Below are 57671 nucleotides of genomic sequence, written 5' to 3'. Positions count from 1 at the left end.
ATGACTGTCGGAACACCGACTGCGATCACGCGTCTGCCAAGGTTGTCTGAGCTCAGTGTCTTTCTGTTGTTGCCGACACCGGAGCCGGGGCTTATACCTGTATCCGTGAGCTGGATGGTGCATCCGAGTCTCTTGCTGCTTCTGGCCGCCAGGGCGTCTATTGCAACCACGATCTCCACGTCTATCTCATCGCATATTCCCCTGACTATATCCACAGTCTCTATTCCGGTCTGTGCCATGACTCCCGGACATATGGCACTCATGACCAGATCTGGCTTTCCCGGAGTGTCCAGGTGCCTTGTCACATACAGATTGTCTATGACCAGCGGGCCTATGGAATCCGGGGTGACCTGCCTGTTGCCAAGTCCGACCACCAGTATATTTCCCGCATGCCCCATGAGCTCCCTGAGTCTGCCCTCAAGCTCCGCCCTCAGAGGTTCATGTATGGACTCCTCATATTCCTTAAGCTTGGAACACTCTATCGTTATATATTGTCCCTTTGCCTTTCCCAGATTTTTCTCCCCTATCTCATCCAGCACCGTTATGGTGGTGGTCTTGATGCTCCTGTCCTCATTCACCACCGTCTTCACCTTGACCCCAGGCATATTTCTCCTGTCGGCTACATTTTCTCTGAGCTCTATCGCAAGATCCGTACGTATCTCCCTGTTCATATGCGTCCTCCTTACATAACCCATTACATGTATAATAAAATACCCCGGCGGATGCATTTTTATGTATCCGCCGGGGCATTCCACGGTAAATCTTACATTACCTTGCCAAGTATTCTGTTGATCACTTCAGGATATCCGCACACCCTGAGGACAGGTGGCTCCCACTCCAGGGATGCCGTCTGATAAAAGCATGTCGACACACCGACTTCTATTCCGCCCTCCATCTCCGATGATCTTACGATCCTTCCAAATTTCTTCTTGTCCTTAACAAGTCCCCAGGCGGCTTTGTTGATGGTAAATTCCACCACCGGGTAGCCTCCCACATATCCTGTCACCTTTGCGTCGTCCACATATGACAGCTCGTCCTTCCAGTATTCAACCGCTTCGTCTATTGATGCAAACATATATCTTCTCCTGTTTATTCTGCACTTTTTTATATTTATTATGCTTTTGAATCATACCGTTGTCAATTTACTCTTTCTGATTTTTTCGTTCACGTTTATTAATTTTTGTTTTGTTGCAATATTTTTTTCTTTATTATTATACTGTTATTTGATATACTAATTTGAAGTGTATATTAACGGCAGTAGTCTGCCCTTATTTAGAATTTACTTTTACAATTAAATAGCGGGGATCTATCCCCCAGGTTTTAAGGAGGTCTTTTTATGGATTTTACTAAGAAGGGAGCGGTGAAGGCTCAGAAGGAGCTGGTATCCAAGCTTCCAAGAAACCGGCGTAAGCTTAACATTTCTGTGTTTAAGATTATACTGGTGCTGGTGCTCGCCATTGTGATAGTCGGTGTCGGAGCCGGATTTGGTGCCCTCAAGGGTATTCTGGATGATACGCCGAACATCAACGCTGACGCTCTCATACCTAAGGGATACAAGACAACTCTTGTATACCAGAATGGAAAGGAGATCACGACACTTGCCAATTCCAACTCCAACCGAGAGTATGTGTATTACGACTCTATTCCTGAGGATCTTGTGAATGCATTTGTCGCTATAGAGGACAGACGTTTCTGGGAGCACAACGGAATCGATGTACAGGGTATCGCCAGAGCATTTATAAAGGGTCTCAAAAGCGGAGACTTCGATGAGGGTGCTTCCACTCTTACACAGCAGCTTATCAAGAACAACGTGTTCAACGTCGGACTGAATGAGTCAACTTTCCTGGATAAGCTTGAGCGTAAGGTTCAGGAGCAGTACCTGGCTGTGGATATGGAGAAGAAGATCGACAAGAAGTCGATAGTCGAGTATTATCTGAACACCATATATCTCGGAGAAGGCTGCTACGGTGTTGAGACCGCTGCCAAGACTTACTTCGGCAAGGGGCTCAGCCAGTTATCGGTATCTGAGTGTGCCGTGCTCGCAGCAATTCCGCAGAACCCTACCAAATACGATCCTCTCCTGTCGCCTGACGACAACAAGACCAGAAGGACCCAGGTTCTTAAATACATGCTGGATCTTGAGTATATAACACAGGCGCAGTATGACGAGGCTATAAACGATAACGTTTACAAGCGTATCGCTTCCGTATCTAAGAAGGAAGAAAAGCAGCAGAAGACAGAGGTCAACTCCTACTACACTGACGAGGTCATCAAGCAGCTTCAGAATGATCTGGTTGCCAAGGGCTACTCAGAGGACGAGGCAGAGTCACTGATCTGGTCAGGCGGACTCAAGGTCATCGTTTGTCAGGATCCTGAGATCCAGGAGATCGCTGACTCAGTTGTAAATGATACATCCTACTGGCCTGAGCCTGTATATCAGCTCAACTACGCTCTCACCCTTGCGGATAAGGAGACAAAGGTTCAGACGAACTACAGCGTGGAGAATCTTGAGAGCTGGTTCACAGAGCAGGAGGGCTACGACTACAGCGCAAGATATTACAGCGAGGATGATGCCCGTGCAGCGGCTGACGAGTTCAGGGATGCCATGGTTGCCGAGACCGGCGACGAAGTCTTCATGGAGACATTCAAGCTTGTCATACAGCCACAGGTATCATTCACTCTCATGGACCAGAACACCGGTCAGGTCAAGGCACTTGTCGGAGGCCGTGGAGAGAAAACTGAGAACAGATCATTCAACCGTGCAACTGAGGCTACCAGACAGCCTGGTTCTTGCTTCAAGATAGTTGCCACATACCTTCCTGCACTGGACGCGTGCAACATGTCTCTTGCCACCGTATACGATGATGCACCTTACTACTATGAGAATGGTAATCAGGTATTTAACTGGTACGGCGGATACTGGGGACCTAAAACTATAAGATATGCTATCATGGAGTCTATGAATATCATAGCTGTAAAGTGTATCACAGACGTAACTCCACAGCTCGCATATGACTATCTGCTGAAGCTTGGATTTACAACTCTTGTTGAGAGAAAGACAGACAGCGATGGTCTCATCCTGTCAGATATCAACCAGTCACTTGCACTTGGTGGTCTGACAAATGGTATTACCAACCTAGAGATCACAGCTGCATATGCAACCATCGCCAACGGTGGTAATTATATAAAGCCTGTGTTCTACTCAGAGGTTTACGACCATGAAGGCAATCTTCTGATAGACAACAGGGAGCCTGAGAAGACACGTGTCATATCAGAGCAGACAGCATGGCTTCTCACAAGTGCCATGCACGACGTTGTAACAGGAGGTACCGGTTCAGGTGCCAACTCTTACACAGGTATGTATACAGCAGGTAAGACAGGTACCACATCAGGAGACTTTGATAACTGGTTCTGTGGTTATAACCCATACTACACAGCTTCTATATGGCTTGGAAATGATGAGAACATCACATACAGCCCTGGTTCTATCAAGTGCTATATGTGGAGAGATATCATGGATCAGGTCATTGAGAAGAAGGGACTTGATACATCAGCTACATTTGAGATGCCGGACGGAATCGTACAGGCCACTGTATGTTCGGATACAGGACTTCTTCCATCGAATGGATGTCCTACCGTAACAGATTACTTTGACGCATCCAAGATTCCTACAAAGTACTGTCCAGGTGTCAAGAAGGTTGTCGTATGTAACGAATCACACATGCTTGCCAACAAGGAATGTCCTGAGACTACAACCTTCATCTACAAGCTGAATGATGATGGTGAATATGTTCTTGAGGGTTACACATGGGATGAATCACTCCTCAAGGAGCACTGTAACATCCACGGCAAGAAGAAGGATACAAAGAAAACTACCAAGGCAACCACGACCACCGAGGATACATCGGAGGATACAACGGAGGATACAACAACGGAGGAGCCTACAACGACTGAGGAACCTACAACTGAGGAACCAACGTCAGAGGAACCTACCTCTTCAACGGAGATAACCACAACCGAGGAACCAAGCTCGGATGATTCAACCGATACAACTCAATGACGGAAAGCCCCATCATACAATTCAATGTATGATGGGGCTTTTTATATCCTGCCTGTCTTCTATTCTATTTTGTCATCTTCGGCTTGAATATCAACGATGCAAGATATCCAAATATCAGTGCGGCCGAGCTTCCAACCGCCGCCATCTGGAAGCCTCCGCGGAACAGTCCGATAAATCCATCCTTATCAACCGCCTCAGTTATGCCCTTCCACAGATTATATCCAAATCCCGTGAGCGGCACCGATGCCCCGCACTGTGCAAATTCCAGAAGCGGCTTGTATATTCCAAGCGCTCCAAGCACAACTCCCGTACAGACGAGTATGACCATTATCCTTCCCGGAAGAAGCTTGGTCTTGTCCATCAATATCTGGGCAAGAACACATATTATTCCGCCAACCACAAACGCTTTTACATAATCCATTTACATCTACTCACCTTTCTTTTCGTGATGCTCTATCATGACCGCATGGGCGATCCCCGGTATGGTCTGCCCCTCGTTATAGCTCACCGTGGAAAGCAGGGCTCCCGTCGGAACAAACAAAACTCTCTTCCACTCCCCGGAGCTCACCTTCTTCAATATATATCCGGCGAGGACGGTCGCCGAGCAGCCACAGCCCGATCCGCCAGAGTGGGTATCCTGTTCCTCGTTTTCAAATATCTCTATACCGCAGTCCATATGATTTGCCGATATATCCACATTGTTCATGCTCAGAAGATCCTCAAGTATCGTCTTGCCGACCTTACCGAGATCACCGGTTATTATCCTGTCGTAGTATGTGGGCTTTATTCCAAAGTCCTGAAGATTCTGATATATAACGGCAGCCGCCGCTGGTGCCATGCACGCTCCCATGTTGAGGGAATCCTTCACACCATAGTCCACTATCTGCCCTGTGGTTACGCCCTGGATACACACATCTGACTCTCTGTCTGACACCACAAAGGCACCACTTCCCGTGACCGTCCAGGTAGCTGACAGGGGACGCTGATTTCCATATTCCAAGGGAAAACGGAACTGCTTCTCCGCACTTCCATAGTGGCTTGACGCCTCCGCAATGACGTTGTCCGCATACCCCGCCGCCACAGTCATGGACGCAAGCGACAGTGCCTCCCCGCACGTCGAGCACGCACCATACAGACCGAACACCGGTATCTCCATATCCTTGATTCCAAATGTCGACGCTATGAGCTGTCCCAGCAGATCCCCGGCAAATATATACCTTATATCCTGCTTGACTATTCCCGCCTTCTGTATGGCAAGGGTCACCGCCTGACGCACCATCTCGCTCTCGCCTTCCTCCCAGGAATCTTTGCCAAATGTTGCATCCTCGCTCACTCTGTCAAAATATCTCGCCATGGGGCCGTCTATCTCCTTCGGCCCCGCCACCGCTGCTGCCCCCAGTATATATGGGGGATTGCCAAATTTTATGCTCTGTTTTCCTTTTTTCTCATTCATATCATGCAACTCCCTTATATGGATAAATGTAACTGTTACTATAATTCCCTTATGCACTGCAGATTATAATGGTAGTTTTTGTTAATCTCAGCACTGGACAAATTCATTTATTTGCTTTAACATTACTAAAGTTGCTTTACAAAGAAAAAGGAATGGAGAATCGCCGTGGAATTTACAAAGGAATACTGGGTAAACTGTTTTAGCAGATGTGTCAGATATGCTACGACTTTTTTCAAATGGATAGTTTTTTCACTGATAATGGGAACAATATGCGGGCTTGTCGGAACAGCTTTTCATATATGCGTAGAGTACGCCACCGGCTTCCGTGAGAACAATCATATGATAATATATTTTCTGCCGCTTGCGGGAATCGTGATCGTATTTATATACAGGATCTGTGGAATAAGACATTCCAAGGGAACCAATCTTGTCATCGGTTCCATAAGAAGTGTGGAGGACGAGATTCCTTCCCGTATGGCTCCGCTGATCTTCATATCGACGGTCATTACACACCTCTTTGGAGGTTCATCCGGCCGGGAGGGTGCCGCCCTTCAGATAGGTGGAAGCATCGGTGTCTCTATAGGCAAGCTATTCAAGCTGGATGACAGCGACAAGCACATACTCACACTGTGCGGTATGAGCGCTGTCTTTTCGGCACTGTTTGGAACGCCAATAACGGCTGCACTTTTCAGTATGGAGGTCATAAGTATCGGCATCCTCTACTACTGCGCATTTGTGCCTTGTCTGTTCTCGTCAGTCATCGCATACGCAATAACGAAAAAGCTTCACGTTGTACACGACCACTACAATATAGCCGGCATGCCGACATCCGTGGATGTGCCTTTGGTGATCAAGGTCATCGGTCTGGCTATCCTGTGCGCAGTGCTCAGCAGTCTGTTCTGTATATTCATGAACGTTGTGCACAAGCTTTTCCGCAAATATTTCAAGAACCAGTATGTGCGCGTATTCGCAGGAGGCGTGATGCTCGTCCTGCTCAACATAATACTCAACACCACCGACTACAACGGAACCGGTATGAACATCATCGCCCAGGCGCTCAACGGAGAGGCAAAACCAACGGCTTTCCTTCTCAAGGCGCTGTTCACCGCCATAACAATAGGCTGTGGATTCCGAGGCGGTGAGATCGTTCCATCGTTCTTCGTCGGTGCCACATTTGGATGCGCCATGGGTGGACTCATGGGACTCGACCCGGGCTTTGCCGCTGCCCTCGGAATGGTGTGCTTCTTCTGTGGCGTGGTAAACTGTCCTCTTACATCTCTGTTCCTGAGCATAGAGCTGTTCGGAGCACACGGAATACTTCTGTTCACCATAGGATGTGCCGTCAGCTACATGCTGTCCGGCTATTACAGCCTGTACAACGAGCAGAAGATCATCTACTCAAAGCTCCGCCCTCACTATGTCAATCTCTACACCAACCAGGAGATAAAGACCAAGGAACCGGGATTCCTGGAAGGCCTTATAAGGATCAGGGAGGACGACTCAGACGACATTGAGGAGTAGCCGGCAGCTACTCTTCCTGAGTATCTGACTCAGACTCAGTCGTCTTCTTATCTGTGTCTGAGCTGTCACTCTTATCTTTGTTCTGATCCTTATCTTTGTCTTTATCCTTGTCCTTTGGAAGCTTTCCTACCTTGTACACCTCGTCACGCTTAGAGTACACGCTTGTCGCCTCAGGATTGTCCGATATGACATTTCCATCGCCGTCATACACTCTTCTGTAGGACTGCACTGTAAGGCCCTCTATTCCCACTGTGTCAAGCACCTGCTCATCCTTGCCAAGACTCTTGTCCAGCTCATACTTGGTCTCATATGGCTCTGTCTCAACGGTCTCCGTGTAGAGCTCCACGCTGAACGGCTCCGTGATGGTGCCCCATATCGTACATGATGTGGAATATCCATCGTAGCTTGTGCTTATCTTTATCGGGTAATCCGTGTCATTTGTAAATACAAAGTCACATCCGCCCCACGCCACAGTGGCGTCAAGTCCCGCAGGAACATACGATGAAGGGTATGGATGACAATGTCTCTCATCTATCTCGAGATTCGCATACAGGCACGCCATGTACATGGTGGATGACACCTGACATATTCCACCGCCCATGTCCATGACTGACTGTCCGTCAGCATATGATGGGCCCGGAAGGAAGCCTCTCTCCTCGGTGAGCTCTCCGACTCCGAGGTTATATGAAAATGACTCTCCCGGCATGAGTATGGTTCCATCGCAATACTGCGCCGCCAGCTTGACATTTGTCTTTCTGTTCTCTGAACCCTCAACCTCTGTGCTGTATGAACTCATCTCGTCTCTGAACAGCATCTTCCTGTATTCTTCCGTACTCATATCCGCCGGGGTGTATGTGAGCGGGATGCTCACATCCGTTCCCTTCTTGGCAGATTCAAGGCTCTTCTTTGCCGCCTCCAGATCAAAGTCCACACCGTCCTTGGCCTCAACTACCTCGTAGTTCTTGTCCGGGTCAAGCGTTGGATTCTGCGGCTCACAATGTACCTTTTTGTATACCTCGTCCAGATCCACGTCAGCAGACACGACAGGACATTCCACCACAGTGCCATAGTCTCCTTTTGCTATCTGCTTCTTTATGCGGGTTACCAGCTTGTCTGTGTCTATCCTGTAGCTGCCCTTTCCCTTTGTCACAATGAGGTTCTTGTCCTCTATCCTGTATCCATCCTCTATATCCAGATCGACCTTCATCATATCACTGCTCTCGATGGCGGTCGTTATGATGCCGCTGTCGCCTATATATGGATAAATATCATAGCTGCTTCCAAGTGTCCATGATTCCAGAAGCCCATAGCCTCTTCTCCAGAAGCTGTGTGAGTCATCCTGTATCTTCTGCACAGACTTCTCAGAATCCATATCCAGCGCCGCCGACACATCCAGGGTGTAAGTCTTGTCATCCAGCTTCACCTGTATGCCCACACTGCTGTAATCGCGTCTGAACTGGTCATTTATGCTCTTTGCCGCCTCCGCAGATTTCATTCCGCCAACGTCTAATCCGTTTATGGTGGTCTTTTTGTACAGCTTTCTGTTGCCCACACACGCACATATTAGCGCATAAAATATCACCATGAACACCGCCGTGAGTATCCAGCTTATCACTCTGTATCGCTGCTGTCTCTTCCTCCACTGCTCAGATGCACGCCGTCCTGAACGTCCTGAAGCTCTCTGCCTGTTCTGCGCAAGTCTATTTTCAGTTGTATGTCCGTTTCTTCTTTCGTCTGCCATCTACATTCCCCTCATCCTGTAGAATAGATATTCCTTTGCAAGCTCCGAGTAGAGCTGCTGTACAGTCCACTCCCTGTTGCTCCGTGTCACTACCGACTTCAGCCTTACTGCCGGAAGCCCGGTCTTCTTATACCTTTCAAGAAATATATCAAGTTCTTTGCTGCTCACTCCGTCAAATATGAGCATATCCATACTGAGATCTTCCGTCTGTCCGGTCTCATCTCCACAGCCAGATATGTCAGCCGTGTCGCACAGACTTCCGACCTTCATACCATAATGCTTTCTCTGAATGTCAACGCACTCCGCACCTATGTCACTGCATATATCCTGTACTGCACTCTTCTGCTCAAGTGCCAGATTGACTGTCATTAGCCTCTTCATGTCAGCATTTCTCCTGTCTTTCTTCTTTTGTCCAAATCTATACTCATTATGTTATTTTTTCAAATATTGTCAACCGATGTGGGGAAAATATGTTGATTTTTAATTTAATAACCCCCATTTCACCATATTGAGACTATCCAATATATAACACCGAGCAGCCAGCTTGTAAATATACCGTACAGTATAACAGGCCCCGCTATGGTGAACGCTTTCACGCCCTTTCCGAACACTTCACCCTCAGTCTGGAATTCCACTATGGGCGCACACACACCATTTGCAAATCCTGTGATCGGCACAAGTGCTCCGGCACCGCCGTACTTTGCTATCTTCTTGTAGAGATTCAGACTTGTGAGGATGACACTTACGAGGACGAGTATCAGCGATACATACGCATACGCCTCGTCTTCCTTCACATCGAAGTGTACCAGCAGGTCAAATATCCCCTGCCCTATCGTGCAGATCACGCCTCCCACAAGAAACGCCCACAGGCAGTTTCTCGGAACGCTTGATGTGGGTGTCACAAGCTCCACATATTCATTGTAATCGCTCTCTGTAGGTTCAAACTTCATAACAAATACCTCCATTTCACACAAAATAATTTTGACTTTATCACATGCCCAGAACTACACTCAGCACCGAGCCTACCAGTTTTCCCGCAGCAAGGCCGTATATGACATAAGGGAAATTCCTTCTCACACTGAATCTTCTGGCTGCGATCGGAATGACATTCAGCACCTCCGTAAGTGCCCCCGCCAGGCATCCCACAAATATCCCTCCGAACAGACATATGATGGTATATCCCACCCATGTCACCGGAACCGATATTTTGAATACATATATCAGATTTGCCAGTGCCGCACCATATGCCAGCAGACACTCTATGAGCAGATAATGCCTTGCCCCCTTTACCTTCTCAAGGAGCTTGGGGAATATTCCTATCATGGATATAAATGCAAAATACCCGCCCGATATGGCCACACCGCTGGCAAAGCAGGCTATGGCAAGCATAGCGTATCTAATCAGCATCTCTCTCCGCCTTCTTTCTGGAGGCATCCGTTATGACTGTCTGGTTGACCTCCTGTTCATACTGTCTCATCTGAACCTGAAGCGGTGTAGGATCATCAGAGAATTTTTTCTTTGCACCGTGATTGAAAAATACGATTATACCGATGAAGAGCCCCAGGGAATATGCTATTCCCGCCACAGGATAGGCATCCCTGCCCTGCCCCACAAATATGTTGTGCATGACGTCAAGCTGTCCAACCATATTGACATCCGAGTTGTACGACATGATGGAAAAGCCTGCTCCGAAAAATGCGATGAAGCATATCATCAGGAATTTGAAGAACTGCTTTACTTTGTCGCTGGTGTCATATGTCCTGTAATACACAACCACGTCCGTTGCCCCTATGGTCTGTGTCTGGCAGTCCGGGTAGTGCTCCTGTATCACCTGCAGAATGTACATCACCGATATGACCTGCTGCTCCTTGCTTCCGGAAAAGCTCATGAGCTCCAGCTTCTCAACACCGTATTTTATATCGGGATTCGGGCTCAGCACCGTCGCCACATCTTTTATTTTGACTTTTCGCTTCTCCGCCAGACAGCTCTCCGACAGTTTCAAATACAAAAGTTCAGCCATATACATGTCCCCTGTTCTTATATTCTAAGAATAGTCTGTCCATGTATATGGCTGATATTACTCCAATATTTTCCATCTGAGTCTTCCGAGTATCTTTTTCTCAAGCCGGCTCACCTGCACCTGGCTCATGCCAAGGATCTGCCCTGTCTGTCCCTGCGTCTTGTCCTGAAAATACCTCAACACCACAAGTTTTCTCTCATCCGGCGTGAGCGTGTCCAGAAGCTGCGATACACACAGCCTGTCCACGATGCGGTCTCCATCTTCCGTGCCGCACATCTCCGCGTGAAGATCATCTATGCATGTCACATCCGATGCCGCGTCCATCGCCATCACAAGCTCTTCAGGAGTCGCTCCTATAGCCTCACATATCTCCTCCATTCCCGGCTCAGTCCCTCTGTTTTTTTCGACCTCGTGTCTGTATCTGTCTGCCCTGTAGTATATCGTTTTAAGATTTCTGCTGACCTTCACCATTCCGTCATCCCTGAGAAAGCGTCTAATCTCCCCCTGAATGAGTGGAACCGCATACGTGGACAGTTTTACCTCATAGTCCATATCAAACCTGTCTATGGCCTTTACAAGGCCTATAAGCCCTATCTGTATAAGATCCTCAAGTTCCTGTCCTCTCCCCACATATCTTCTGGCAACGCTGACCACCAGTCCCATATTGTCCGTCACAAGTTTATCTCTGGCATCTCTGTCTCCATCTTTTGCAAGTTCAAGCAAACGATGATTATCCGCCATCAATATATCTCCTGACTTTTTCCTATTATCTTCTTCATATTTACCACGGTTCCCTCACCCACGCGGGATTCTACCTTTAGCTCATCCATGAAAGCCTCCATAAATGAAAATCCCATGCCCGATCTGCTTCCGTCCGTGACAGTGGTGTAAAGCGGCTCCATTGCCCTGTCGACATTCTCTATGCCGCAGCCGTGATCTGTGATCGTTATGTACAGGGTGCGCTCCTCTATGTATGCCTCCAGGATTATGCTTCCCTCCCCGGATCCATATCCGTGTATTATCGAATTCGTGACAGCCTCCGACACCGCCGTCTTGACATCCTCCACCTCACTGAGTGTCGGATTTGTCCTCGTCAGCATAGCCGCCACCACGACTCTCGCCACAGCCTCATTCCGGGCATCACAGCCAAATTCCATGATCAATCTGTTCTTATCCATACCATTCTCCTCGTTATCTATATTTTATCTGTCCAATCCTCAGCCTCATCCCGGACACCGCTGTCCAGCCTTGTCGCGATCCTGTATATACCGGACATGAGCAGTATCCTGTCCATTCTCGCATTTACATTTATCACCCCAACGCTTCCCCCTCTGTCGTGGAGCTGTCTGTACCTTCTCGTTATAAGTCCTATCCCCGAGCTGTCCATGAACGTTGTCCTGCCAAAATCAAATATGGCATGTCTCACCACCTCCTCGGCAAATACTCCGTCCATCCCTGCGGTCATCTTCACCGCCGCATAATCATCCACCTCTCTGGGCATATATACGATTATAGTATCCCCCATTTTCTCGTAGATATTCATCTTCAATCCCCCTGTCACAAAATAAAAGGCACAAAAGAAACGGTTAATCCTTATCCGTCTCTTTTGTGCCTTCTATAAATTATAATCTTTTTATATGTCTTTCTGTCTTTCGTTACTGTCCGTCAGTTGTATCTGTTCCATCGCCTGTATACGAACTGTCGGTCGTGTCTGTTCCGTCACCTGTATACGTATTGTCGATGGTGCCTGTTCCATCATCCGTATACGTGTTGTCGGTCGTATCCGTTCCATCACCTGTATACGAGCTGTCGGTTGTATCTGTTCCGTCACCTGTGTCCGTGCTGTCGGTCGTACCTGTTTCGTCACCTGTGCTTGATCTGTCGGTTGTATCTGTTCCGTCGCCCGTGTTCGTGCTGGCTGTACTTGCAGAATTCTTCTTTTCAAGTCCCGCCTGTATGGCATCTTCATCCGCATAATCACACGCAACCGTGTAGTATACGGAGTTCGGACAGTTCTCAACAAGCTGGTTAAATACCAGTGTGGCATTGTTATCATCAGAAAGCTTCAGATAACACATCGCCTTGTAGAACAGTGCCACATCGCTGTTAGGTGTATCCTGAAGGACTCTGTTCAGATCATCTATGGCAGCCTCATATGTCATGGTCTCGTACTTATAGATCGCTGACTGTACCCTTGCCTTATTGTCATCCGACAGAACCTGTGAAGCGTAATCGCCATACTTATCTATCTGTGTCTGAAGGTTTTTCGCCTCAGTCTCAGCATTTGTGAGCTTGGTGGTCATGCTGTCCACCTGTGACTGGAGCTCCGATATGGCCACGTTCTTATCCGCTATCTCCTGACTGAATGTAACCTTCAGGTCTCTCTCTGAATTGTCAGCTGCCTTATCCCTGTGCGGGATGATGAGCGTCCACATGGCCGCAAGTCCCAGAACAACTCCCGCTATGATATAAGCGATGGAATATTTGTAGAAATTGATGTCCTTGTATCTTCCAACCGGAATCGGATCCCCATCAAAATCCACCTCGCTGTTGCCGGCTATGAGCTTCTTCTGGTCATCCACGAACAGAGAATCCACATCGTAGTCCTCCTGCGGATAATCCCTGAAGTTCATGATCTCCTCATCAGTGTGGCCCATCTCATTGAAATATCTGACCGCCACTGGATTTGTCCTGTCTATCTTGATGACACGCTTGAGTGCCTTGCGAGCCTTGTCATATCTTCCCTCGTCGATGAACAGAAGTGCAAGGAGCAGGTACCCCTGTATAAATCTGCTGTTGTCGGAAAGTACCTTTCTGAGCTGTATAAAGGCAAGATCCTTGCTGCCCTGCTTCGCATATACCAGCGCCTGATTATACTTTCTGGTTACATTGTTCACCGCCTCCAGCCTGTGTGGGTTGGATTTTATCTCCTTGATGTATCTCTTGGCGACATTCTTGCCGTCAAAATAATTCACGCTCACTACCCAGTGGCTGAGCGCCTGAACTATCTCTCCGGTCTCATAGTACACCAGTCCAAGAAGGTTCCGGGCATCTATATTCATCTTGTCATACTTCAGAGACAGCTTGAGCGCCTCCTCCGCACCTGACATATCCCTGACCCTCGCCTTATCAAGCCCTATGTTGTAATAGTACTTTGACGAGTTGAGAGCCTTGTTCACGTAATCTATCTTCAGTCCGCACCTGGTACAGTAGCCTGTGACGGCTATCGCTCCACCGCAGTGCTTACAATTCAGTACATCTGCCATATCTTAATCTCCCGACCAATCTGTGTTCTTTACTTCTCTGCTTCCTTTGCAACCCTCATCATCTCCTGCATGACATCCATGATGTCCTTGAGATCATTGTTGTATATTGCATCCTCTGCCTGGTCAAGTTCAAGTGCCGGCTTAAACCTCTTTATCTCTTCATCAAAATTGATCATGTCTGTTCCTCCATCTCTTGACACCGCCCACCAGATACAGGGAACCAACGCAGTATATGTTGGTATTCTCTCTGTCTCCTCTGAGCTCCACTGCCATATCCATGGCATCGTCAATCTCATCGCTGACCATGACCGGAGTATCCGTACACGCCGAGAATATCTCCGCCAGCTTTGCGGAATCCGCCTTTCTGCTGCTGTCAACGCTTGTGACTATTATCCTGCCAAACGTAATATTTCCGGCAAGCAAATGTATCATGGAGTCATACTCCTTATCCTTCACCGCCGCAAATACCAGTATCTTGTCATATTCCCCATGAAGCCTGTTCATGGTCTCTATATATGCATTTACAGCCTCCACATTGTGGGCACCATCCACATATATATGAGGAGCTATCTCCTCCATCCTGCCCTCCCAGTAGAACTGCAGGAGTGCATTCCTCACGGTCTTCTCTATATCCTGTTCCGGTACATTCCGCCTCTCCATGAGCATCCTGAATGCTGTCACGGCAAGGCTGACATTCTCCACCTGGTACAGTGATGTCTTCTGTATCTGTAAATTGCAATAACTATAATACCGATTATGCAATGAAAAATCAATGGTTTTGTTCCCCAAATGATTTATTATATAATCTGATTTTTCGACCGGAATTATGTCCGCTCCACGCTCTTTGGCAGTATCTTCTATGACCCGCGCAGCCGCCTCATCCCGCCTGAAATATATCACCGGAACACCCGGCTTGATGATGCCTGCCTTCTCATAAGCTATCTTCTCTATCGTGTCGCCAAGATACTCCATGTGATCCATTCCCACCGACGTGATGATCGTAAGCTCCGGCGTCAGGACATTTGTCGCATCCAGTCTTCCGCCCATTCCTGTCTCGTATACGGCAAAGTCACACTTCTGCTGTCTGAAATACACCGCCGCCATGGCAAACATGACCTCGAAGAACGAAGGGTGCTCCATGAACTGCCCCTTTACGGTCTCAAATGCCGACACAAAATCGTCATCGGATATATTTGTACCATTTATCTGTATTCTCTCGTTTATGGACACGAGATGGGGTGATATGAACAATCCCACTCTGTATCCCCGGGCTGCAAGCATCTGCGCCAGAGCGCGGCATGTGCTGCCCTTGCCGTTGGTTCCCGCCACATGTATCGCAGGAACAGCCTTCTCAGGGTTCCCCAAACGGCACAAAAGACTGGAAAGGTTCTCCTTGCCAATCTTCTGTGCAAAAAGCGGAATACCCAATATATAATCCACAGTCTCTCTGTAATCCGCCATTATGATTCTCCTATCCGTCCGTGCGTGCTGCTCAGACCCAATTATCTATTGTCAACTTTCTCAGGGTAGAGGTCGTGGTTTGCCAGACGGTTCCAGGCAACCTCCTCCCACTTTGTTCCCGGTCTGCCGTAATTGCAGTACGGGTCTATGGAGATTCCTCCCCTCGGTGTGAACTTGCCCCACACCTCGATGTACTTTGGATCCATCAGTTTTATGAGGTCCTTCATGATGATGTTCATACAGTCCTCATGGAAGTCTCCGTGATTTCTGAAGCTGAACAGATACAGTTTCAGCGACTTGCTCTCCACCATCTTCTCGCCCGGCACATATGATATGTACACCGTTGCGAAGTCAGGCTGTCCGGTGATCGGACAGAGGCTTGTGAACTCAGGACAGTTGAACTTTACAAAGTAGTCGTTGTCCGGATGCTTGTTGTCAAATGTCTGGAGCATCTCAGGTGCATAGTCCATGCTGTACTTTACGTCTTTATTTCCAAGGAGGGTCACCCCCTCCATCTCTTCTTTACTTCTTCCCATTATGGTCTCCTATATTACTTTTATGATTCATGCTTATTCTGCTATATGATCACGCTGTATTACTGCTCCTGCAGTGCTTCTGTCACAGACTTGATGAGTAGCTTAACAGCCTCGTCACAGTGCTCCTTCTTAACGATAAGTGGAGGTGCGATCCTTATGATGCTGTCTCTTACCGCTGTTATGAGGAGCTTGTTCTCAAACGCTCTGTGCTTTACTTCAAATGCGATAGGCTTGTTGAACTCAACGCCTATAAGAAGACCACGTCCTCTGATCTCCTTGACACAAGGAAGTGCCTTGAGTTCCTCCATGAAGTATGCTCCTACTTCCTTTGCATTCTCGTAGAGCTTGTTATCCAGTATCTCATCTATCTCTGCAAGCGCCGCTGCACAGCACACAGGGTTGGCTGCGTATGTTGAACCGTGGGCACCAGGTGTAAATGCTGCTGCTATCTTGGTGCTTGTACACATCGCGCCTATAGGCATACCGCCCCCGATGGCCTTTGCCATGGATACCATGTCAGGCTTTACGCCATATGTCATATATGCCATGATGTCTCCGGTTCTTCCCCATCCGGTCTGAACCTCGTCGAACATGAGGAGCATGTTCTTCTCATCACAGAACTCACGAAGTCCTTTAAGGAACTCAGGGTCTGCAGGGTATACACCACCCTCGCCCTGTACAGGCTCTACCATGATTCCTATGGTGTTCTCATCGCATTTGCTCTTGAAGTCCTCAAGGTTGTTATACTCTGCATATGTGAATCCCGGAAGGAGTGGTGCAAATCCCTTGTGGCAGGCCGAATCAGGCTGGCCTGTTGCCGACAGTGCACCGTATGTTCTTCCGTGGAAGCTGTTCTTCGCTGTCACGATCTTATATCTGTCCGGTCCGTAATTGTCCACGCCGTACTTTCTAGCCATCTTGATCATGGCTTCATTTGCCTCTGTTCCTGAGTTCTGGAACACGATCTTCTCCATGCCTATGGTGTCACACACCTTCTTTGCAAGGAGGATCATTGGAAGTGTATATGCATAGTTTGATGCATGTATTACATTTGCCGCCTGGTCAGCTATGGCCTTTGCAACCTTCTTGTTGGCATTTCCCGCGCTGCTTACCGCTATTCCTGCGAAGAAGTCGAGGTATCTGTCGCCGTTCTCAGCGTACACATACATGCCATCGCCCTTCTCCTCTATGAATTCCCATCTTCTGGACTGCTCTGCCAGATATGTATCTACTATCTCTAAAAGTTCTTCTCTTGTATAACCTGATTCACTAACCTTCATCTTTCTCTCCTTTTGTATACTCTCCGGTATATCTGCAAATATCCGCCCATATTATAACAGGCATTCCGCATACATTATATACACAAAGCCCGCCACTGGCAAGCGTTCGTGAAATATAACAGATAAATGCTTTAACCACCGTTAAAAAGGACTGTACCGTGAGGTATACCTCAAAGCACAGCCCTTTTATATTTATGCATTTCTCTGTATTATCTTGCAAACTGGGAATTGTACAGATTCGTGTAGAAGCCGCCCTTTGCAAGCAGTGTCTCGTGATTTCCCTGTTCGATGATGTGCCCGTCCTTCATGACTAGGATGACATCTGACTCCTTGATGGTTGACAGTCTGTGTGCAACCACGAAGCTTGTTCTGCCCTTCATCATCTTGGCAAATGCTCTCTGTATCCTTATCTCAGTTCTTGTATCTATGGATGATGTTGCCTCATCCAGTATGAGCATAGGTGGAAGATCAAGCATAACCCTTGTGATACATAGGAGCTGCTTCTGTCCCTGTGACAGATTGCCTCCATCCTCTGTTATATATGTGTTATAGCCATCAGGAAGTCTCTTGATAAAGCTGTGTGCATGTGACTGCTTTGCAGCCTCGACGATCTCCTCATCCGTTGCGTCCGGTCTTCCGTATGCTATATTGTCCCTTATCGTGCCACTCTTAAGCCAGGTCTCCTGAAGTACCATTCCGTAATTGCCGCGGAGGCTCTTTCTTGTGACCTCTCTTATGTCATATCCATCCACGGATATGCTTCCGGCATCCACATCGTAGAATCTCATGAGCAGGTTGATGACTGTACTCTTACCACAGCCTGTAGGTCCCACTATTGCTATCCTCTGTCCGTTCTTCACGTTCAGATTGAGGTTCTTGATGAGCTCCACATCTTTGTTGTATGAGAAGTCAACATTCTTAAGGTCCACCTCACCGTGAACGTCTGTGAGCTCGTGTGCGCCATCAGGCTCTGCAGCCTCTGGGTCCTCGTCTATAAGCTCAAACACTCTGGCAGCGGATGCCAGCGCGTTCTGAAGCTCTGTGACAACGCCTGATATCTCATTGAACGGCTTTGTATACTGATTTGCATAGCTCAGGAAACTTGTGAGCTGTCCAACTGATATAAAGCCCTTTATAGCTGTTATGGCACCTATGATTCCAACGCCTGTGTACACAAGGCTGTTGACAAATCTTGTACTAGGATTTGTTATCGATGAGAAGAATGTAGCCTGAAGTCCTGCCACATTAAGTCTTCCATTGACCTCCTGGAATCTGTCGCAGGTCTCATCCTCCATGGAGAATGCTGTGACTACCTTCTGGTTCTCAACCATCTCATTTACAAGGGATGTGAGCTCCCCCTTGATCTCAGCCTGCTTCCTGAACATACTGTATGTTCTCTTTGCTATGAATGACGCAACAAAGAGTGATACCGGAGTGATACATACGACCACAATGGCTATGATCCAGTTGATCGACAGCATGAAGCACAGTGTTCCTACTATAGTCATAACTCCTGTGAATAGCTGTGTAAATCCCATCAGAAGTCCGTCTGAGAACTGGTCTACGTCAGCTATGATCCTGCTGACTATGTCTCCGTGTGTATGTGAATCCACATATGAGAGCGGCAGGCTGCCAAGCTTCTCATATGCCTTTGTTCTTACATCATTAACCACCCTGTATGTGATCATGTTGTTGAGCACGTTCATGACCCACTGTGCAACAGCCGTTATAACGACCACAATCACAAGCTTTGCAAGCATTCCCTTAAGTCCTGTAAAATCTACTTTTCCCGGTCCAACGACCCTGTCAACTGCATGTCCCATGATGATAGGTGCATACAGTGTGAGCACGACCGATATGGCTGCACATATGAGAGACAGAACCACGAGGAACCTGTATCTCTTGATATACTTCAGTATTCTGAGTATCGTCTTTTTATTTACTGATTTATTCCCTTTATCTTTACTCATGAGACAGTTCCTCCTCCGAAAGCTGTGACTGACATATCTCCCTGTATATCTCACAGTTAGAAAGCAGCTGCCGATGGGTTCCTATCCCAGCTATCTGACCATCATCCATGACGATGATCTTATCCGAATTCATGATGGTCGACGCTCTCTGTGACACAAGGAATACAGTCATGCCCTTTGTCTTCTCCCTGATCGCTTTTCTGAGAGCCGCATCAGTTGCAAAATCTAGCGCCGATGCGCTGTCATCCAGTATCAGTATCTCAGGCTTTCTGACGACCGCTCTGGCTATGGTAAGCCTCTGCTTCTGTCCACCCGACAGGTTCTTGCCCCCCTGGGTGATCTTGAAGTATATTCCATTCTCCTTGCCGTCTACAAACTCCTTGGCCTGGGCTATCTCAAGCGCCTCGTCTATCTCTGCTTCAGTCGCATCCTGCTTGCCCCACCTGATATTGTCTGCTATTGTTCCGGCAAACAATACAGCCTTCTGCGGTACCACTCCGACCTTATGCCTGAGCTCGTCCAGGGTGTAGTCCTTTACGTCAACTCCGTCTATGCACACGCTTCCCTGGCTGGCATCGTAAAATCTTGGGATCATGTTTACAAGAGAACTCTTTCCTGAACCCGTACCGCCTATGATTCCCACAGTCTCGCCCGGTGCCACGTCAAATGTTATATCTGACAGGGAATCTGCTCCGGCCCCAGCATATCTGAGATTTGCATCCCTGAAGCTTACCTTTACAGCATTTGCCGGTGATCCTGCTGCCTTGCCTGATCCATCCGTTATGGATGGCTGCTGATCCATGACCGCATTTATTCTCTTTGCGCAGGCAACAGCCTTGGTGATCGTCACGATAAGGTTTGCGAGCTTGATGAGCTCGACGAGTATCTGTGACATATAGTTGACAAGTGCGACGACCTTTCCCTGTGTGATGATTCCCGCATCTGTCTGTCCCGCTGCGATCCAGATTATAGCTGCGGTTGAGAGATTGATTATCACATAAGTAACAGGATTCATGAACGCTGATATACGTCCTGCAAGGAGCTGGAACTTCATCAGGTCATCCGTGGACTTGTCAAACTCCTCAAATTCCTTGTCCTGTCTGTTAAAGGCTCTGATAACTCTCGCGCCCTCAAGCCCCTCACGGGTGAGCAGTGTGACTCTGTCCAGTCTGTTCTGCACCTTCTTGAACAGAGGTATGCTGAGTGCCATAACACCGAACACAACAATTGAAAGTGCCGGTATGGTCACCACAAATGTCATGGCCGACTTCACGTCGATGGTGAATGACATGATCATGGCACCGAACACTATGAACGGCGAACGGAGGAACAGTCTGAGCACCATGTTGACTCCTGTCTGTACCTGGTTCGTGTCACTGGTCATTCTCGTGAGCAGTGTGGATGTTCCTATGCTGTCGATCTCTGTGTATGAAAGTGATGTAATATGCCTGAACAGATCATTTCGAAGTGCTGTTCCAAATCCTGTAGCAGCCTTTGCCGAAAAATACTGGGCGGTGATAGAACACACCAGACCGATAATTCCCAAAAGTATCATGACGAGACACATCTTCACAACGTAGCTTATGTCACGCCCTGCTATACCGACATCGATTACATTTGCCATGACGATCGGGATAAGCAATTCAAATGTTGCCTCCAACATCTTAAAAAGCGGGGCAAGTATGGACTCTTTCTTATAGCCCTTAAGATATCTAAGTATTCCCTTCATCTCTTCTCCTAACAATACTCATTCCGTATATAACAGACACAGATACCATCCATGTCGTCATTACTCAAATAGAACTTCCACACCATATATAAGGTGCGGAAGTTCTATTTCAAGCTATGCTGCAATGGCGCTGATTATCTGAGTAATTGTCTGTTACCAATGTTATCATATCCCTTGCAATTATATATCAGTCCTCATCGTCCTCTTCCGGAAGATTTGCATTGTGATATACTGCCTGAACGTCATCGTCCTCCTCAAGCATATCTATAATCCTTGTGAACTTCTTGACAACCTCAGGATCGTCTATATCAACATAGTTCTGAGGTATCATTGTGAGCTCAGCCTCAGCCATCTTTATGCCTTCCTTCTCAAGGCTCTCTCTTACCTGCGAGAAATCCTCAGGTGCTGTGATGATCTCGTAGCTGTCATCCTCGTCTGAGAAATCCTCAGCTCCTGCATCCAGTGCCATCATCATGAGGTCGTCTGCATCTATATCACAGTCTTCCTTTGCAATGATGATCTGTCCCTTGTGATCAAACATATATGATACACAGCCTGTTGTACCTACGTTACCGCCACCCTTTGTGAAGCAGTTACGCACATTGGCTGCTGTTCTGTTCTTATTGTCCGTAAGAGTGTCTACTATGATGGCGGTACCGTTAGGACCGTAGCCTTCATATGTATTCACTACATAGTTTACTGAGTTTGCATCTCCTGCCGCTCTCTCGATACCACGCTTGATAGTATCGTTAGGCATGTTGTTTGCCTTTGCCTTGGCGATTACATCACGAAGCTTACTGTTGTTCTCAGGATTTGCTCCGCCTTCCTTTACTGCTACCACGATCTCCTTACCAATGATTGTGAAGATCTTACCCTTTGCTGCATCGTTCTTTTCCTTCTTGTGCTTGATGTTCGCAAATTTTGAATGTCCTGACATCGTTAATTCTCCTCTTTCTCTTGATTACTAGTTACGTATATTAACACTATTGCGGTGTTTTTTCAACCTTTGTGATCTTTACCTCATCGATCATGTTGTTATTCACCGACAGGGAAGTGAATCTGTAGTTCTGATACACTATCTCTATCTCCTCATCCGCATATGGAAGTCTCCCCAGCTCATACAGCAGAAATCCGTTCAGCGTCTGGAAGTCCTCGTCCGGGAATTCTATCCCCAGAACGTCACTCAGCTCATCCAGTTCAGCCTTACCACTGACTATGTACATATCGCCACGCTTCTTGATATCCTCGCTGGCGTCATCGTACTCGTCAAGTATGTTGCCGACTATCTCTTCCAGAATATCCTCCATGGTCACGATTCCCTCTGTCTGACCATACTCATCCACAACTATGACCATATGTATCTTTGCTGTCTGCATCCTGCGGAACAATTTTGCTATGTTGTACGTAGGATGTACAAATGTAGCCTCAACCATGATCTCAGCCAGTGATTTCGTCTTATCGCGCAGATATTCCTTCACAAAATCCTTGAAATAGATTATTCCAACTATGTTGTCAAGATCACCGTCATACACCGGATATCTTGAATAGTTATTCTCTATCATTATCTCCATGACTTCGTCCAGATCAGAGTTCTTGTCTATAGCCATGACGTTCAATCTGGCCGTCATCACATCTCTGCTCTCCTTGTCAGTGAACTCAAATATGTTTGTAATAAACTGGGCCTCAGAGTCCTCTATAAGTCCCTGCTCATTTCCCTCGTTCACCATGGATATGATCTCTTCTTCTACCTTTTCCTCTTCTGATTTTTTGTTAAAAATCTTCATATAATAGTCTGTATCACCTCATATATTATTTTATGCCAGTTCAAGACTTATCTTCAGAGCTTCATCAACGCGCCTCAGCACATCAGCGTCAACGTGACACACCTTTTCTTTCAGGCGCTGTTTGTCTATAGTCCTGAGCTGTTCCAACAATATGACGGAATCCTTCGCTATATCACAGCTTGAAGAATCAAGCATGATATGTGTTGGAAGTTTTGGCCTCTTCATCTTGCTGGTTATCGCAGCTATTATGACCGTGGAACTGTGTCTGTTCCCAGCCTCATTCTGAACTACTATAACAGGTCGTATGCCTCCCTGCTCCGATCCAACCACCGGTCTTAGATCCGCGTAATAAATATCCCCACGTCTGATCACCAATTCTGTTCACCCCACAAATACTTTCATTGAATGTGGCTATATACTTATATAGTATGTATTCCACTCTAAAAAAAGTATTGCCCATGACAGTACCGGTTATTCGTTAATCCAGAAGATAGTTTACCTGTCCAAGCTCTCTGCCGTCCCTTATGTATGTTCTCGGAACTCGTCTTGATATGTTACATACCAGCTCGTAATTAAAGCTGTTGGCAGGCGCTGCCACCTCCTCGACAGTTACCTCTCTGTCTCCATCCTGTCCGATGAGAGTTACGTCATCTCTTACTTTTACACCATCAATGTGGCTCACGTCAACCATGAACTGATCCATGCACACCCTTCCGATGATCGGAGCATACTCTCCATGGATGATAACTCTGCCTATATTGGACTGTGCTCTTGGGTATCCATCGGCATATCCTGCCGACACCGTCGCAACCTTTATATCATGATCCGCTATATAGGACCATCCATATCCTATACCTGTTCCGGCTTTTACGTCCTTCACAAATATAACCTTGGACATAAGTCTCATAGCAGGTTTCAAAGCCGCTATATTCTTATCTACCTCATCTGATGGATAAAGTCCGTATGTGACTATTCCCGATCTGACCATATCAAAATCCGAATTGTCCATCTCCATGATACCCGCACTGTTAGATATATGCCTTACAGGTATGTGTATTCCAAGTGCCTCAAGCTGGCTGTTTATCCACCTGAACTTCTCAAGCTGACCATTTGCAGCGGTCTTGTCGAGTTCATCAGCCTTTGCGTAATGGGTAAATATCCCCTCTATCTCTATGCCCGGCATCTGACTGATCTTTTCTATGTTCTTCACGCCATCTTCATCACATGTGAATCCGATTCTTCCCATGCCTGTATCGACCTTGATATGGATCTTTGCCTTTGTATTCATGCTCACCGCCAGATCCGAGAGCTTCTGTGCATCGTCCACCTCATACATGGCAGGTCTAACATCATATCTGAGAATCAGTTCGTAATCCGAGGGATCTGTGTAGCCCAGTATCAATATGGGCTTATCTATATTTGCTCTTCTGAGCTCCAAAGCCTCATCGATGAATGCCACTGCAAAGAAATCCACCAGATCATCAAGTGCCTCTGCCACCTCGACAGCGCCGTGTCCATAGGCGTCTGCCTTTATGACCGCCAGCATCTTCTTATCACCGTCTATAAGCCTCTTCATAGCCGTGATATTATCCCTTATATTGTCAAGATTTATCACAGCCTGCACTCTGTTAAAGTTACTGTTGTCCATCATGTTCTGCTCCTTTTATAACCTCCGATATAGCGCTCACTATATCCCTGGCTATCATTGCATTTCTTCCTCTGTGCTCTGCCGCCATATCTCCTGCCAACCCATGTATATATACTCCCAGCTTAGCAGCCTCATACGCACCAAGTCCGGTGCAGACAAGCCCAGCTATTATCCCGGCAAGCACATCCCCTGCCCCCGCAGTTGACATACCGTTATTACCGGATGTGTTTATATACACATCCCTGCCGTCACTTACGCATGTTCTGGCATCTTTCAGCGCACTTACAACATTATACTCCATCGAAAAGTCTTTGCACACCTCTAATATATTCTTTTTTATATCCGGTATGGCGACGCCTGTAAGTCTTGACATCTCTCCTATATGTGGTGTTACGATCACCGGTCCTCTGTGTCTTCCAAGAATATCGGGCTTTTCGGATATTATGTTCAAGGCATCCGCATCCGCGATCACGGTCTGCACGGCCTCGCACATAATATATTCCACCATGCTCCTTGCCGCATCGCCTTTTCCTATACCAGGACCGATCAGTATGGCATCCGACCACTCCATGGCATCCCTTGCACACTGCTCCGCTTCATCTTTGTTGCTATAGCACATAAGCACTGCCTCAGGAATTCTTACTCCTGCTATCTCCTTGTTGTCGATATGTGTGTATATCTTCACAAGCCCTGTTCCCATCCTGTATGCAGCCTCCGCCGCAAATGTCATGGCACCAGACATGTCTCTACTTCCAGCTATCACCGCAAGCTTTCCATATGTTCCCTTATTTGATGAATCACTCCGTCCCGGAAGCATGCACAGATCGTCTCTGTTGTAGGAATATGCCACCGGGTGTACTCTGTCCACTTCAGCCTGTGCAAATCCTATGTCTCTCACAACGACCTCTCCGCTTATCTCGCAGCCGGGATAAAATATCAGCCCTCTTTTATTCAGTCCAAATGTGACCGTCATACCTGCCTTGAATGCACATCCCATGATCTGCCCCGTGCTGGCATCCACACCTGACGGGGTATCTATGGCAACCTTAAAGCCGCCAAGTCCGTTCATCGTCTCTATGGTCTCTCTCCATATTCCCGCCACATCACGCTTGAGTCCGACGCCAAATATTCCGTCCACAACCACATCGTAATCACTGTCAATGATGTGATCAGTCACCTGTATGCCGATTTTTTTCGCTATTTCAAGCTGATATGAAAAGCTGTCGCTTACTCTCGATATTCCATTTATATAACAGACATGGACAATATCTCCCTGCTGGTACAGGAGTCTCGCAAGAGCCAGTCCGTCCCCGCCGTTATTGCCGCCTTCAACAACCACAAGGCACTTTAATTTTCTGTCCGCGTTTATAGACTTCAGTCTGGAATTTATCTCCTCCAGCACGGTGATCGCAGCTCTCTCCATAAGCAGGATCCCTGGCACACCCTTTTCCTCTATGGTCAGCCTGTCTATCTCCTGCATCTCTGTTCGGTCTGCAACATAAAACATATTTCTGCCTCCTTATTGAAGAAAACGGATAATTTCTCTCGAAATTACCCGTTTTATACTTACCTATAAAAATCTTCCGATCTCTTCCTTATCTCTTCTTGAGGAAATCAGGAATCTTGATACTCTCTGTCTTTGGTCTTGACACATGTGCCGGCTCAACTGGTGTTGATGTTACAGGTGTCTGCTGTGCTGGTGTCACAGGTGCTGTGTATGCTGGCTTTGCTGCCGGAGCAGTCTCAGTTGTCTGACCGCCGAGGAACGATGGTCTTGTGCTTGTCTGAGTGCTGTGTGTCCCAAGGCTCTGGCCTGCATATGTAGCAGTCTTTGGCTCTGCAGCAGGTGTTGTTGTAACTGCTGGCTTAGGTGTGGTCATTGTTCCCATAGGAGATGCAGTACCTGCATATCTTGCGGTGACATCGCTCTCGCCTGATCTCTCAAGACCTGTAGCAATGATCGTGATGCTTATATCCTCACCCATGTTGTCATTGTCAACTGTACCGAAGATGATGTTGACTCCATCTCCAGCCTGCTCTGTAAGATATGTAACAGCATCATAAGCCTCAACGATACCAATGTTACCTGAGAAGTTTACGATGATATCTGTTGCACCTGAAACGGTTGTCTCAAGAAGTGGTGAATCCATAGCCTCCTTGATGGCGTCAACAGCCTTGTTCTCTCCGCTTGCTGAACCTATACCGATATGAGCGATACCCTTATCTCTCATAACTGTCTGTATATCTGCAAAGTCAAGGTTGATAAGACCCGGCTTATTGATAAGGTCTGTAACACCCTGAACACCCTGCTGAAGTACCTGATCTGCCTTCTTCAGCGCATCAGGAATACTTGTTCTCTTATCACAGATCTGAAGGAGCTTGTCGTTAGGGATAACAATAAGTGTATCCACATTCTCCTTAAGTCTCTCTATACCTTCGATCGCGTTTCTCATACGAGGCTTACCCTCAAAACCAAATGGCTTTGTGACAACTCCGACTGTGAGGATACCAAGGTTACGTGCCATCTCTGCAACGACAGGGGCAGCGCCTGTTCCTGTTCCACCACCCATACCACATGTTACGAATACCATGTTGGCGTCCTTGATGATGTCTACGATCTCTTCTCTATTCTCCTCTACAGCGCTGGCACCGATCTCAGGCTTTGCACCAGCACCAAGACCCTTGGTAAGTTTCTCACCTATCTGGATCTTTGTTGTAGCTCTGCTGAGTGAAAGAGCCTGCTTATCTGTATTGATAGCGATAAGTTCCACTCCCTCAACATTCTCATCGATCATTCTGTTAACAGCATTGTTACCTGCACCGCCGACACCAATTACAAGAATCCTTGCCGGTGTTCTCTCGTCATTTGATTTTATCTCAAGCACGGTTGCATCCTCCTTATATACTTATTCTTTATCCATCAATCATTGTCATCTGCTCAAAAGCTGACCGTTTTATCGCATTAGTACCTATATAATACGATTTTTTATATCATTACGCAAGAAATTTTTTATTTATTTTCTTTAAAGATAACGTTCCTCTGCGATTCACTGTAATTCGACATATCAAGAGTTCCATTTTTACCCTTCACGCTCTCAAGTATGCTCTCAAGATTCATGAATTTCGTCTCCAGGTTTTCACCGTCGCCGATCCTGATCTTTATTCCATCCTTGTGAAGTATGAGATTCTGATCTGTGTCATAAGTAATCTTGTCTATCTGTATTCCGCTCTTGTAAATGAGCTGTGTCATAGTCAGTATCTCCTGGAAGAATCCCGAATCGCCGACATCAAGTTTCTTTCCCTGCTCCACGCTGTCACTTGTAAGTCCCTCTATACAAGGAACATCATCAAGCTTTGCATCGGATATCTCGAGCACGATACCGTCGCCATCAAAATATGCATACTGATCGTTGTACTTTATGCAGCCCGCCATGGCCTTCTCGTACACCGTGATCTCTACTGAATTCCTGTTCACATATGTGACGTCTATCTTATCTATAAAGGTTACATCCTGGGCAGGATTCAGTCTGCTCTCAAGTATAAACAGCAGCGTATTGCCATAATCCTTACCGCCGGTCACGATATCGACCATCTGTTGGTCAGTGTAGTGATCAGTTCCGGTCACTTTTATGGACTTCAATTTATAACATGTACGTATGTATACAAACGCTATAGCACACAGCACCACCAGAATAAGAAGTATCTTGAGAACTATCTTGAATATCCTTGCCGCCTTCTCACGTCTCGCCTTTCTTCTGGCAAGTTTCTCCGCCTGCAGCTTCTTCTTTCTCTCTATCTCCTCCGGGGTAAGCTTTCTGCGCTCTTTTTTGCGTTTTTTCTTGTTCTTCTTTTTTGCAGCAACCGCCTGATCTTGCTTACGCCTGCGTCTCTCCTCGGATCTGCGTTTTTCTGCATCCTCTCTGCGCATCCGGTCATCCGGTCTGCGACGCTCTCCATCCTGTCTCCTGCGCACCTGCTCATCAGATCTGCGACGCTCTCCATCCTGTCTCCTGCGCACCTGCTCATCAGATCTGCGGTGCTCTCCATCTGGTCTCCTGCGCACCTGTTCGTCAGATCTGCGGCGCTCTCCGTCTGGTCTTCTGCGCACCCGCTCGTCAGATCTGCGACGCTCTGCGTCTGGTCTTCTGCGCGCCTGTTCGCCTGTTCTGCGGTGCTCCCCATCAGGCCTTCTTCGTGTCTGCTCATCCGTCCTGCGGCGCATATCTCCGTCTGCTCTCCGCTGTCCATTGCGGCTGTCTGTCTGCTGTCTTCTCTTATCAACCGGAACCTTGACCCTTCCGTCGAGGCGTTTTCCGGTCATGACATCCACATAGCCGCTTTCACGTCTGGTCTGCGCAACATCAACATTTCTGCTCATTCTATTTTTATTAACATTTCGTCTATTGTTGTTTTCCATTCAAATCTTCCTTTAAAGGATCTGTCATATGTCTGTTTCGTCATACGAAATTCCTCTGGATACGGACATCACTATCCCCATCTCCATCAGAATGAAAATTATCGAACTTCCGCCATAACTGACAAATGGCATCGGCACACCTGTCGGCGGAATGGTATTCGTGACAACACTCACATTTATCAGCAGTTGGACCGCCACATGTGCCATCACTCCCGCTGTGAGCATGCTTCCAAATCTGTCTCTGGCATTCATGGCCGTCACAGCCATCCGCCTAAGTAATATAAGAAAAATGATAAGTATAAATGCCGCTCCGACAATTCCGAGCTCCTCACACACGACTGAGAATATCATATCATTATGTGACTCCGGAATAAACCCCATCTTTTGGACACTTCTCCCAAAGCCCACTCCAAACAGTCCACCGGAACCAACGGCATATAACGACTGAACCGTCTGATAGCCATCTGCGTAATTTTCAGGATCAAGCCATATCTTGACTCTGTTCGCCCTGTAGCCTGCGAACATTATGAAAAGCACACTCCCGACAACACCAAATATACCGATCAGAACAAAATGTCTGACCCTGGGGCTTCCCACAAACAATATTACAAAAAGGATTGCAAAACAGATTATAGCCGTGCTGAGATTCTCCACACCGATCAGGACTATGGTGATCACGGGCAGGATCATTACCTTTATAAGGCAGCCCGGTCTGCACAGATTTTTGCTCTCCACGGCAGCCCTCGCCGAGGTGTAGATTATGATCGCCGTCTTGGCATATTCTGATGGCTGAAATCCTATAGGTCCAATATATATCCATCTTGCTGACCCATGGCTGGCCGTTCCTATTATCAGCACCACCACCTGAAGAACAAGTGATGACAGCAAAATGACCGCAGACAGCCTGAGCAGCCGCCTGTAGTCATATCTTGACACTATGTACATGGCGAAGACCGCCAGCAACATATAAAGTGCCTGTCTTTTAAAAAAGTACATCTGATCTCCGTACAGGTCGTACGCCCTGTAACTGCTCGTACTGTATATCATGGCAAGCCCAAATATCAGAATCATCCCCAGCGCCAGGAGCATGGTCACATCCACATATCCTCCCGGACACCGTCTTCGTGCATCTCTCACTCTATCTTCTGAAACCTCAGGACCTCCATGCAATCAGATCACTCCTTATAGCTTCTTACATACTCCTTGAACATATCGCCTCTCTGCTCGTAGTTGTCAAACTGTCCCCAGCTTGCACATGCAGGTGAGAGAAGCACCGCATCTCCGTCAACCGCATTCTCATGGCAATATGCTACCGCATCCTGAAGATTCTCCTCAAATATAATTGAGTTAAATCCATGTCTCTTGGCACAGTCAGCTATCTTCTGCGCAGTCTGGCCTATGAGAACGAGCCACTTTACCTTGCCGTCAAACGCCTCTATCCACTCGTCGTACTCAGAACCCTTGTCATAGCCTCCACCTATGAGGAATGTAGGAGCCACCATGGCCTGTATTCCCTTTATGGCTGCATCAGGGTTTGTTCCCTTTGAATCATTGTAGTATGCGACACCATCGATGGTGTCAACATATTCTATTCTATGAGCAACAGCCTTGAATGATGTTGCAACATCTCTGATAACATCAACAGGGACTCCCATATAATATGATATTCCAACTGCTGCCAGAACATTCTCAACATTGTGAGCTCCCATGAGCTTAAGATCCTTAATGGCAAGTACATTGATCTTCTTATCGCCATCCTCGAGGATGATATCCCCATCCTCTACATATACTCCACCGGCCGGCTTCTCCAGTCTGCTGAAATATACTACATGGCAATGATCCTTTGCCTTCTCTCCCATGGCGCGTGTATGCTCATCATCATAGTTGAGGACTGTCACATCATCCATGGTCTGATTCTTTGTTATTGAAAACTTTACATTTCCATAATTCTCAAATGTATAGTGCCTGTTCAGATGATCCGGAGTCAGGTTGAGTATTGCACTGACATTCGGATGAAAATCTATAACCGTCTCAAGCTGGAAACTGCTTATCTCTGCAACTGTATCTGAATCATCGTCTGTTGTGTCGCACAGCTCTGTGTAAGGTATTCCAATATTTCCCACAACGATGGTCTTGGCATTGTGTGCCTTGACTATCTCTCCCACAAGGGCTGTAGTTGTAGTCTTGCCGTTTGTTCCTGTTATGGCTGCTATCTTACCCTTACCATAATGGTATGCCAGCTCTATCTCACTCCAGATAGGTATTCCCGCATTTCTCACCACATCTGTAAATGGCGCATCAACAGGGATTCCCGGACTGATGACCATGAGCTGTGATGATGAGAGGGCATCCTCTCCAAGCTCACCGAGTTCTATCTGAACAAGCTCTGAATCGCCTGTCTTCTCCTTTATCGCCTCTATATCTCTGTCCTTGTTCTCATCGAACAGATAAACCTTTACTCCATGATTTACCAGAAGCTTGGTTGCACTGATTCCACTCTTTCCTGTTCCTGCTACTATCGCTGTATTGATCTCCATATCATTTCACCATGGTGCACCACTGCACCATTTTCTCCTTTCTACATTACAGAGCCAGTAAACCTACCACACAGAGGACTGCAGTCACTATAGAAAATATAGCAACGACCTTTGACTCAGGCCATCCCCCGAGCTCAAAATGATGATGTATAGGTGCCATTCTGAACACTCTCTTGCCTGTAAGCTTGAATGAAACAACCTGTATTATAACTGATAATACTTCAATGAAGTATATGAAAGCTATTATAACTATGAATATAGGCATCTTGAGCATATACGCTGTTGATGCAACAAATCCACCGAGTGCCAGAGAACCTGTGTCTCCCATGAATACCTTTGCAGGGTACACATTGTACACAAGGAAGCCAAGAAGACATCCAACCGCTGCGCAGGCAACCGGAGCAACACCTGAGTCTGTTCCCACTGCTACAACCGCAAAGAATGTGGCTATGAGAACCGTGACTGATGACGCAAGTCCGTCAAGTCCATCTGTGAAGTTCGCACCATTAACTGTTCCAAGCACGATGAAGAACAACAGTATCACATAGAGTGTGCTGTTGAGCTGAACCGTCTTGCCAAGGAATGGTATTATAAGCTCATTGTTGATATCTGAATACTTCTCTACATAATATGCAAATACTCCCGTAACGACAATCTGTCCGAGCATCTTCTGCCATGCGTGAAGTCCCATTGATCTCTTCATAACAACTTTGATGTAATCATCGATAAATCCGATAAGTCCAAATCCAAGTGTCACAAAAAGCACCGGAAGGACATCCGGATATTTCTTCATATAGATAAGCGTCGTGATCGTAAGTGACAGAAGGATTATAAGTCCACCCATGGTTGGTGTTCCGGCCTTCTTCAAATGTGCCTGTGGGCCGTCATCCCTGACAAACTGACCGAACTTGAGCTTCTTCAGGAACGGTATAACTATAGGGCACAGCACCACGCTGATACAGAATGCTATCACTACCGGTAAAACAATCTTTAAATCTAAATTCATTTTGTACTCCTTACCTGCCCGCACACCGCGGACTATGTATTTCTTAAACTGTTTTCAGACTGAGATAAATTTAATACTCATTTGTGGCTTTGTCAATTCCCAAATAGGGAAGAATATTCAAAAAAATATCTCTCACAACAGGGGCCGCTATGGTTCCTCCATAATATGTGCCCTCGGGCTCATCTATTAGCACGACCGTCAGGACTTGAGGATCATCCGCCGGCGCAAATCCTATAAAAGAAGATATGTATCTGCCTGTTCCTCTGGGAAGTTTCTCACTCGTGGCGGTCTTTCCGCCTATCCTGCAGCCCTCTATGGCACACTTTGATCCGCCGCCCTCGGCAACGACTGCCTCAAGCATCTCCCGCATCTTCTGTGATGTCTCCTCATCTATAACCTGTCTCTGCTCGTCAAATTCAATGGCTGTAATAGTTTCTTTACTGCTGTCTATTATCCTTTTTCCCAAATGTGGAGTTACCGTATGCCCTCCATTCACAACCGTGCACACTGCAGATATGAACTGTATCGGAGTCACCTGGAATGACTGTCCAAACGACATGGTGGCAAGCTCTACCGGCCCGACATTTTCCTTCTTATGCATGATGGAGTTTGCCTCTCCGGGAAGGTCTATTCCGCTCTGACTGAACAATCCCAGCTTGTGATAATACTCGTACATGCCATCCACACCTGTTCTCTCTCCTATCTCCATAAACGCCGGATTGCAGGAATTCATGAGCGCCTCCTTAAGGCTCTGGCTTCCATGGCCCGTGGTCTTGCTACACCTTATCCTTCTGTCCTCAACTATCTTATATCCCGGGCAGAAAAAGTTTGAGCTGCTGTCGACCGCTCCCTTCTCGAGTGCTGCCGTCAGTGTTATTATCTTGGCGGTTGATCCCGGCTCATATGTGTCGCTTATCAGATAATTTCTCCACATATTGTTCAGCTCATCCATATTGCCGGCTGTAGGCAGCAACATGGATGTCCCGGATGCGCTGTTATTCCTCTCTGCATCTTCCCCTGTGTCTGTCTCTTCATCGTTCTCTGGCTTAACCAGTTTGAACGGTTCGTTCAGGTTGTATTCCGGCACATCCACCATGGCATATATCTCGCCATTTTGGGGATTGATCGTTATTGCACACACCCTGTTTGCTTTTTTCTCGATCTGGACTTTCTCTGCAGCCTGTGTCACATATCTCTGTATATTGAAATCCAGTGTTGTCACGAGATCATTTCCGGGAATGGGCTCTGTCCTGGTTTCTGAATATTCCGCAAGCTCTATTCCCCTTGCATCCGTGACCGCATTTATGCTTCCATTTGTCCCTGTGAGCACACTGTCATATGTCACCTCAAGGCCCAGTATTCCCTGATTGTCAGCACCGGTGAAGCCTATAACCTTCGATGCAAGGGTATCATATGGATAGCTGCGCTTGTAATCCTCGTCCACCTTGATCCCCGGAACAGCAGCCGCCTTGATCTTTTTTCCGGTCTCCTTGTCTACATTTGACGCTATGAGCTCCCTTGAGGATACCTTCTCCACCTTCTTCCTGATGTCTGCCGGATCCTTATCCAGATATCTTGTAAGAAGCTCTGTGACCTCCGCCTCATCCTCTATCTGGCTGTGTATCACGGATATTGAACACACCGCCTTGTTGTCCGCTATGATATTGCCATTTCTGTCGTATATCCTTCCCCTGGGAGCTTTTATGCTTCTCTCCCTCTCATGCAGGGAATCTGCTTTCTCACTATAATATTCTCCCCTGTAGAGCATTATGTATGCAAGACGGCCAACTATAACTCCCAGCGCTAGGGCCGCCATAACGAACACAAACTTTATCCTCCGCCTGTTATAACTGTATACCTTCAACTCTTGATCCCGGACTTTTTTATTATCATATTAGCCGGATGCCTCATGTATTCGCCTATTCGTGTACAAATCTATCTCTGCATTAAAAAAGCACCGGAGGTGTATCTGCACCTTCGATGCTTTGGTTTACTGTGTAAATTATCATTCGCCGGAATAGTCCTCGTCACCGCTCCACGTATCCGTGCCGTCGCCTGTTCCGCTGTCATCCTCCCATGTATCGTCCGCCGTATAACTGTCGTCTGCCGTATCGTCATACGATGTGTCATCCGCCGATGTGTCGTCGGTCGATGTATCTTCCGCTGATGTATCTTCCGCTGATGTGTCCTCAGCAGCCGCATCCTCTGTTGCCGCCTCTGTATCTGCAGTCTCTGTATCCGTGTCAAATGCTGATGAGAGCGGCTCCTCCGTTCCGTCATAAGCCACATCATCTCCGTTTGTTGAGTATACATTCAGGTATGGAAGGAGATCCTGCATAACCTGATTGAACAGCTTTGCTCCTGCTCCTGATCCTGACTGATCCTCAACATGAGGCTCATCAACTACAACGTAAAGCATTATCTGAGGATTCTCAACAGGGGTAAATCCTATGAATGACAGTACGTATTTTCCATTTCCTCGAGGAAGCTTCTCGGCTGTACCTGTCTTACCACCGATGGTGTAGCCCTCTATTCCAGCCGCATATCCTGTACCTTCCTCAACAACCGCCTGGAGGTATGTCTTCATGTAATCCGACACTTCCTTGGATATGGTCTTTCTGACAAGCACCGGATCCATATTCTCAACCACATTTCCGTCTGAATCCAGAAGTCTCTTGACAACATGTGGCACATAATAATTTCCGCCGTTTATTACAGAACAGAATCCCGCTGCCATCTGGATCATAGATGTTGTAACACCCTGTCCAAATGAAGATGTCGCAAGCTCTGTAGGATTAAGATTCTCCACATCGTACTTAATACCTGTCGTCTCACCTTCGAGATCTATTCCTGTCTTGGAACCAATGTTAAATATCATCTGATATTTGTCAAATGTCTCTGGTCCCTCCTTGTCCGCTATCTGCATCAACGCATCATTACATGAAACAGCCAGAGCTCTCTTGACGTCAACCATTCCGTGTCCTGCTCTGTAACTACAGTAAATAGGGCTCTCTCCCTCGACTACGACCTGTGAACCATCACAGAGAAATTCATCTCCGTCTGAGATCACTCCATCCTCCATGGCTCCCGCTATGGTAAATGCCTTGTATGTTGAACCCGGCTCAAACACATCACTTATACAGTAATTCTGCCATACATAGTTGAGTGCCTCATATAACTGGTCTGATGTAAATCCATCTATCGTGCTCTGGAACTCTTCATCCGACATCTTTGAGAAATCGTATTCCACTTCCTCAGTCTTTACATTCTTCTGTTCGGTGGTCGCTTCTGTGGATGATTCTGTGGTAGTGCCATCCTCGCTGCTCTCCGTTGTTGCTGTTGTATTTTTCTTTGCACTCTCAACGCTTATCAGGCTGTCCGCATTCTCATCTGCACCCTCGATCTCAACCTCCTGGGTGACGGTGACTGTCATGTTCCTGAGCGCCTGTGTGTTCATCGGGTCATTTGGATCGTAGGTACGTGAGCTTGCCATTCCAAGTATCTCGCCATTGTTTGGATCCATTGCTATGATACCTATCTGCTTAGCACCTGTATTCTGCATATACTCAGTGATGTTGTCCTCTATGATCTTCTGTATATTCATATCTATGGTGGATACTACTGTCTCACCATTCTGGGCTGCCACAGTCTCCGAGTCAACGCCGCCTGAGCCCGACATATATCTGTAAGTCTTGCCATCCACACCGTTTAAGTAGTCATTATAATAGCCCTCAATACCACCCTGTCCAACATTTCCGCTGGCGGTGTATCCGAGCAGGTGACACGCCAGAGATCCATTTGGGTAATTTCTCTTATACACCGTCTCGAATCTCACTCCTATGACATCTGCGCCCTCATCGGTCTTACAGTAATCCTCAAATGCCTTAACCTTTGTATATGGAAGATCCTTGAGGACTACCTCATAATAAGAATCCTCATTTGCAATGTGCTTGTCAAAATCGTCTCCTGACACATCGAAATACTCCAGCACCGCAGCTCTTGTTGCCGCCTTTCCCTTCTCCGTGATCAGAATATTCACAGGCTCAAGTATCAGGCTGTAGGTCTTCTCACTGTTTGCAAGGACATTTCCATTTCTGTCCAGTATCTCGCCTCTCTCATACGGAATATCCGTGGAATTGTAGTCCATCTGCAGAACCACCGCCTCCGAATACTCCTTTCCATTTGCCACGTTGATGTACACAACTCTTATGGTAAGTGCCACCAGAACTCCCACCACCAGCAAATATGCGATCTTGGTCTTTCTTCTCATCCCTTTTAAAAATAGCTTTGATCTCTTTGACATTTTATCTTTCCACCTTAAAAATTAAATATCCCTAAGACTACTTGGCCTTAGGGACATCCTTGTACTGTACTACGTAATCATCATTATTCTGTGAATAGTATAATGTTTGTCCCGGCTGTGAGTATACCATGCCGAGCTTAGTAGTTGCAATATTATATATCTCATCCAGATCTGTCATGGAATCAAGTCCTGCGCTGTAGCTTGCATTCTCGTCAAGCTGTGTTGCCACCTGGCTCTTCAGCGTTGCCACTGACTCCTTCTGTGACTTGACATCTGATGTAAGTTTCAGAAGATAACAGCACAGCGCCACCGCAACGATTATCGCAGCAACCATGCCCGCCGTATATCTTATTTGTGCATTTGTAACTGCCTTTCTCTGTGCCTTTCTGGCTGCAAGCTCTCGTCTCTCTCTGTCAGTCAGATGAGATGATCCCTGTTTCTTTCTTCGCGCCGGCTGTGGAGCTCTCTCAGGTCTCACTGAAGGCTGTGGTCTTCTCGCCGGAGCGGCTGAGCCTCTGACTACAGCTTCGCGGGATCTGTTACGTCCAGCCCGGTCATCATAATTCAGTTGTCTTGCAGAACTACCCTCTGTGTAGTATCTTCTATCTGCCATCTATATCGCCTCTTTCATTTATATCTGTCAAATTGCCTCAAACACTCTGAGCTTTGAGCTCTTTGATCTGGAATTCTCCTCAAGCTCCCTTTCTCCCGGTATGATCGGTTTTCTCGTTATCACCTTGCCGAGAGGCTTTCTTCCGCATGTGCACACCGGAAAGTTCGGTGGACAAATGCATGGATTTTCATTTTTCCTGAATGCTAGCTTCACTATCCGATCCTCAAGGGAATGGAATGTGATGATACACAATCTTCCTCCCGGATTCAGGCTTGCTATCATGCCGTCTATTGAATCCCTGAGCACATCCAGCTCCCTGTTCAGTTCGATCCTGATCGCCTGAAATGTCTGCTTGGACGGATGTCCCTGTCCATTCCTCGCCTTTGCCGGTATGGAACCACGGATTATATCGTTGAGCTCTTCGGTCGTCTCTATCACCTTGTTCTCACGGTACTTGCATATATGATATGCAATACTCTTTGCATATCTCTCCTCTCCGTAATCCTTAAGTATACGGAACAGCTCAGCCTCGGAATAATCATTGACTATATCCTTTGCAGTCTTTGTCTGCCTGTTGTCCATCCTCATATCCAGTGGAGCATCAACCCGATATGTGAATCCTCTATCCGCATTATCGAGTTGATATGAAGACACTCCCAGATCAAGGAGTATCCCGTCCACCTTCTGTATGTTCAGTTCATCCAATATTCTTCTGAAATTCTGGTAATTATCCCTGACTATGGTCACCTTATCCCCATACGGCTCAAGTCTCTTCGACGCTGCAGCTATGGCATCCTCATCCTGGTCGATACCTATAAGCCTGCCGCCCTCACCAAGCCTCTTCACAATCTGCTCTGAGTGTCCGGCTCCCCCTAATGTGCCATCCACATAGATGCCATCCGGCTTGATATTCAGGTTGTCGATGGTCTCCTCAAGCAAGACCGACTTGTGCGCAAATTCCATAATCAATTACCATTCTCTTCTAAAAACTAAAATCAAGTGCATCAAGCTCATCTGCAAGCTCGTCCATGCTGGCCTGATTATCACTCATGTTCTCAGGGCCATCCCACTCTTCCTTGCTCCAGATCTCCGCTTTCTCACCGTTACCGATGACATACACATCCTTGTCTATATGTGCATATTCTCTCTGCTTCGGAGATAGAAGTATTCTTCCCTGTGCATCCGGCTCACACTTGACCGCTCCGGCAAGAAAACCTCTCTTGAAGGCTCTGGCCGTTCTGTTGGTCATAGGAAGCTTGTTCAGCTTCTCAACGAACTCCTCCCACTCTGTCATTCCATATACATAGAGACAGCAGTCGATTCCTTTGGTTACCATGAATGACTCCCCGAGTTCCGAACGAAGTTTTAATGGCATGATCAGTCTTCCTTTTGCATCAAGCTTATGTTCATATTCACCTGATAAGCATCTGGACATCCCGATCTCCTCCTTTCGTATAACTCCGGTTCAATCACCACTTTTCACCACTTAGTTGCACAGTAATGCCACTTGTAACCACTATTCTATACTATAGCCCCCCAAATTGCAACCCTGTTATATGAAAAAAGTGTGTGCAAATACGCAAAAAAGCCTGTAGATCTAACAGTTTTCACTGTCAAACCTACAGGCTTTTTGTGGTGGGGACAAATCCCAGTTTTTTCCCATTTCGTGGGGGATATCTCCACCTTGTGGGTATTTATCTGTATTGTCTCCCTGTTATATTATTTTTATTGCCACTTTTTCTGCGCTGAAATGCTATTTTGTGGCATCTTTGTCATCTTTCTTTTTTTTCTCCAGCGTCATCTGATCCACCACTGGTCTCCACTTCTGTACCGGCAGCGTCTGCTTCACCACTGGTCTCCACTTCTGTATCCGCAGGATCACATTCGCCACTAATCTTCACTTCTGTGCCAGCGGCGTCTCCCATAACTGCAGCAGGCCAGCCACGCTTGGCACATCTTACATAATTTATGACAAGCAGTACCACGGCAGTTACAAAGCATACAAGTGCAAGCACCTGGGATACCTTGATCCCTGTATTGCCGATCATCAGGGAATCACTTCTGAGACCTTCGACGATAAATCTTCCGAGTCCGTATCCTCCCACATATATGAGAGCGAACTCTCCTTTGAATTTCTTGTGCTTTCTATATATAAATAAGAACACAAGCAGCATAAGATTCCATAAGGACTCATACAGGAATGTCGGATGGACCGTTATGCAATCCATGCCGTCTATATTCACCACATTGTCCAGCATCTTCTGTGTGATGACCCCGGTTCTCTCCAGATAGTCAAGATTGCCATCAGATCTGTAGTAATCAAGCGGAATCGCCATGGCCATCTTACTGTTCGTATATGCGCCAAATGCTTCTCTGTTGAAGAAGTTTCCAAATCTTCCAAGTATCTGTCCGATCAGTATTCCAAAAGTGGCTGTATCCGCCATGAGTACAAAGCTGACTTTTCTCACCTTGCAGAATATTACCGCCGTGATGACTCCCGCTATGATTCCACCATATATGGCAAGTCCGCCGCCTCTGATATTCAGCATGGCTTTGAGTGTAGCTCCCACATCGCCCTGCACTATATACTGGTCAAGTCTGAACAAAATGTAGTAAAGTCTTGCTCCAAGTATGGCCGGAATGATAAGTATAAGTATAAAATCCAGATACATTTCCGGATTCTGTTTTGTTCTCTTTGCCTCGTTTGTGACGAGTACATATGCCAGCAGGAATCCTATCATGATGATGATCCCGTAGAACCTCACCTCAAAGCTTCCTATATTGATATGGTCACCTATGTTTCTGAGGGTTATCCCAAGATTCGGAAAGAATATGCTTCTAAAATATTCTGATATCTGAGACATATCGTTACATCCTCCTAGATTCATTTACACGTTGAACTTGAAGAGAATAACATCTCCATCCTCAACCACATATTCCTTGCCTTCCTGTCTTACAAGACCCTTCTCCTTGGCAGCAAGCATGCTTCCGCAGTCCATGAGATCCTTGTAGCTGACAACCTCCGCCTTGATAAATCCTCTCTCAAAGTCTGAGTGAATCTTGCCAGCTGCTCCAGGTGCCTTCGTTCCCTTCTTGATGGTCCATGCCCTTGACTCTGTCTCTCCGGCTGTCAGATAACTGATAAGGCCAAGAAGTGAGTAGCTTGCCTTGATAAGCTTGTCAAGACCAGACTCTTTAACTCCAAGATCCTCGAGAAACATCTTCTTCTCCTCATCATCAAGCTCTGCCAGCTCCTGTTCTATCTGTGCACATACTACAAATACCTCTGCATCGAAGTCCTTTGCGTATTCCTTTACCTTCTGCACGTTCTCATTTGAAGCGCCATCGTCCGCAATGTCTTCCTCGCCTACATTTGCGGCAAATATTACAGGCTTCCATGTGAGAAGGTTATATTCCTCTATCCACGCCTGCTCGTCCTCATCTGCGACCTCTATGGTCTTTGCAAGCTTACCATCCTCAAGGTGAGCCTTGATCCTCTGCTGGAAGTCAAGCTCCTTCGCAAGCATCTTGTCATTTCTTGCACCTCTGATGGTCTTGGCGATCCTTCTGTCGAGCACCTCTATATCTGAGAATATCAGCTCCAGATTGATGGTCTCTATATCTCTGATCGGGTCTACGGAACCGTCAACGTGGATGACATTTGTATCCTCAAAACATCTTACAACGTGAACGATGGCATCAACCTCTCTGATGTTCGCAAGGAACTGGTTTCCAAGTCCTTCTCCCTTTGATGCGCCCTTTACAAGACCCGCGATATCTACAAATTCTATAACAGCAGGTGTTGTCTTGGCTGAGTTGTACATCTCTGTGAGCTTGTCCAGCCTCTCATCCGGCACTGCAACGATTCCTACGTTTGGATCTATTGTACAGAACGGATAGTTAGCTGATTCCGCTCCTGCCTTTGTAAGTGAATTGAAAAGTGTACTCTTTCCCACGTTTGGGAGTCCTACGATTCCTAATTTCATTTTATATATTTCCTCCTTAAAAACCTTGATTTTATGCAGCTTTGCAGGCTTCGTATTTCGCTGGTGTACCAATTAGTGTACCAATCTTGTTATATTCGCATGAAAATACATGAATTTTCATATTGCAACACCTGCCTTCAAAGCCTCTGCCACAAGGTCTATTTCTTTTTGTTTTTCTTCTTCGGTTATATGAACATACAAATTCATAGTGATACCAATATTAGAGTGTCCCAATATTTTCTGTAAGGTTTTTGGCGTCATTCCACCTTCAATACATCTAGTTGCAAAAGTATGTCTTAATACATGCATCGAAAAGCGCTTGATTCCTGCTTTATCGCAAATTATAAATAAAGCTGTATCATAAGTGCTATTTTTTACAGGTTGCCCCTTTCTGCAAAGGAACACTGTATCAGCCCACTCTTTATCTATCACTTTGAGTTTTCTGTTCTTTTCTTTTTGAGCCTTAAGAATACAAATTGCTTCGTCCGTAAGTGGTATTGTCCTGTATCCAGACTTGCTTTTAGGCGGTCCAACTCTCCACTCACCAACTTTGTACCTAAACTCCATTGATCTTTCGATTGTAAGAGTCTTCCTTTCAAAATTAATATCTTCCCACTTTAGACCAACAAGCTCTCCTGTTCTAAGTCCCGTCTGCAACGCAAATCTATACTGATACTCATAACTCTGTCCTTTAGCTGCCGCAAGGAAACGCCTTTGATCATCAATTGTAAGAGCCTCTTTTTTATCTGATGGCTTGCCAATATCACTCTTCACCGATTTCTTACAAGGATTTGTTATTATAACTTCGTTTTCCTTTGCAAACTCTAACATGTTATACAATGCAATTCTAGTCTGATAAATGGTTGTCGTCTTATATCCTTCATCCGCCATATCTGAAAATATTTTCTGACAATGTATCGGTTTCACTTCTGTAAGAAGTTTATTTCCTATCACGTTCTTGATATTTCTTTCATAACGTTCGGAATAATTACGAACCGTATTGGGTCTCACTGTCTTTTTCTTTAGATCGATCCAATATTCAAACCACGCATCCACAAGCATGTCCGTAGCATTCTCTAAATCACTATGTTCATCAATATATGTTGCATCTGCTATCCATTGTCTGCATTCCTGCAGTTTCTTAAAACGTTTAGATTTCCTTCGTCCAAATCTATCAGTAAATCTAGCCACATAAAGGCCATTCGTCTGCTGAGAAATTCCGACACCCAGTTCCTTACCTTTTAAGCTTTTTCCCATTCTGGCTCCTTTCCACAAGAAGCCCCAAAATAGCAGAATAAGTATACTACATTGAGGCTTGTATTTCAATATTTACCATACATATGTGTTCACAATCTACTCATGAATAAACGAAAAAATGCTCTATTATATTTCAATATTCTCGGATATAAACTTCTCAAACTCCTTCCGTTTCACCAGTTTCTTTTTTCCTACATATAACACAAACGGACATCTTGGTGCTCTAAGCAAGCTTTCAATTCTATTTATTCCTATATTGGAATATTCTGCCGCCTCTTTTATTGTGAGCGTTACTTTCTGATAAATAGGCACCTGTCCCTGCACTTCTTTACTGTTGTCCGTTATCAAGCACATTCCGTTCCCCCCTATTCAAATTTTCATTATCCAACGCCAATTCCCTCACAATGACCTCATTGATCTGCTGAATGACACCCTCATCATTTATCTCACCAAGTACATTTATGATCTGACGCTCTCCTATCGTACACATCTGCTCTCCCATAAAAAACGTATCCTTGTAAAGCCTTCCATTCACATCCTTAGCTGTGACCTTCACATGTACCGGAAAATCCTTCTTCTTATCCTGCGTTGTTCCAGGCATTACAGTAAATACCGGTGAATGTGCATTGGCTGTATTGTTGCTAATAACTACACAAGGTCTGATTCCTGTCTGAACACACTTACCCTGATTTTTTAGTTCTGCCCATATCACCATATTTCTTCTAATCTTCATCTGTGAACACCCCCTTCTTTGGTGGCATATACAGGTGCATCATCGGCTCCTTCTCATCTACTGTAAATATACGAAAGCCTGCCTCCTTAATAAGTCCAACTCTGTAATATGCATCTGCTATTCCATAAGAAATTGTATCCATATTTACGCATACAACAGCTTCAGCCTTTCCCTGCCTCATACACTCTATTGCACCACTGAAGTAGCGATTATAAACCACTCTTCCCATTATTCCACGTCTGACAATCGCCACTGGGATAAGATTATTCTGTTTTGTAAATTCCCTGATTCTGTTCAACTGCCTGTTCTCTGCCTCTTCAGCTTTTATTTCATTGTGCTGCTCATCTGATGATAAAATAACAATACATCTTGTTGGATTTGTCATCAGTGGTTTCTTATTTCTGCCTTTTCTTCTCATCTCGTACTCCTATATAATGAAATTTCTTTCAAAATCTATCTTCTTCAAATGTTGATGCTGCGTGTCAAGTTTTCGTGGAACTCAATACGCCCATACACCGTTCGCGAACAGCTTCTAATGCCTCATCCTCTGTCGGATATATTCCAATCACAGAACCATCACCGGCTCTCACAATCGTTCCATAATCTGTGATAGTAAACCTGATACCTATCAGATTCTCAGTAACGGGTTCTGAAGCTTTCTGATCTGTTTCTAACATCCTGCTCCGTTATCAGGTTCTGCTTTCACCTGAACTCCAGTGTTCAGCACATACACCATCACATCCAGATCCCTGGCTTTCAGAAGAAATGCCTCCAGATCATCTCTATCCTTTGTGATATCATTTATCTCCCTGACGAAAATCACTTTGACATAATCCTTTTCCATCCACTCACAAAGGCTTGTCATCTTATCACGGTCAATATCATCCGAAGCCCCTTCATCAACGATAATTTCCACAATCGGCAGTTCTACACTCTTTGCCTTATCCAGCATATCTGCCGCCATATCCATGATCTTATCAACACTCTTTCTGGACTTGATAAAGCCAACTCCCATCACTTCATGTTCTCTCTTGAACTCATTCACATTACTTCTTGTAAATCGCATATCGCTTTTTGTTCCAGTCAGCGTCCTGTCTGGTATGCATTTATCATACTGTACCTGCTCTTTCAAAGTACTCCCTGCAAAAATGAACCTTCTTCATCATTTCATCTTTCAAGGACGATTCTGTATACTCTCATACAATCTGGTAATAAGCTCCGTCTGCTCCTTGGACATGCCAGTATTCTTCTTACCAAATAGAAGGTAATCAGCGGAGCAGCCAAACTCCTGGCATATCAAAACAAGCTGATAAATAGAACATCTGGCAACTCCTGTTTCAATCCGAGACACCTGGTTCCCATTTATTCCAATACAGGCTCCAAGCTGTGCCCCTGTCACCTCATTTTCAATACGGATATCCTGTATCCTCTGTCCAACCTCCATCATCATCTGCTTTTCTTCTGAACTTGCTTCTCTCTTCATTTTCTACATCCTTTCTGATCGTCGTTCTGGCAACCAGAAACAGATTGTTTTTCATATTCAAAATAAGAATCGCCACACTTGCATAAAAAAAGACGCTAAGAGAAAGCCAGATCCAGTCTGGTTGCTTTCCCCTGCGTCTTTGGTGCTGCCATCTTCCGATGTGCCCGTATCAGGTGGGCTATTATTCAATTTTCACACATCAGATTCTGAAAGCGCCATCTATCAGACGGCTAATCAACATACCCTCAGTATATTTCTTCAGAATCATCACACGTTTACATCTGTCACACTTCACTCCTATACCTTGAAGTGCAACCGCAGAATCATCTCCGCACATATGATAGTTCATCATCAGCTTCTTACATTGTCTGCAGCGTATCTCAATCACATCTTTATTATTCATACTACAGTTAAGCTCCTTTCTAAATACAAAAACCATCTCTTTGTACTTGAAAAGGAAAAGGGAATCACCTTTGCAAGCTTGCTTGCCGGGAGTTCCGCGCATACCTCTCGTATGCCCCGGTAAATGCTGATCTTTGAAGCCAACTGACCATGATACATCAAGGTCAGGCTCTTCCCTCTACAAACCATAAATTATTATCCTCGTAATATAGATGACGTTCTCTGTCATCAATCATACATGTGTACCTCATTCCAACACCTCCCGCTTTCAGGCTCGTCGCCCTTCTCATATCGTTTACCCGTTGTATCTCATAAACCGTTCCGTCCTTCCAGCGGAGACTTCTCGGTATCAAAATCCCATCCGTGGTAAATTCTGCAAGCACATCTACATATACCTTATTACTCATTGCTTCAACCTCCTGCCAATTATCACTAACAAATCTTAATTGTACGTGGGCAGTCCTTGAGTCTTGCAATATAGCCACATTACTCCAGTTTTTTAAGATATGCCTGAACGCTTGATGTGGATTTCAGTCCTACATGCTTTCCTATCTCTCTGACTGTCGGAGAATACCCATGTTCCCAGTTAAAATTGCAAATAAACATATACACAACTGTCGTTTTCTCATTCAAATCATAATACATAATTTAAAATATCCTCCTTTACCTGCCATCTGGCAGTAATCGCGTATGCCAAAGTGTCAAAGCCACCTTGTACACCGTTAAGTAGAGCAATATGCCCTTATCCAAAGTATCCATGTGGATGAACCGTATGGTCTTCCTTCGCATTGATTTTTGAAAGATAACTATCCATATACATGAGTCCTCTCTGTACACTGTAATAACCAAACCTCCTGCGTATATCATCGACCGCTGCATCAGCCTTCATCATTTTCTCTCGTCTGGAAATGTCATCAAATAGATCTATCTGTTCCCAATACTTATCAGTGACCAGATCTGCCCCCTGACTCCGATGCTCCTGATTGTCTTTGACCAGTTGTAATTCTCCTTGAACAGCCGATATGCATATTCTGTAATCTCACTGGTAATATTGGTTGCATGATCAATCTTCATCTGACGGGTAAATGAATATAAGTCACAATCGACTATATCAGCCTTTTGCATGCCTCTGGCAAATACGAAAAGCACGTATGTCAGATCATTCCTTTTCGCAGAGCCATCACGGTATACGAAAATGCAGTATCTGCTGGTACTGGAAACTTCCTTGAAGATGGTCCAAGCAGGACTCTTAACATAGATGAAGCTCTGCTGCCAGAAAACACTTCTTTCGGTGTAAAGATCAGCGGCGACAGTATGGAACCAGAGTTCCATGATGGAGACATTGCATGGGTAATCAAACAGGAAACTGTTGAAAATGGTGAAATCGGCATTTTCTCCCTGAATGGAGATGCCTATATCAAGAAACTACGAGAAGACAATGAGAGTATCTTCCTTGTATCACTAAATAAAAAATATGCACCCATCCGTGTCAGTGAAAATGATCGTTTTGATGTATTTGGAAAGGTCGTAGGAACCGGCAACGCCACAGATTTATCCATCTAAATAGCGAACCATCAAATTCATGCACATTATTTTGGACATATATTCCACTATACTTTGATTTAAAGACAAACTTAGAAAACTACAAGGAAGTGATTGAAATGGCAGTTGTCAACAACTTAGAAGAAATCCGTGAAAGCCGTGGCATCATTCAGGATGATCTTGCAGCTGCAACAGGCTTCTGTACCAGAACCATCAGCCGTATTGAACGTGGAAAGTGCACTCCATCCGCTGAGTTTATGCTTCGGATATCCGCATACTTCAACCTGCTGGTTGAGGATGTATTTCATATAGAATAGTAGAGACCGGGGCAATCTGCCCCAGTCATTACTGTTTATTATGGGGAGAGTTACCTAATAAATAGCTTTTAAATAAAACCCCATCTATATTTTTATTTTCGTATACAAACTCCCACGTATTTATAGAAGATGTCTCTTGAAGTGTTTTTTTTACATCATCATAAGCCATTCTCATATACTGTGCTACAATTTCCGTTTTCACATTACCCGTTAGATGTCCAAACGCAGGCAACGTTATTGTAGAAATCTGGTTTTTTATCGCTTCAACAAGTGTACTGCGAGTTGCCGTATATATAATTCGCGGATCTAAAATCGGTTGGGGAATCCTCATCGTTGGTGTATGTAGTATTTTTTTGTTATACCCCGGTATATCTATAGTTAAACATGTTCCTACTGGTTGTTCGCCAAGAAATTCTTTCTGAATTACCCTTTGCACATTTGACTGTAATTGTTCGCCAAAGAAATCAACCAGTGCCTTATCAAGCCCTCCATCCATTATTCCAAATGAATTTGCCGCACTTGTCACTCCGTCTATTTTTTCTATATAATCTTTCAGAAAGCTCTCTATATCGCAACAACAAAGTTCAACATTAGTCTCCCATTGAAAATACTTCATCAAGCTATCTATCATTTTTTCATCAATATCTATTATATATATTTTGTCCAGGAACTTCACTTTCCCATTTCCTTTCACCTGTCTATTTCGTAGATTTGCAACGTTGCCCATTCAATTTCTCTCATACCACCGTCTAAGATTAATCACTCAGCAATGCAATCTCAACTCCAACCACTCCATACTCCTTCTCCTCCTCACTGCTATAATATTTTAACATTGTTGAAGGCTCAAAATCATTTTCTTCAATCAGATTCTTTTTAACAAGCACTTCTTTTAATTGCACAAAAGAATCCGCTTTATGAATATCCACAACATAGGTCAATATGTTTTGTCCGGTATCTGTGTTTGTAAATAATATCTTATCTCCGGGTTTGATAAGCCGTCTCTTTTCATCCCAGAGTCTGAACTCAATTTTCTTCTTGCCGGCTTCTATTCCCTCGAACGGATCTGGTTTTAATCTCATTTCATGAAGCATCACCTGCAACCTCCTGATCCTTTGCTAAAGATATATCTCCTCATCAGTAGTAACGCAATAACAGCCCAATGTTCCCCCTTGTTCCATGTGTCCAGCTCCGGCGTCAATATCCATATAGTAATCTGTTCTGTAGAACTTATTACTCATATCTTTATTTAATCTGAAACAAGGAACATGTCCCACAATAATAAATTGATCAAACCGTTCTTTATCTTTCTTGGGGACTTGATGTAAGTCCATACCAACCATATAACTGTAAATATTATTTTCAAAAGCCTTTTTTATACTACTCTTAACATTAATTGTTCCATCTGCGTTCATTACATAATTATTGCAATCAATACCAGTATGCGTAACGATTACATTTCCTAGATATCGGGAGCTAATTTCCGAGTAAATAGGCAAGTGCTCCAAAAAGGATAATAAATTTTTCTTCTCAAAGGCTGTCATGTTTTTAATCGACTTTAACGTGTCTCCACCTCCAAAGGCCGTCCATGTTCTCTCATCAAGAACCCTATCTGTATTCTTTTCGCCAAGAACACCGTTTAGATACATAACGGCAAATAACTCATGATTACCAAGCAGCAATTCCATCGAGTTATCTAAAATATATGGTTTGACATATCTCAACAGAGCAATCCCATCCGGCCCTCGATCCAAAATATCTCCCATAATTATCAAATTATCTTTTTCTCCATCAAATTCTATCTTCTTCAAAATTTGCTTAAATTCTAACAAATTACCATGAATATCTGATATTAAATATAGCATATTACTCCTACCCATTCTGATCTATGTTTTCATCAATTTTCTTAAGTTCCGATATAAATGATTCATCCTGTCTAGGCCAAATAAATCTCGTTAACAACCCTATAAATATCTCTTCCGCAGACAGCAGACTCATACATACCATTACAATATACAATATCTTTGAAAAAACATTGATTTCTGCAAAGCACTCCTCAACAGCTACTGTTGCAAGTCTCACATTAAAAGGAATCGTAACAAATAAAACAAGAACGAACATCCATATACTTTCATTCTTTTTAATGAAAGACACACTTTTCACAGCTAAACACAATATTCCAACTGCAGTTGCAATTCCCCATAAACCAAATGTGCATGTCAATCCTGAACATACGGAAGAATACAATATCATACCTACATTGACTGCACCTATTACTAATTTTGCCATATCGTATCTCAAATTCATTGAAACAGCGCTCCTATCCATATACTGATATCTGCAACTACTACAAGCGGCACTATAAATTGAAAAACTAAAATTACAAGACTTACACATATATTTGCTGCCCCACATATACCATGTACAGCAAAATAATCGACTCTTCTTTGTCTATCAAACAACACAGAAAGATTTGCTTTTGCCGCATCGACAACGAAACCTCCAAATAGACTGCTTAAAGCATGTTCCCCATCTAATCCTTCAGTAAAAGCCAAGTTCATGAGTACTAAAAAAACATTCTGTAATGCGGCAAATAACAGAGCTACTTTCCATGGTCCCAAGAAATTTCCAAATGTTGCCAATATCATAAGTACTCCTGCTAACAACAAATTCATTTCCACACCAGCAAGATTAATCTGTGCTCTTTTTGTATTGCTCTTTATCTCTGATTCATCGATTAAAACATATGCACCAAGGAACATTCCATTCAACATCACTCCAGCTTCAAACACTCTTCCATTTTCATCACTTAAGCAGGAAAAAGCATGTGCAGATTCATGCAATATCGTTCCCAGAAAAATACCTCCAATACTTCCCAGTAATATATTCAATATAGTAGGATCTTCCATCCCCCATGTATTTTCATATGCAAATATACAGTAAAGCCCATATGCAAAAACCGGCAGGAATAAGATGCACAACAGAAAGTTCAATATTCTAGGAATTACCGAATTTGTTCTAGTCTTATTAGGAATAATCAATGTATATAATTTCATCTCATCTATATGCATACTTCTTCCTGCTTCTCTTACTAGCATACATTCTTTTAAGAATCTAAAGTAGCTGGTACATTCATCGGCTGAAAATCCTTTCATCCTATATGGATTTCTATTTCCATTAAGTCTTGTCAAATATCTAGCCTCTCTGTCTGACAACTTAATCGTTTCATCAATCAGACAGTTTTTCGCTATTACACCATCACGTGTTCTTTTCATCACAACCCAATTAGCACAACACGGATACTTTCCATTTACATTAATTTTTGTTGGCATAAACTCACCTCCGCATCTACCGACTTATGCCAATATATCCACAAAATAATCTGCTTTCCCCATCTCCATGAACTTACACAGATCCACAACATGTTCATTAAAAAGCATAAGTTTTTCCTTACCATCTTTCCATGGATACAATCTGTCCGCGTGATAATGTCCCCAGGCCCATCTACGATAATCCAACTGGTTTTCAATTTCACCCAAATACAATTCCATGGTCTTATCTACCTGAGATTGATCAATTGAGCCAAGGAACAAGTCATTCGGTTCAAATTCTATAGGACATGTATGCGAAATAACCAAATCCACTGATTTTTCATGATTAACCAGCATTCTTCCATACTGCATTTCTTCTTCCGATAGCTGCTCATCAGCAAACCACTGCCACCCATTTGCCAATCTGAGCCATTTGTCAACAGAATATGCTCCTGGCAAAGACAATGTCTTGTACCCTGCAAATTCATAAATAGCCGGACCATCCACAAGATATTCGATATTCGGAAAACCATTTTCAACATAAACCAATCCGCCATATTTTTCTATCGGATTCCATCTCGATGGATTGCGCTTAATCACCTCACTGACTCTAGATTCATGATTTCCTCGCAAACAAATATATGTAAATGGCAGCTTTGATAGTGATGTCTTGTAATAAAAATCCGCCAATCCTGTTATTGAATAGTTTAATCCAACATCTCCTAACAATATGATATTAGTCTGGCAATCATCCAACTTTAATCTTTCTCTATGATGATTATAAAAATACTCTATGGCTGCAGCTTCGCCATGGATATCTCCTAGTAAAAACCAATTTTGTTTCACTACGCCCTCCTGTTATCTAAAAACTACGGGTAAACAATGCAATATCGTGATTTAAAAGCTGTAAACAGACTTCCTTTGCATCTTTTTTATCACAAAGTACCGAATACATTACAGTTACTGTATTTTTGTTGTTCATTGAGCTTCTCACTTCACACTCATGAACCAATGACGATAAATATATGTAACCATTTCTCTTCTCTATATCTGCAACTGTGTCCAGCATCATATCATTATAATCATCATCTACAAATTTATACTCCAAACTATGCATCACATAAAGCTGCTGGTTTTGATTGCACTCTTCGTTATCCAATCCATAGAATTCAAACTTCAACTCAAACCACTGTGCATAGCAAGAATCAAGGTAAAATCCACTTGTAAATCCTGTTTTCTTACCATTGTCATTTGTGTCGATTCTAATATGTATCTTTTCATTTATGACACTTTGCAGCTTATCAAATTTTTTAATAAATGCAGCATATGGCTCGTTAGTTAAAATATCATCTCGTTCTTTCTTCCTGAATATCATCATATATCCATCTCCTCCTATAATGTATACTTCACAGTTCATTGTCATATATAGTAATAATCTCATCCTCAGGTTCTTTGGTTTCTTCTAATATCTAGTCATCCGTCTGTTTATTCAGAAGACTATCAATCATTAGATAATATATCTGAGCCGCTGTCTCTGCATAGATTCTGGCATCCCTTTCAATCGGCTGCTCATAATACTCCATCTGTCCCTCTATTGTTTCATCTCCCGGTTTATAATCGCCAATATTCGTTATCCAGCCATTTACACCTTCACCTGTAAAAGCCAATAAGTTTCGCTGTTCAGGAGTTGCACTAATGTACATTTCAGAAAGGAGATTCTGATAACAGTGACGACACTCATGTAATACTGTTATGAGCAATTCTTCCGCAGTTCCTCCCGGCGAACTACCATCTTTTATAGGTTTAGCATTAACAGTAATCGTCTTTGTCGCATGATTATACGTTCCAAGTAAAGTATCATCTTCAATATCTTCAAACACGATATTTATCTTACATAAACCAAGATATCTTGCCTCACAATAGCAAACAGCCCGCAAAACATCACACTTCTTTTCATAATCCAAGGTCTGGAAGGTATCATTATCTCGAATCAGTTTTATAGTATCAATATTCTTTTCAAGTCTGTACTCATCTCCATAGTTTTCAAGGACACTCAGTTCTCCTTCATAGCCGGATATTCCATCTTGAATATCGTCTGCATTAAGCCCATACTCCTCACAAACTTTTTCATAATAATCCTCATTTAATTTTTCATTTTGAAAACAATTAAGTCCTATTGGAAGTGCCACGACTGCAATTACCGCAGCAACTCCAACATTTCTTCTCACCACCTGCGTACTCCTAAGAAATCTTGAAAACATAATCTGTTTTATTCTATCTTTTCTCTTAACATTCTTAGTTATTATAAGGATTATCCCAAACACGGATATCACTAATAGCCCTATGCATAACCAACTGATAAATCCAACCGCATATTCTCCAAGTGTTGAAACTGTGTATAATCCAACACCTGAAATGATATCCTGGATAACACCCTTACCACACCGATTATGGTTGTAACTGATAACAATTCCAAACATACTGGTCAATAACATGCAAATAATCAACCTTGGAATTGAATTATTATATTTTGCGATCGGCACAAAATAGGGAAGTATATTATATACGTCAAATGACCCTAATATGAGCCCATACAAAAAATGATCAAACAAGTATTCGCCCTTTGAGAGTGTTGATTTATCCTTGAGTTTAATCCCCTGTTTTCGCATGTTACCAGCCTCCTTCGTGTATCTATATCGTTTTCTATTGTTATTCTACGAATCTTTATGATTTCTTCTCGTTAAAGCTCAAGTACAATTCTGCATAATCAAGTTCGTCAACATCCAAAAATCTATCTATTGTACTGCAGTAAAGCGAAAACGAATAATATGTTCCACTAACAGCAGGATAATTTTTCCATCAGTTCACGTGGATATCATTATCTTCACTTAAAACACCATATAACTCTTCTTATATTACGTCTCTACAGCGTACAACTACGCTCTTTCTTTTATTTGTAAATCTGCCTCCTTATGTTTGTCCATAAATACTAACCATTCTTTCTCATTTATTCATCAAATTTTTGCTTATTCACATTTATCATCTAACACTGCATACACCTCTACATATGCCAATTTATCCACCTCCAGATACCGAGAAATGTCTGCACAGTACAAAGAAAATGAATAATAACTATTTATAGTTGAAAAGGCTTTATATGTAGAAAGTATATGTAAAATTTCTCCTTGCTCATTGCACAAATTGGCAAATACTCTAAACTTTCTCAGTTCTCGCATGTCTTTTGCAAATGAAATAGCTCCATTTACAAATATATCATTTTCACTGTTTTTACTGCCATAAAGTTGCGCAAATGCCAGAATTTGACCTTTTGCTATCTTCACCTCTATATTTTTCATATCTATCTTTCTCTCCTTACCGCCCACATCTCTACATTTTTACATTATATAAATTATTATTTATATAACATCCAAGGGAGGAATTAAATTTATCCGTATTGGCGATTGGAAAATGCAACTCCACACATGACTTATCATTCTCATACGCAGTCAAAAAACTTCTATATGGCTCTTTTTTTAATATTTCTATATTATTAAGCACTGCATTATACACCTTCCTTTCACCAATACGGAATAGTCTTCTTACTCCACTCTTATATCTATGTTCTCTATATCTATTTTTTTCTCCAGCTCTTTCTTGAGCTGATCTGCCTTTGTCTTGCTCAACCCAGAAAGAACTACGGTCTCACCATCTCCATTTTTCTTTTTTGCATGATCATATAAATCCTTTGCTTTTGAAACTGGCATCTCCATCACTTTCATCAATGCTTTGATCACTGCAACTTTATATGGTGTATTTATTGTAATAGAATACCTTTTTCTCTTTTTTTCTGTACTGCTCATCTTCTCCTTATTATTGCGCTCCATTTCCTTACGCTTTTCTTCACGTTCTTCGGCTTCGAGCTCTGCAATCTTTCTGTCAATATCTTTTATCATAGCATCCAGGCTTGATTCATCTGTGACATCAAATGGGTATGGAAATGGCAGGGGTTTTCTGACTTCTAAATCATCCTCCTTTAACATACCTGCCGCTTTCAGTCTCTCATTTTTTCTTGCTTTTACGTACTCCTTCACATCAAAAGTTTTCGTTTTTTTTCGTTTTCTATATGTAATGCCTCTATCTATTTCTTTCTTCTCATCCGTTAAATTAAACAAATCTGTATAGTCCGGAAATCTTGTTATATACTTTGTTCTTCCTGAAATAATGACCAGGGCCTGACCAACATCCATAGCGCCAAGCTGGACAGGAGAAATAAGAGGTTCTTTCTTAACAAGCCCATTATCTAATAGGGTTTCCTTCTCACCGCACATCCTTGAAAATTCGGAGAGGGTTTCGTAATTTGAAACTCTATATAACACCTTAACGGATGTATTAGATATGATCGTTGTAGCGTTACTTTTACCATAAATATCATCAAGCTGTGACAAACTCTGCAATACCAATTCTACCCTGACATTTCTCGACCGGCCAGCACTAAGCAAATGTGGAAGGTTAGAAATAGATTCTCCGATGTTCCCGAGCTCATCTAAGCAGAAGTTGATACGTATGGGGAGCTTTCCCGACCATAGATTTTCTGCAATATAAATATAATGATTCATAAGCTGACTGATAAGCATTCCAGCAAGTTCCTCATATATAGGCGTTTCATCCGGAAGTATAATGTATATAATAACCGGCTTATCGCCCTTAAGGGTATTAATATGAATATCATCATTACTCAGGAAACTTCTCACTCCACCACTTCTCGTTGCAATAGAAAGCCTATTAAGAAAGCTTGATCGAATTCCTCCACGAGTTTCTGATGCCGTTGATACATAGCTCTGAAGCCCCATTGCCACATTCTCATTTCCATCATCCAATGCAAAACTCACTAACTCTTTCACATATGTACTTGCACCATACTTTTCATCTCCAAGCTGAAAAAAATAAAAGAGGCTTGTCAAATTCACCTCTTCAGGTTTAGCATAACTAAAGAGTGAATATACTGCTCCTTCAAACATATTTCTTGCTTCTGTCGTCCAAAATGGGTTTTCATTTGGTGGAACAGGATATAATGCATGCGCTAAGTCATCAACCATCTGTTCAGCCCTAAAAATATTCTCATCTGTTCCCGTCTTCCAAAGTTCATAGGGAGCTGCCAAAGGATTCCAACAAGTTACATCATCCTCTCTATACAAATTTCTGAAGTCAAACTTGTAAATCTCATACTCCTTGGGTACCGACCTTATAGTACTACTGTATATCTCACCCTTCGGATCTGCGATAACAAAGCTTTCCTTATTAGTGCTATTTGTTAAGGAATTCAGAATCATAGGTATTATAAGTCTTCTGCTCTTACCTGTACCCGACTCCCCAAGTATCGCTATATGAGATTCATCGGAATAGGCAAATTTCTCATCATTTTCAAGGTACAATATAGGACCTGCCCCATTCTTACTCAATGTCTTTTTCTTCTCGCGATCAGTTGCCCAACGCTCGCTTCTTCCCATACTAATAAACCTCCTTATTATTTCCAAATTTCTGTGTAGCTTTTATTGTCAACAATGGCGGTTTTACGGAATAATCAGCACCAAAAGCCAGCTTCTCACTACAGGCTATTGCCTCTCTTACCGAATTGATATCTCTCGCCACGGTGTTTTCCAGAATTTTCACAGTGCTTTCTTTATCCTGAATGTCTATTCCTCTATCAATGATATTCTGAGCAATAATACATGCATAATCACGTGAAGATTTCTTTTCGACAGAAATAACATCAACTTTTGCCAATGTCTTTCGCAAAGTAGAAATCAGTCGCTCCCCTTTTTTCCCAAGAGTTGTATCACAGAATAAAATCAATGTTGCATGCTTAGCCACTCTTTTCAAATGAGTCAGGAAATACTCCACCTGATATTCATTCTGATAGTTCACAAGTCTCGACACATCAATAGAAACCACGCCCTTATATTCATTACCATAAATTGCATTGTCCTCAATATCAGAAAACATCCACTTAATATATGGCAATGCTCCTTCTGGTTTATATTCAACGTACTCATCGAGCCCATTGAAATCTCTTAATTTATTACTGACTAACATGTCTGTAATCACCTCTGTTATGTAGGTCTGACCATCTCCTCCATCAAGAAGAATAATAAAGTTAGGAAGACTGGCGACCCTGTTTGTATAAACCAGCTTATCTCTTAAGATGTTTTTCATCTCGTCCATTACACCGTCTACTCCATAAAAATCTAAAGATCCGCTCATCAATCTACACCTCCAACAACTCTTCCGGATAACCTATGATATCCACAATTCCATAGCGCTTTGCCTCGTCTGCATCCATCCAATGATCTCTCTCGATATCTTCTGAGACAGTGTCAAAATCCTTAGCACACTCCTCTGAAAGAATACGAGTTAAGTTATCTTTGACTTTCATAATATGATTAACAGCAATAATCATCTCGGTTGCCTGCCCCTGTGTTCCTCCAAGAGGCTGATGTATCATTATTTCCGAATTGGGTGTTACATATCTCTTACCACTTTTACCTGCCGCAAGAAGAAATGCTGCCATAGATGCCGTTATTCCATTTGAAATTGTCGCAACATCACATCTACATGCATACTTCATATAATCAAAGATCCTGAATCCTGCACTTACAGATCCTCCCGGAGAATCCAACATCACGTATATATCATCATCCGACTTTCCATTCAAATACATCATCTGAGATATAACCGAGGTTGCAAGATCACTATCTATTTCGCTATCTATAGTAATCAACCTCTTTTTGAAGAACATCTCACTCCGTAAATCTGCCATATGATCTGTTCCGTTTGTGTTTGTTATGATATTTGGTGTAAATATTGCCATTTTTTCTCCTCCTTCGTTAATAAAACTTCTTGGTTTCCCACTATCCAGTGACCAACCGGAGTCTATGTCGCAGCCAGCCACCGGATTTCGACCGATCACCAATCGGTCTCTTCAGGTGGGGATATGTTACACTAACTTCTACAGGTATCTCTCCATGATCTTGACTCCATTGGGTGTGCCTCTGTTGTATTGCCATGCTCATCTGTGTGATGATGATCATGCTTATCCCAGTAACTATTCTCTGATGTATATGTCTCTATATGATTTGGATATACATCAATCTTTGCATCATACTCTCCCGTCTTTGGATCCAAATGATACAACTCACAGTTGTTGCTGTACCTTACCTCAACTCCATTCTCGTAAACTGGCTCATGCCAATATGCCATAATTAGTCCTCCTTATAATTTATAATGTATTATAGTTATTT

The 57671-nt window shown here is 44.3% G+C and carries 65 protein-coding genes (1 of these 65 only partly in view); 4 read left to right on the top strand and 61 right to left on the bottom strand.

From position 1 onward, the window contains the following. Positions 1-671: the 5' portion of a GPR endopeptidase gene (gpr, locus tag OCV54_RS10400; protein ID WP_015533141.1), read on the bottom strand. Its footprint begins 232 nt before the window's first position; the window shows 671 of its 903 coding nt (coding positions 1-671); the start codon lies at positions 669-671; the stop codon falls past the left edge of the window. Positions 672-763: 92 nt separating this feature from the next. Then, positions 764-1075, bottom strand: coding sequence for a hypothetical protein (locus OCV54_RS10395; protein WP_015533142.1), 312 nt, complete (start codon positions 1073-1075; stop codon positions 764-766). A gap of 261 nt (positions 1076-1336) precedes the next feature. Here OCV54_RS10395 and OCV54_RS10390 point away from each other — a divergent pair, with 261 nt between their 5' ends. Then, on the top strand, positions 1337-4060 hold the full coding sequence (locus OCV54_RS10390; RefSeq protein WP_055223920.1) for a transglycosylase domain-containing protein: 2724 nt from the start codon (positions 1337-1339) through the stop codon (positions 4058-4060). A gap of 64 nt (positions 4061-4124) precedes the next feature. On the opposite strand, the gene spoVAE is transcribed toward OCV54_RS10390, so the two are convergent. Then, a complete protein-coding gene (gene spoVAE, locus OCV54_RS10385) occupies positions 4125-4481 on the bottom strand; it encodes a stage V sporulation protein AE (protein ID WP_015533143.1) in 357 nt (118 codons plus the stop codon). 6 nt (positions 4482-4487) lie between these two features. Next, positions 4488-5513 (bottom strand): stage V sporulation protein AD, encoded by a 1026-nt coding sequence (gene spoVAD, locus OCV54_RS10380; protein ID WP_015533144.1) that lies wholly within the window; start codon positions 5511-5513, stop codon positions 4488-4490. Positions 5514-5678: 165 nt separating this feature from the next. Here spoVAD and OCV54_RS10375 point away from each other — a divergent pair, with 165 nt between their 5' ends. Next, on the top strand, positions 5679-7034 hold the full coding sequence (locus tag OCV54_RS10375) for a chloride channel protein (protein WP_330375965.1): 1356 nt from the start codon (positions 5679-5681) through the stop codon (positions 7032-7034). 7 nt (positions 7035-7041) lie between these two features. On the opposite strand, the gene OCV54_RS10370 is transcribed toward OCV54_RS10375, so the two are convergent. The 44 genes from OCV54_RS10370 to OCV54_RS14730 form a co-directional block, all read right to left on the bottom strand. Continuing rightward, positions 7042-8775 carry a VanW family protein gene (locus OCV54_RS10370; protein ID WP_055144015.1) on the bottom strand — a complete coding sequence of 578 codons (1734 nt, stop codon included), beginning with the start codon at positions 8773-8775 and terminating at the stop codon, positions 7042-7044. Continuing rightward, the gene (locus OCV54_RS10365; protein WP_055223918.1) at positions 8776-9156 is read right to left on the bottom strand and encodes a DUF3783 domain-containing protein; all 381 of its coding nucleotides are present in this window, start codon (positions 9154-9156) and stop codon (positions 8776-8778) included. It lies immediately after the preceding gene. A 119-nt stretch (positions 9157-9275) separates the two neighbouring features. Continuing rightward, a complete protein-coding gene (locus OCV54_RS10360) occupies positions 9276-9725 on the bottom strand; it encodes a SpoVA/SpoVAEb family sporulation membrane protein (RefSeq protein ID WP_015533148.1) in 450 nt (149 codons plus the stop codon). 40 nt (positions 9726-9765) lie between these two features. Then, positions 9766-10182, bottom strand: coding sequence for a stage V sporulation protein AB (locus OCV54_RS10355; RefSeq protein WP_055223917.1), 417 nt, complete (start codon positions 10180-10182; stop codon positions 9766-9768). Continuing rightward, complete coding sequence (locus OCV54_RS10350; RefSeq protein ID WP_015533150.1) at positions 10172-10795, bottom strand: stage V sporulation protein AA; 624 nt, start codon at positions 10793-10795, stop codon at positions 10172-10174. Before OCV54_RS10350 ends, OCV54_RS10355 begins: the two co-directional genes overlap by 11 nt. Before the next feature lie 57 nt (positions 10796-10852). Further along, entirely contained in the window at positions 10853-11536 is a 684-nt protein-coding gene (locus OCV54_RS10345; RefSeq protein WP_055223915.1) for a sigma-70 family RNA polymerase sigma factor, read from the bottom strand. Next, positions 11536-11973: an anti-sigma F factor gene (spoIIAB, locus tag OCV54_RS10340; RefSeq protein ID WP_015533153.1), complete on the bottom strand. Its 438-nt coding sequence runs from the start codon at positions 11971-11973 to the stop codon at positions 11536-11538. The genes OCV54_RS10345 and spoIIAB overlap by 1 nt, the downstream gene beginning before the upstream one ends. A 17-nt stretch (positions 11974-11990) precedes the next feature. Further along, positions 11991-12338, bottom strand: coding sequence for an STAS domain-containing protein (locus tag OCV54_RS10335; protein WP_055223912.1), 348 nt, complete (start codon positions 12336-12338; stop codon positions 11991-11993). 112 nt (positions 12339-12450) lie between these two features. After that, positions 12451-14061 carry a tetratricopeptide repeat protein gene (locus tag OCV54_RS10330; protein ID WP_015533155.1) on the bottom strand — a complete coding sequence of 537 codons (1611 nt, stop codon included), beginning with the start codon at positions 14059-14061 and terminating at the stop codon, positions 12451-12453. 29 nt (positions 14062-14090) lie between these two features. Next, a complete protein-coding gene (locus tag OCV54_RS10325) occupies positions 14091-14237 on the bottom strand; it encodes a hypothetical protein (RefSeq protein ID WP_015533156.1) in 147 nt (48 codons plus the stop codon). Further along, the gene (locus OCV54_RS10320; protein ID WP_015533157.1) at positions 14224-15522 is read right to left on the bottom strand and encodes a bifunctional folylpolyglutamate synthase/dihydrofolate synthase; all 1299 of its coding nucleotides are present in this window, start codon (positions 15520-15522) and stop codon (positions 14224-14226) included. Before OCV54_RS10320 ends, OCV54_RS10325 begins: the two co-directional genes overlap by 14 nt. Before the next feature lie 41 nt (positions 15523-15563). Next, the gene (gene queF / locus OCV54_RS10315; RefSeq protein WP_015533158.1) at positions 15564-16058 is read right to left on the bottom strand and encodes a preQ(1) synthase; all 495 of its coding nucleotides are present in this window, start codon (positions 16056-16058) and stop codon (positions 15564-15566) included. A 59-nt stretch (positions 16059-16117) separates the two neighbouring features. Beyond that, positions 16118-17338 carry an aspartate aminotransferase family protein gene (locus OCV54_RS10310; RefSeq protein ID WP_015533159.1) on the bottom strand — a complete coding sequence of 407 codons (1221 nt, stop codon included), beginning with the start codon at positions 17336-17338 and terminating at the stop codon, positions 16118-16120. A 209-nt stretch (positions 17339-17547) separates the two neighbouring features. Next, positions 17548-19308: an ABC transporter ATP-binding protein gene (locus OCV54_RS10305; RefSeq protein WP_055223909.1), complete on the bottom strand. Its 1761-nt coding sequence runs from the start codon at positions 19306-19308 to the stop codon at positions 17548-17550. After that, the gene (locus OCV54_RS10300; protein WP_022217218.1) at positions 19301-21037 is read right to left on the bottom strand and encodes an ABC transporter ATP-binding protein; all 1737 of its coding nucleotides are present in this window, start codon (positions 21035-21037) and stop codon (positions 19301-19303) included. Before OCV54_RS10300 ends, OCV54_RS10305 begins: the two co-directional genes overlap by 8 nt. Before the next feature lie 187 nt (positions 21038-21224). Beyond that, positions 21225-21974, bottom strand: a complete 750-nt coding sequence (locus tag OCV54_RS10295) for a YebC/PmpR family DNA-binding transcriptional regulator (protein WP_015533161.1) — start codon at positions 21972-21974, stop codon at positions 21225-21227. Positions 21975-22020: 46 nt separating this feature from the next. Further along, positions 22021-22821, bottom strand: coding sequence for a hemolysin family protein (locus tag OCV54_RS10290; protein WP_015533162.1), 801 nt, complete (start codon positions 22819-22821; stop codon positions 22021-22023). A 30-nt stretch (positions 22822-22851) separates the two neighbouring features. After that, a complete protein-coding gene (locus OCV54_RS10285) occupies positions 22852-23196 on the bottom strand; it encodes a type II toxin-antitoxin system PemK/MazF family toxin (RefSeq protein WP_055144003.1) in 345 nt (114 codons plus the stop codon). Between the two features lie 103 nt (positions 23197-23299). Continuing rightward, entirely contained in the window at positions 23300-24472 is a 1173-nt protein-coding gene (gene alr / locus OCV54_RS10280) for an alanine racemase (RefSeq protein WP_242849635.1), read from the bottom strand. Further along, positions 24456-25976, bottom strand: a complete 1521-nt coding sequence (locus OCV54_RS10275; protein ID WP_055223907.1) for a bifunctional ADP-dependent NAD(P)H-hydrate dehydratase/NAD(P)H-hydrate epimerase — start codon at positions 25974-25976, stop codon at positions 24456-24458. Before OCV54_RS10275 ends, alr begins: the two co-directional genes overlap by 17 nt. A gap of 88 nt (positions 25977-26064) precedes the next feature. Then, positions 26065-27354, bottom strand: a complete 1290-nt coding sequence (gene ftsZ, locus OCV54_RS10270; protein ID WP_022217215.1) for a cell division protein FtsZ — start codon at positions 27352-27354, stop codon at positions 26065-26067. A gap of 125 nt (positions 27355-27479) precedes the next feature. Further along, positions 27480-28886, bottom strand: coding sequence for a cell division protein FtsQ/DivIB (locus tag OCV54_RS10265; RefSeq protein ID WP_055223905.1), 1407 nt, complete (start codon positions 28884-28886; stop codon positions 27480-27482). A 24-nt stretch (positions 28887-28910) separates the two neighbouring features. Then, positions 28911-30023, bottom strand: coding sequence for an FtsW/RodA/SpoVE family cell cycle protein (locus tag OCV54_RS10260; protein WP_262563320.1), 1113 nt, complete (start codon positions 30021-30023; stop codon positions 28911-28913). A 38-nt stretch (positions 30024-30061) separates the two neighbouring features. After that, a complete protein-coding gene (gene murD / locus OCV54_RS10255) occupies positions 30062-31423 on the bottom strand; it encodes a UDP-N-acetylmuramoyl-L-alanine--D-glutamate ligase (RefSeq protein WP_055223901.1) in 1362 nt (453 codons plus the stop codon). A 46-nt stretch (positions 31424-31469) separates the two neighbouring features. After that, positions 31470-32429, bottom strand: coding sequence for a phospho-N-acetylmuramoyl-pentapeptide-transferase (mraY, locus tag OCV54_RS10250; protein WP_022217211.1), 960 nt, complete (start codon positions 32427-32429; stop codon positions 31470-31472). A gap of 70 nt (positions 32430-32499) precedes the next feature. Then, positions 32500-34245 carry a peptidoglycan D,D-transpeptidase FtsI family protein gene (locus OCV54_RS10245; RefSeq protein ID WP_055223975.1) on the bottom strand — a complete coding sequence of 582 codons (1746 nt, stop codon included), beginning with the start codon at positions 34243-34245 and terminating at the stop codon, positions 32500-32502. 189 nt (positions 34246-34434) lie between these two features. Further along, positions 34435-36732 (bottom strand): peptidoglycan D,D-transpeptidase FtsI family protein, encoded by a 2298-nt coding sequence (locus tag OCV54_RS10240; protein ID WP_022217209.1) that lies wholly within the window; start codon positions 36730-36732, stop codon positions 34435-34437. Between the two features lie 37 nt (positions 36733-36769). Then, positions 36770-37345, bottom strand: coding sequence for a hypothetical protein (locus OCV54_RS10235; protein ID WP_015533169.1), 576 nt, complete (start codon positions 37343-37345; stop codon positions 36770-36772). A gap of 27 nt (positions 37346-37372) precedes the next feature. Beyond that, a complete protein-coding gene (gene rsmH / locus OCV54_RS10230; RefSeq protein WP_015533170.1) occupies positions 37373-38308 on the bottom strand; it encodes a 16S rRNA (cytosine(1402)-N(4))-methyltransferase RsmH in 936 nt (311 codons plus the stop codon). A gap of 19 nt (positions 38309-38327) precedes the next feature. Then, positions 38328-38780 (bottom strand): division/cell wall cluster transcriptional repressor MraZ, encoded by a 453-nt coding sequence (gene mraZ, locus OCV54_RS10225; RefSeq protein ID WP_015533171.1) that lies wholly within the window; start codon positions 38778-38780, stop codon positions 38328-38330. Between the two features lie 337 nt (positions 38781-39117). After that, positions 39118-40209, bottom strand: coding sequence for a prolipoprotein diacylglyceryl transferase (gene lgt, locus OCV54_RS10220; RefSeq protein ID WP_022217208.1), 1092 nt, complete (start codon positions 40207-40209; stop codon positions 39118-39120). A 24-nt stretch (positions 40210-40233) separates the two neighbouring features. Then, positions 40234-41331, bottom strand: a complete 1098-nt coding sequence (ychF, locus tag OCV54_RS10215; protein ID WP_055223899.1) for a redox-regulated ATPase YchF — start codon at positions 41329-41331, stop codon at positions 40234-40236. Between the two features lie 117 nt (positions 41332-41448). Then, complete coding sequence (locus OCV54_RS10210; protein ID WP_055223897.1) at positions 41449-42588, bottom strand: tyrosine-type recombinase/integrase; 1140 nt, start codon at positions 42586-42588, stop codon at positions 41449-41451. Between the two features lie 126 nt (positions 42589-42714). Then, positions 42715-42942, bottom strand: coding sequence for an excisionase (locus OCV54_RS10205; protein WP_008401832.1), 228 nt, complete (start codon positions 42940-42942; stop codon positions 42715-42717). After that, positions 42917-43321 (bottom strand): type II toxin-antitoxin system PemK/MazF family toxin, encoded by a 405-nt coding sequence (locus OCV54_RS10200; protein ID WP_055223895.1) that lies wholly within the window; start codon positions 43319-43321, stop codon positions 42917-42919. Before OCV54_RS10200 ends, OCV54_RS10205 begins: the two co-directional genes overlap by 26 nt. Beyond that, entirely contained in the window at positions 43311-43739 is a 429-nt protein-coding gene (locus OCV54_RS10195) for a recombinase family protein (RefSeq protein WP_055223893.1), read from the bottom strand. Before OCV54_RS10195 ends, OCV54_RS10200 begins: the two co-directional genes overlap by 11 nt. Positions 43740-43803: 64 nt before the next feature. Continuing rightward, the gene (locus OCV54_RS10190; protein ID WP_055223891.1) at positions 43804-43998 is read right to left on the bottom strand and encodes a hypothetical protein; all 195 of its coding nucleotides are present in this window, start codon (positions 43996-43998) and stop codon (positions 43804-43806) included. Further along, positions 43992-44453, bottom strand: coding sequence for a hypothetical protein (locus OCV54_RS10185; protein WP_055223889.1), 462 nt, complete (start codon positions 44451-44453; stop codon positions 43992-43994). Before OCV54_RS10185 ends, OCV54_RS10190 begins: the two co-directional genes overlap by 7 nt. Before the next feature lie 42 nt (positions 44454-44495). Further along, complete coding sequence (locus OCV54_RS10180; RefSeq protein WP_055223887.1) at positions 44496-44804, bottom strand: helix-turn-helix domain-containing protein; 309 nt, start codon at positions 44802-44804, stop codon at positions 44496-44498. Positions 44805-45003: 199 nt separating this feature from the next. Continuing rightward, entirely contained in the window at positions 45004-45207 is a 204-nt protein-coding gene (locus OCV54_RS10175; RefSeq protein WP_055223885.1) for a hypothetical protein, read from the bottom strand. Positions 45208-45370: 163 nt separating this feature from the next. Further along, positions 45371-45613 carry a hypothetical protein gene (locus tag OCV54_RS10170; protein ID WP_055223883.1) on the bottom strand — a complete coding sequence of 81 codons (243 nt, stop codon included), beginning with the start codon at positions 45611-45613 and terminating at the stop codon, positions 45371-45373. A gap of 79 nt (positions 45614-45692) precedes the next feature. Beyond that, on the bottom strand, positions 45693-45851 hold the full coding sequence (locus tag OCV54_RS10165; protein WP_082431319.1) for a LexA family protein: 159 nt from the start codon (positions 45849-45851) through the stop codon (positions 45693-45695). Between the two features lie 97 nt (positions 45852-45948). Then, positions 45949-46098, bottom strand: coding sequence for a hypothetical protein (locus OCV54_RS14735; protein WP_330377980.1), 150 nt, complete (start codon positions 46096-46098; stop codon positions 45949-45951). Positions 46099-46130: 32 nt separating this feature from the next. Then, the gene (locus OCV54_RS14730) at positions 46131-46280 is read right to left on the bottom strand and encodes a DinB/UmuC family translesion DNA polymerase (RefSeq protein WP_334291849.1); all 150 of its coding nucleotides are present in this window, start codon (positions 46278-46280) and stop codon (positions 46131-46133) included. A 45-nt stretch (positions 46281-46325) separates the two neighbouring features. On the opposite strand from OCV54_RS14730, the gene OCV54_RS10155 reads away from it, so the two are divergent. Then, a complete protein-coding gene (locus OCV54_RS10155) occupies positions 46326-46769 on the top strand; it encodes a S24 family peptidase (RefSeq protein WP_082431318.1) in 444 nt (147 codons plus the stop codon). Between the two features lie 98 nt (positions 46770-46867). Then, a complete protein-coding gene (locus OCV54_RS10150) occupies positions 46868-47065 on the top strand; it encodes a helix-turn-helix transcriptional regulator (RefSeq protein ID WP_055223877.1) in 198 nt (65 codons plus the stop codon). A 28-nt stretch (positions 47066-47093) separates the two neighbouring features. Here the strand turns inward: OCV54_RS10150 and OCV54_RS10145 are convergent, their stop codons facing one another. From OCV54_RS10145 to OCV54_RS10085, 13 genes are all read right to left on the bottom strand, one after another. After that, entirely contained in the window at positions 47094-47792 is a 699-nt protein-coding gene (locus tag OCV54_RS10145) for a macro domain-containing protein (RefSeq protein ID WP_055223875.1), read from the bottom strand. 28 nt (positions 47793-47820) lie between these two features. Then, positions 47821-48156: an ASCH domain-containing protein gene (locus OCV54_RS10140; RefSeq protein WP_055223872.1), complete on the bottom strand. Its 336-nt coding sequence runs from the start codon at positions 48154-48156 to the stop codon at positions 47821-47823. Positions 48157-48180: 24 nt separating this feature from the next. Then, positions 48181-48942 (bottom strand): metallophosphoesterase, encoded by a 762-nt coding sequence (locus tag OCV54_RS10135; RefSeq protein WP_082431317.1) that lies wholly within the window; start codon positions 48940-48942, stop codon positions 48181-48183. Continuing rightward, positions 48935-49351: a hypothetical protein gene (locus OCV54_RS10130; protein ID WP_133302394.1), complete on the bottom strand. Its 417-nt coding sequence runs from the start codon at positions 49349-49351 to the stop codon at positions 48935-48937. Before OCV54_RS10130 ends, OCV54_RS10135 begins: the two co-directional genes overlap by 8 nt. Before the next feature lie 14 nt (positions 49352-49365). Next, a complete protein-coding gene (locus OCV54_RS10125; RefSeq protein ID WP_055223868.1) occupies positions 49366-50394 on the bottom strand; it encodes a zinc metalloprotease in 1029 nt (342 codons plus the stop codon). A gap of 24 nt (positions 50395-50418) precedes the next feature. Next, complete coding sequence (locus OCV54_RS10120; protein ID WP_055223867.1) at positions 50419-51219, bottom strand: metallophosphoesterase family protein; 801 nt, start codon at positions 51217-51219, stop codon at positions 50419-50421. 16 nt (positions 51220-51235) lie between these two features. Continuing rightward, positions 51236-51751, bottom strand: a complete 516-nt coding sequence (locus OCV54_RS10115; protein ID WP_055223865.1) for a hypothetical protein — start codon at positions 51749-51751, stop codon at positions 51236-51238. Positions 51752-51842: 91 nt separating this feature from the next. Further along, positions 51843-53042, bottom strand: a complete 1200-nt coding sequence (locus OCV54_RS10110; protein WP_055223863.1) for a hypothetical protein — start codon at positions 53040-53042, stop codon at positions 51843-51845. Between the two features lie 357 nt (positions 53043-53399). Next, entirely contained in the window at positions 53400-53729 is a 330-nt protein-coding gene (locus OCV54_RS10105; RefSeq protein WP_055223861.1) for a hypothetical protein, read from the bottom strand. A 243-nt stretch (positions 53730-53972) separates the two neighbouring features. Continuing rightward, complete coding sequence (locus OCV54_RS10100; RefSeq protein WP_055223859.1) at positions 53973-55880, bottom strand: type IV secretory system conjugative DNA transfer family protein; 1908 nt, start codon at positions 55878-55880, stop codon at positions 53973-53975. A 1-nt stretch (position 55881) separates the two neighbouring features. Next, positions 55882-56634 (bottom strand): hypothetical protein, encoded by a 753-nt coding sequence (locus OCV54_RS10095; protein ID WP_055223857.1) that lies wholly within the window; start codon positions 56632-56634, stop codon positions 55882-55884. A 4-nt stretch (positions 56635-56638) separates the two neighbouring features. Then, complete coding sequence (locus tag OCV54_RS10090; protein ID WP_055223855.1) at positions 56639-57241, bottom strand: ClpP family protease; 603 nt, start codon at positions 57239-57241, stop codon at positions 56639-56641. 131 nt (positions 57242-57372) lie between these two features. After that, the gene (locus tag OCV54_RS10085; protein ID WP_055223854.1) at positions 57373-57630 is read right to left on the bottom strand and encodes a hypothetical protein; all 258 of its coding nucleotides are present in this window, start codon (positions 57628-57630) and stop codon (positions 57373-57375) included. Positions 57631-57671: the final 41 nt, after the last annotated feature.

Origin of the sequence: Coprococcus aceti (assembly GCF_025567285.1) — a bacterium.
Classification (GTDB): Bacteria; Bacillota; Clostridia; order Lachnospirales; family Lachnospiraceae; genus Coprococcus; species Coprococcus aceti.
This window is presented reverse-complemented; position numbering and strand designations above follow the sequence as displayed.

Coding starts and splice junctions, on each gene's coding strand:
- OCV54_RS10245 (WP_055223975.1), bottom strand. CDS start 34,245: ATGGCGGCCCTAGCGCTGGGAGTTATAGTTGGCCGTCTTGCATACATA.
- alr (WP_242849635.1), bottom strand. CDS start 24,472: ATGATGGACAACAGTAACTTTAACAGAGTGCAGGCTGTGATAAATCTT.
- OCV54_RS10395 (WP_015533142.1), bottom strand. CDS start 1,075: ATGTTTGCATCAATAGACGAAGCGGTTGAATACTGGAAGGACGAGCTG.
- OCV54_RS10335 (WP_055223912.1), bottom strand. CDS start 12,338: ATGAATATCTACGAGAAAATGGGGGATACTATAATCGTATATATGCCC.
- OCV54_RS10350 (WP_015533150.1), bottom strand. CDS start 10,795: ATGGCTGAACTTTTGTATTTGAAACTGTCGGAGAGCTGTCTGGCGGAG.
- OCV54_RS10200 (WP_055223895.1), bottom strand. CDS start 43,321: ATGAAGATTAGAAGAAATATGGTGATATGGGCAGAACTAAAAAATCAG.
- queF (WP_015533158.1), bottom strand. CDS start 16,058: ATGGGAAGAAGTAAAGAAGAGATGGAGGGGGTGACCCTCCTTGGAAAT.
- OCV54_RS10135 (WP_082431317.1), bottom strand. CDS start 48,942: ATGGGTAGGAGTAATATGCTATATTTAATATCAGATATTCATGGTAAT.
- OCV54_RS10095 (WP_055223857.1), bottom strand. CDS start 56,634: ATGAGCGGATCTTTAGATTTTTATGGAGTAGACGGTGTAATGGACGAG.
- OCV54_RS10125 (WP_055223868.1), bottom strand. CDS start 50,394: ATGCCAACAAAAATTAATGTAAATGGAAAGTATCCGTGTTGTGCTAAT.
- OCV54_RS10090 (WP_055223855.1), bottom strand. CDS start 57,241: ATGGCAATATTTACACCAAATATCATAACAAACACAAACGGAACAGAT.
- OCV54_RS10370 (WP_055144015.1), bottom strand. CDS start 8,775: ATGGCAGACGAAAGAAGAAACGGACATACAACTGAAAATAGACTTGCG.
- OCV54_RS10320 (WP_015533157.1), bottom strand. CDS start 15,522: ATGGCGGATTACAGAGAGACTGTGGATTATATATTGGGTATTCCGCTT.
- OCV54_RS10295 (WP_015533161.1), bottom strand. CDS start 21,974: ATGTCAGGACATTCAAAATTTGCGAACATCAAGCACAAGAAGGAAAAG.
- OCV54_RS10105 (WP_055223861.1), bottom strand. CDS start 53,729: ATGAAAAATATAGAGGTGAAGATAGCAAAAGGTCAAATTCTGGCATTT.
- OCV54_RS10330 (WP_015533155.1), bottom strand. CDS start 14,061: ATGGCAGATGTACTGAATTGTAAGCACTGCGGTGGAGCGATAGCCGTC.
- spoVAE (WP_015533143.1), bottom strand. CDS start 4,481: ATGGATTATGTAAAAGCGTTTGTGGTTGGCGGAATAATATGTGTTCTT.
- mraZ (WP_015533171.1), bottom strand. CDS start 38,780: ATGTCCAGATGCTTATCAGGTGAATATGAACATAAGCTTGATGCAAAA.
- spoVAD (WP_015533144.1), bottom strand. CDS start 5,513: ATGAATGAGAAAAAAGGAAAACAGAGCATAAAATTTGGCAATCCCCCA.
- OCV54_RS10140 (WP_055223872.1), bottom strand. CDS start 48,156: ATGCTTCATGAAATGAGATTAAAACCAGATCCGTTCGAGGGAATAGAA.
- OCV54_RS10240 (WP_022217209.1), bottom strand. CDS start 36,732: ATGTCAAAGAGATCAAAGCTATTTTTAAAAGGGATGAGAAGAAAGACC.
- OCV54_RS10205 (WP_008401832.1), bottom strand. CDS start 42,942: ATGTGCTTGATAACGGACAACAGTAAAGAAGTGCAGGGACAGGTGCCT.
- OCV54_RS10180 (WP_055223887.1), bottom strand. CDS start 44,804: ATGAAGAGAGAAGCAAGTTCAGAAGAAAAGCAGATGATGATGGAGGTT.
- OCV54_RS10110 (WP_055223863.1), bottom strand. CDS start 53,042: ATGCGAAAACAGGGGATTAAACTCAAGGATAAATCAACACTCTCAAAG.
- OCV54_RS10275 (WP_055223907.1), bottom strand. CDS start 25,976: ATGTTTTATGTTGCAGACCGAACAGAGATGCAGGAGATAGACAGGCTG.
- OCV54_RS10190 (WP_055223891.1), bottom strand. CDS start 43,998: ATGTTAGAAACAGATCAGAAAGCTTCAGAACCCGTTACTGAGAATCTG.
- OCV54_RS10290 (WP_015533162.1), bottom strand. CDS start 22,821: ATGAAGATTTTTAACAAAAAATCAGAAGAGGAAAAGGTAGAAGAAGAG.
- OCV54_RS10210 (WP_055223897.1), bottom strand. CDS start 42,588: ATGGGAAAAAGCTTAAAAGGTAAGGAACTGGGTGTCGGAATTTCTCAG.
- OCV54_RS10145 (WP_055223875.1), bottom strand. CDS start 47,792: ATGGGCAACGTTGCAAATCTACGAAATAGACAGGTGAAAGGAAATGGG.
- OCV54_RS10130 (WP_133302394.1), bottom strand. CDS start 49,351: ATGGCAAAATTAGTAATAGGTGCAGTCAATGTAGGTATGATATTGTAT.
- OCV54_RS10150 (WP_055223877.1), top strand. CDS start 46,868: ATGGCAGTTGTCAACAACTTAGAAGAAATCCGTGAAAGCCGTGGCATC.
- OCV54_RS10175 (WP_055223885.1), bottom strand. CDS start 45,207: ATGAATAATAAAGATGTGATTGAGATACGCTGCAGACAATGTAAGAAG.
- OCV54_RS14730 (WP_334291849.1), bottom strand. CDS start 46,280: ATGAAGATTGATCATGCAACCAATATTACCAGTGAGATTACAGAATAT.
- OCV54_RS10100 (WP_055223859.1), bottom strand. CDS start 55,880: ATGGGAAGAAGCGAGCGTTGGGCAACTGATCGCGAGAAGAAAAAGACA.
- OCV54_RS10265 (WP_055223905.1), bottom strand. CDS start 28,886: ATGGAAAACAACAATAGACGAAATGTTAATAAAAATAGAATGAGCAGA.
- ychF (WP_055223899.1), bottom strand. CDS start 41,331: ATGAAATTAGGAATCGTAGGACTCCCAAACGTGGGAAAGAGTACACTT.
- OCV54_RS10085 (WP_055223854.1), bottom strand. CDS start 57,630: ATGGCATATTGGCATGAGCCAGTTTACGAGAATGGAGTTGAGGTAAGG.
- OCV54_RS10360 (WP_015533148.1), bottom strand. CDS start 9,725: ATGAAGTTTGAACCTACAGAGAGCGATTACAATGAATATGTGGAGCTT.
- OCV54_RS10115 (WP_055223865.1), bottom strand. CDS start 51,751: ATGATGATATTCAGGAAGAAAGAACGAGATGATATTTTAACTAACGAG.
- spoIIAB (WP_015533153.1), bottom strand. CDS start 11,973: ATGGATAAGAACAGATTGATCATGGAATTTGGCTGTGATGCCCGGAAT.
- OCV54_RS10390 (WP_055223920.1), top strand. CDS start 1,337: ATGGATTTTACTAAGAAGGGAGCGGTGAAGGCTCAGAAGGAGCTGGTA.
- mraY (WP_022217211.1), bottom strand. CDS start 32,429: ATGAATTTAGATTTAAAGATTGTTTTACCGGTAGTGATAGCATTCTGT.
- OCV54_RS10300 (WP_022217218.1), bottom strand. CDS start 21,037: ATGAAGGGAATACTTAGATATCTTAAGGGCTATAAGAAAGAGTCCATA.
- OCV54_RS10325 (WP_015533156.1), bottom strand. CDS start 14,237: ATGATCAATTTTGATGAAGAGATAAAGAGGTTTAAGCCGGCACTTGAA.
- OCV54_RS10165 (WP_082431319.1), bottom strand. CDS start 45,851: ATGTATTATGATTTGAATGAGAAAACGACAGTTGTGTATATGTTTATT.
- OCV54_RS10365 (WP_055223918.1), bottom strand. CDS start 9,156: ATGAAGAGGCTAATGACAGTCAATCTGGCACTTGAGCAGAAGAGTGCA.
- OCV54_RS14735 (WP_330377980.1), bottom strand. CDS start 46,098: ATGATGAAGGCTGATGCAGCGGTCGATGATATACGCAGGAGGTTTGGT.
- lgt (WP_022217208.1), bottom strand. CDS start 40,209: ATGTCTCAGATATCAGAATATTTTAGAAGCATATTCTTTCCGAATCTT.
- OCV54_RS10235 (WP_015533169.1), bottom strand. CDS start 37,345: ATGGCAGATAGAAGATACTACACAGAGGGTAGTTCTGCAAGACAACTG.
- rsmH (WP_015533170.1), bottom strand. CDS start 38,308: ATGGAATTTGCGCACAAGTCGGTCTTGCTTGAGGAGACCATCGACAAC.
- OCV54_RS10305 (WP_055223909.1), bottom strand. CDS start 19,308: ATGAGTAAAGATAAAGGGAATAAATCAGTAAATAAAAAGACGATACTC.
- OCV54_RS10345 (WP_055223915.1), bottom strand. CDS start 11,536: ATGGCGGATAATCATCGTTTGCTTGAACTTGCAAAAGATGGAGACAGA.
- OCV54_RS10195 (WP_055223893.1), bottom strand. CDS start 43,739: ATGAGAAGAAAAGGCAGAAATAAGAAACCACTGATGACAAATCCAACA.
- murD (WP_055223901.1), bottom strand. CDS start 31,423: ATGGAGATCAATACAGCGATAGTAGCAGGAACAGGAAAGAGTGGAATC.
- OCV54_RS10355 (WP_055223917.1), bottom strand. CDS start 10,182: ATGCTGATTAGATACGCTATGCTTGCCATAGCCTGCTTTGCCAGCGGT.
- OCV54_RS10310 (WP_015533159.1), bottom strand. CDS start 17,338: ATGAAGGTTAGTGAATCAGGTTATACAAGAGAAGAACTTTTAGAGATA.
- OCV54_RS10170 (WP_055223883.1), bottom strand. CDS start 45,613: ATGAGTAATAAGGTATATGTAGATGTGCTTGCAGAATTTACCACGGAT.